Below are 57,671 nucleotides of genomic sequence, written 5' to 3'. Positions count from 1 at the left end.
TCCAGATCATCAAGGACAGCGCTTTCCTGACCATCATTGCGCTTCCCGAGCTCACGCATGCTGCAAGCTCGATCCAGTCGCGCCATTACGTTCCCTTTGCCGCGTTTATCACGGCCGTGTTTCTCTATTGGGGTCTCTGTCTCGTCATCGAGGCTGGTGTCAATTCCGTCGGCCGTGTCGCCGACGCGCGACGCTAGGAGAGACGCGATGGCGGAAGTAAGCAAGGTTCTGGATGTGGCCGGTGTTTCGAAGCGCTTTGGCGACAATGAGGTGCTGTCCGATGTCAGCTTTCAGGTCGACAAGGGAGAGACGGTCTGCGTGCTTGGCCCATCGGGTTCAGGCAAATCGACGCTGTTGCGCTGCATCAATTGGCTGGAACGGCCCGATGCCGGACAGGTCTATCTGAACGGACTGCAGGTCGGCATCAGCGGCGCCGGCATTGTCATGACCGACCGCGAACTGTCCCGGATCAGAACCCGCATCGGCATGGTGTTTCAGCATTTTGCGTTGTGGCCGCATCTCACTGTGCTGCAAAACCTGATGGAGGCCCCAGTGCAGGTGCAGCGCCGCTCCAAAGCCGAAGTCCGCGACGAGGCGCTGGCCCTGCTGTCGAAGGTCGGACTGCTGGAGAAGCAGAAGGCCTTTCCCGCAAAGCTGTCCGGAGGCCAGAAGCAGCGCGTCGGCATCGCCCGTGCGCTGGCAATGAAACCGGACTTGCTTTTGTTCGACGAGCCGACCAGCGCGCTCGATCCGGAACTGGTCGGCGAGGTGCTGCTGGTGATGCGCGATCTCGCGCGCGAAGGCAGGACCATGGTGATCGTGACGCATGAAATGGCATTCGCGCGCGAGGCCGCAACCCGCATCCTGTTCCTGGATCGGGGACGCGTGATCGAAACGGCGGCGCCGGATCGCTTCTTTGCCCAGCCCGAAACCGAACGGGCGCGGCAATTCGTGCAGCGTTATGCCGGCGATATGGCCGGACGGCAATGACAGTGGCTTGGCAGCAGCAACAGGAGACGGACGGCATCCATCATGACCGAAACCCGAATTGAAATTCCGGCGCGGCGCGGCAAGGCCGCCCTGGTCGCCGCCGGCCAGACCGTCACCGTCATCAACACCCATGGCGAGCAGGTGGTGGACACCTGGGCATTCAGCCAGTCCGACCTTGGCGAGTTCATGTCGAACGAGCACACGCGGGCGCACAGCCTTCATCTGATCCCGAGGCCCGGCGATATCCTGCGAACCAACCGGCGCAGGCCGATCATGACGCTGATCGAGGACACGTCGGGTGGAATCCATGACACCCTGATCGCCGCCTGCGACCGGCATCGCTACACGTTTCTTGGCGTCGAAGGCTATCACGACAACTGCACCGATAATCTGTTTTCCGGAATGAGCGAAATCGGTCTGGTCCCGCCGGAAGTGCCGAGTCCGCTTAATCTGTTCATGAACATCCCGTGGTCCGCCGACGGCACCCTGGGCTTCGCCGCGCCGCCGCGGCCGGTGCCCGGCGGATATGTGCGGTTGCGCGCCGAGATGGATCTGGTGATCGCGTTCTCGGCCTGCCCGCAGGACGTTCTGCCGATCAACGGCAGCGCGGGACAGCCGGTTGAGGCGCATTTTACGATTCGCTGAGACGGAATTGGCGATGGCACCGGGTACGGGAGCAAGACGATGACTTCCCTGGAAACGAAACGGGAGATCGCGGAAGCCAATCGGCGACGCTACGAAGAGCTTCGCGCCGCCGGACAGGAAGCGACCCCGAAGGCGCTGCCGGCTGCGACCGCGCTGGACGGCGCGCCGATTGCTCCGGGTGCCATCATCAGTAGCGAAGAAGTCCCCGCCGACTGGTACACCATCGTCCGATTGCGGCGCGGCGACGCGTTGCGGGTCATCGATCCGTCCGGCCAGTCCAGCGTCTCAATGATCGGCTGGCGCGACGAAGATACGTCGGAGCGGATCAATTGCGCCGATACCGTCAAGGTGCAATGGAGTGCTGCCCTTTCAAAGGGGCGCGTCATCCTGTCGGACATGGGACGGGTATTGTTCTCGTTGATCGAAGATACCAGCGGTTCACACGACATCCTGGTCGGCGGTTCGACACCTGCCTCGACTGCGGCCGCCTACGGCGCGACCACCCGCAATACCCAGGAGAACTTCGTTGCCGGCGCCGCCAAGATCGGGCTTGGCGTGCGCGACATCCCGTCCTGCGTGGCGTTCTTTGCTCCGGTCTCGCTCGATCCGAATGGCCGGTTTAGCTGGAGCCAAAGCCGCAAGCGGCCGGGAGATTTCGTTGATCTGCGCGCGGAGATGAACGCGACCCTGGTGCTGTCGAACTGCGCGCATCCGCTCGATCCGGCCCGTCCGTCGGCCGCGCGACCGGTCATGCTGGTCCGCCATCGCGTTGCGCCGGCCGCGGCCGACGACCCTTGCCGGACCGGTTCGCCCGAGGCCATGCGTGCCTTCGAATTCACCGACCGGCTTTACGCCTGAGGAGGCAAGCGATGACCGTTCTCATCACCCCTTCGCCGCGAGATGCGTCGAACGCCTTCTATAGCCACGATATCCCCGCGGAGCGGCCTTGGTCGCAGGTGCTAAAGCGTGGACAGACATTGCGGATCATCGACAGCGAAGGCCAGCAGGCGGTCGATGCGCTGCTGTATTGCCTTGCCGACCCGACGGAACGCTACAGCACGCAAGACACGCTGCGAACGCAGGGCTCGGCCTACATTGAACTCGGTACCCGGCTTGTTTCCAATAAAGGCCGCGTGATGGCGCGAATCACGGCCGATTCCTGCGGACGACATGATAGTTCGGCCGGATGCTGCTCGTGCGAGAGTAATGCGGTGCGCTTTGGCGAAGCCACCAGGTACCAGCACGCGTGCCGTGAAAATTTCATTCTCGAGTTGTCGAAATACGGACTGACCAAGCGCGACATTGTCGCGAATCTCAATTTTTTCATGAACGTTCCGATTGATCCCGACGGCAAGTTCACCGTGGTCGACGGCATTTCCGCCTCGGGAAATTATGTCGACATCACGATGGATCTGGACGTGATCTTCGTGATCTCTAACTGTCCGCAGGTCAACAACCCGTGCAACGGATTTAATCCGACACCGATCAGGGTAATGATCTGGGATCAGGACCGATTTTAACTGGCTTGACGTATCTTCCATTCCAGCCGTTTCGTTCGATGAGCCCGCCGAATCTGCGATCGAAGGGCGGCGGGCCTTGGCGGGTGCGGCGTTAGTCCCGTTGTTGCAAGGTATGGCAAGTGTAAGGGAAGTGGAGCGTTTCTGGCGCGGTGATCTCGTTACGGCGAAATAGCTCCTGACAAACCCCTGATGGTGGGCTTGCTCCGCCACTTATTCTTGCGATTTTCTACGTGTCCCTGTCGGAAACTCAATCTTGCTGGCAACTGGTATCGAATCGGGCGATGCTCCTATCCTATGCGAGAGCTTTGTAGCCTAATCTGGTTGGCGTTGGTCGGAGCGTTCCGGTCGCGGGCCTCGCTTGAGGCTGAAAACACGATTTTGCGTCATCAGCTTAACGTGTTGCGGCGGCAATCGCCGAAACGGCCGACGTTCGGGATGACGTCGTTGTGTTCAGCGAGCGCCACCTCCGTCACCTACTGCTGTCGTACATGAAATATTACAATGGGGCCCGCACGCATCTATCCCTGGAGAAAGATGCACCGATCTCGCGCGCCGTCGATCGCGTCGGGCACATTCTTTGTCGCCCAACCCTGGGCGGACTGCATCACCAATATGCCCGGATTTAATTTACGACAGGCACAGCTGGTCATCGTCGTGGACTGGCTGATCGGGCTGACGAAACGTATGAGCGTATAAAATCCCGAACCTCACGACCTTCCAAGACCCGGAGACTGGCCATGACCTATGACCGCGATCTGATCGGCTACGGCGCGAACCCGCCGGACCCCAAATGGCCGGACGGCGCGCGCGTGGCCATCAATTTCGTGATGAATTACGAGGAGGGCTCGGAGCCTTCCGTCCAGGATGGCGAAGGCTATACCGAGATCGGCCTGACCGAGTCGTCCGGCTTGCCGGCAGGTGTCAAAGGGCGCGATCTCGCCGGCGAAGGCATGTTCGCCTATGGCAGCCGCGTCGGTTTCTGGAGGCTGATGCGACTTTTCCAGGAGCGCGGCCTGCCGCTGACTGTGTTCGGCTGCGCGCTCGCGATCGAACGCAATCCCGAGGCAGCGGCGTCGATCAGAGCCTCGGGCTTCGACGTCTGCAGCCATGGCTGGCGCTGGATCAAGCATTATGAATTGAGCGAGGAGGACGAGCGCGAGCACATCGCCAGGGCGATCGCCTCGCTCAAGGCGACGGTCGGGGAGCGACCGCTCGGCTGGTATTGCCGCTATGGGCCGAGCGTGAACACGCGCCGGCTCGTGGTAGAGGAGGGCGGCTTTCTCTATGATTCCGACGCGTACGACGACGAATTGCCCTATTGGAACGTCGTCGACGGCAAGCCGCATCTGGTCGTTCCCTATTCGCTCGTCAACAATGATGGCAAGTTCGGCTCCGGCTTCTTTGGCACGTCGGCCGATTATTTCGCGTGGCATAAGGACGCCTTCGACATGCTTTACGCGGAAGGCGCAACGCAGCCGAAGATGATGTCGGTCGGCTTGCATATGCGCCTGATCGGCCATCCGGCGCGCGCGGCCGGCCTCGCGCGCTTCCTCGACTATGTCCAGGGCCATCAAGGCGTATGGGTGACGCGGCGGTTGGACATTGCCCGGCACTGGGCAGCAACGCATCCTTTCGCCGGCAAACTCGCCTGAAGGAAAAACCTTGGCCATGCATGAACTGATCGTTGAAGTCGGAGACAGGCTCTATCGCGTCGAGCGTCCCTTCGGCACCTGGCCGCTGAACACGGGCTTTGTTACCGACGTCGCCGTCGATCCGCGCGGGCATGTCTTCGTGATGCTGCGGCACGATCCGTTGGTGCATCCCAACGACCCGCGCGTGATCGAGTTGGCGCCCGACGGCGCCTATCTCACGGGTTGGGGCGGCGATCTGATCGCCGATTCCCACATGCTGACGGCCGACGCCACGGGGCGCATCCTCGCGGTCGACCGCGACATGCATGAGGTGATCATATGCTCGCCAGCGGGCGAACGGCTCGGCGGGTTAGGCCAACGCGGTGTACCGCTTGCGCCCTTCAACCATCCGACCGACGTGCATGTCTCGGCTTGGGGCGAGATCTATGTCTCGGACGGCTACGCGGCGAGCCGGGTCCATCGCTTCGATCCCGCCGGTGCTCTGATCGCAAGCTGGGGCAGCCACGGATCGGGCAATGGTCAGTTCGGCTGGCCGCATGCGATCTGGACCTTTACGGACGGCCGTGTCGTCGTGGTCGACCGCAGCTCGAACCGCGTGCAGGTCTTCGACCGCGAGGGCAAGCACCTCGAAACCTGGGGTGGGTTCTACCAGCCCGTCGCAATCTGGGGCGATGATGAGGGCTGCGCCTACGTCAGCGACATGGTGCCGAGCCTGCAGAAGGTCGGCCCCAAAGGCGAGCGGCTCGGCCGCTGTCGGCCGTTTCTCAATGGCGCGCACGGCATCTCCGGGACGCCCGACGGCGATATCCTTCTGGCCGAAAGCAATCCAAGTCGGATCACGCGGCTGCGGCTGCAGCCGATCAAAGCCAACCCGCTGCGGCAGCAATATCGCTAAGGCGTTTTCTTCCGCTAATGAGATCTGCTTTAGTTCAGTTACACTGTTGTTGCTCTGCTATTGCCGGTTCGACCATCTTGCCCGCACTCCGCCGCTCGCTTTGTATCGCGTTCAACTCTTCAGCAAATGCAACACCCAATCGGAAACCGCGTCCCCGCTGCTCATGTCGGCCTGCACGAGGCCGTCGATCATGAAAGTCGGCGACACATGGATACCGTTCTGGCGGGCGTATTTGCAGTGCCACTTAACCTCCCGGTCCAGATCGGGAATCGCGAAGGTCTCGGAAAGTTTGGTGCCGCTGTAGCCTTCGATTCGCGCGATGACGTCATTCGGACTGGCATCGAGGTTCGGGCCGCTGCAGTGGTGGTCGAACTCGAATTCCTGCCGATGTGCAGCGACTGCCGCCATGACCGCTTTCGCGGCTTCCTTCCCGCCCTCGAGGGTTGAGGCAGCTAGAATGCAGCGCACGACAACGCCCGAGTACATATGCCAAGGCTGTGACTGAAGTCGGATTTTGACGGTGATACGATCTTCACCGGCCTTTGCAAGCAGGTCGTCGAGCTTGCCAAACGCCTTCACCGAAAACGGGCAGGTCGGTTCGAGGAACACTTCGAACACTCGGGGCCCATGGCCCCAGACAAGGGGATCGGCGCGCCATGTAGTCTGTTTCATTCGATCATTCCTGTTCGCTCGGTTCAGCCATACGGAAGTCAGCCGGCGCGGATGAACTCCGGGCCGCAAACCCAGGTGTGCGATCCTGAGCCGCGCCGCTCACATCGTCGTCTTGCCCATCGAAGTCAAGCAGCCGCACGGTCGGATTCGATGCGTCAGCCTTTGGATGGAAGCCGGCCCAGTTCCGGTCCTGCTCCAGGTCTGCCCTTTTCGCCAACAATTGGCGTTGCGCGTCGACAAAATGGGGGCGGACGCTGCTTCGGGCAGCGACGTGCGCTTGGCAATCCAATTTTGGAATTGGTTGGCCAGCCCTGTTGTAAAGCCCTCGATTTGCCGGTCAGTATTTCGTCAAGGGCACCCGCTCCGGCGTACATCGTCGCAGCCCGCTCGTTCGATGAGGTCACGCATGCTGGATGCTGCACAACCAATCCCGCGCTCAACAGGCGTCCACGCCGCTGTGGATCTTCCCTTCGACCAAAAGCACCTCGACAATCTTCTTGAGGCTGCCAACGTCGACATCTTACTTGTCACTTCAAAGCACAATATTCAGTACATGCTGGGTGGTTACCGCTTTTTCTTCTTTGATCAATTCGATGCGATCGGAGTTACGCGGTATCTTCCGATCATCATCTATCCAAAGGGGCGGCCAGACCGTGCGGTCTACGTGGGCAACGCGATGGAAGACTCGGAGGCGGAGAACGGTCGATTCTGGTGCCCGACGGTTGAAACAAGCTCCTGGGGCACGCTGGACGCCACGGAGCTGGCGATAGATCATATCCGGCGCATCATGCCGTCGAACGCCAGAATCGGAGTTGAGTTTTCGTTCTTTCCCGCAGATGCGATGGATGCATTGCGATCGGGATTGTCCGACTGCCGGATCGTCGACTCTCACTTGCCATTGGAGCGGCTTCGAGCCGTCAAGACTCCGGACGAATTGGCCCTGATCCGCGAAGCATCCGATCGCGTCGTCGAGGCGATGCTCGCGACCTTCGCATATTGCTGTTCGGGCATAACGAAGCGCGACGTGTCGGCCCGGCTGCGCCAAGAAGAACTTAGTCGGGGACTGAACTTCGACTACTGTTTGATCACGGCGGGCTCGGGGCCCAACCGCGCGCCGAGCGATCAGATCATCAACTCCGGCGACATCATCTCCCTCGACTCCGGTGGCAGATATGGCGGCTACATCGGCGACCTCTGCCGCATGGGGATCGTCGGCAGACCCGACGCCGAACTGGAAGATTCGCTGGGCTGGGTGGAAGCCGTTCAGCAGGTGGCCAGAACTCCAATCCGGCCCGGGATGTTGGGGAAGGAGGTCTTTGCCGTGGTCAAAGACGTCTTGTCGTCGTCTCCACACTCCGCCAATACCCATTTTGTGGCGCACGGAGTTGGGATCATCGGTCACGAGGCGCCCCGCCTCAGCGATCGCGGCCCGGTCACTTATCCGGCTTACGACGCCAACCTCCCGTTGCAGGCCGGCATGGTGCTGTCGATCGAAACGACGCTGATGCATCCTCGCCGAGGCTTCATCAAGCTTGAGGACACCGTGGTGGTGACCGAAACAGGGTGGGAGGCATTCGGCGACAAAGGCCGGGGCTGGAACTGCGCCGTTTCCACTGCCTGAGGAGAGCGACATGGACGATCGATCTCTCTCATCCAGGTCAACACGATGCTGATCGCTTCCCCATGTCGCGTCGCTCCGGTTCGAACAACCGAGGCCTCACCAGTTCATCAAGCATCCACGGTGATCGCGATGGCGCGTGAGCAAGCCGCGCGAACGAACCAATCCGATCTGCCGGCACAGCCGGCGGACACCCCCCTTCTTAGCCTGCGGGCCATTCACAAGAAGTTCGGTGGCACCCACGCGCTGCAGGATGTCAGTTTCGACGTCAGCAAGGGTGAGGTACTCGCGCTTCTCGGCGAGAACGGGGCCGGCAAATCCACCTTGATCAAGACCCTCGCAGGCGTTCACACCCTCGATGAGGGCGACATTCTCTTCGAGGGGCAGCCCGCGAACCGCCACGTCGCGGACCTCCCAATCGCCTTCATTCACCAGGATCTTGGTCTCGTCGATTGGATGACGGTTGCCGAAAATGTGTGCATGACGCGCGGCTACGATCGTCGTTTCGGGTTGATCTCCTGGGCGCGTTGCCGGCAGACCGCGCGCAAGGCCCTGCACCAAATCGGCGTCGATATCGATCCTGACACGCGGGTCCGCTCGCTCAGCCGGACCGAACAGTCGCTTGTCGCCATTGCGCGCGCGATCACCACTTCGGCGAAGATCGTCGTGATGGACGAGCCAACCGCGAGCTTACCGGCCGACGAGGTCGCCCGCCTGTTCGACGCGGTCGATTCCATGCGGGCTCATGGGGTCGCGATCATCTATGTGTCGCATCGTCTCGAAGAAATCTTTGCGATCGCGGATCGCGTCGTCGTGCTGCGGGATGGCCGCCTCGCCGGCACCCGCGCCATTCAGGAAACCGACCCGGAAGATCTCGTCCGGCTGATCGTGGGCTCGGCCGTGAAGCCCGTTACCCGCACGGCCGTGGAGGCCACGCGGCAGCGCGTTTGGGAATTGGTCGGTGCCGTGGCAGGGGACGTCGGTCCGCTGTCCTTCTCCGTTAAGCCCGGCGAGATGCTTGGTCTGACCGGGCTGCGGGGAGCCGGACAAGAGACCATCGGTCGCGCGATCTTCGGGCTCATTCCATTCACGTCGGGAAACTGCTTGCTCAATGGGAAGGAGGTCACGATCAGCGATCCAGCGGCCTCGATCGCGATGGGCCTGCGCTTCGCAAGTGGCGACCGACACGCAGAGTCCGTCGTGCGGGGATTCTCGGTCTCCGAGAATCTGTTCCTCAACCCTTGCGTCAAGGGTAAGTCGGTTCTGGCGCCGATCAATCTCGGCCTGGAGCGGGAAGCGGCCCGCGCCCTCGGCCGCTTTGTCCAGCTCAGCCCGAACGACCCCTCGATGCTGCTCGAGAACCTGTCCGGGGGCAACCAGCAGAAGGTCGTCCTCGGCCGATGGCTCGACCTCAAAGGCAAGCTCCTGATTCTCGAGGACCCGACCGCCGGGGTCGATGTCGGTGCCAAGGGCGAGATTTATCGCCTGCTGTTCGAGGCGCTGAAGACCGGCCTGTCGATCATCGTCATCTCGACCGACTTCGTCGAAGTGGCGGCTATTTGCCATCGCGCTCTGGTATTCAGCCGCGGCACCATCGTATCCGAGATCACGGAGGGCGGCCTCACCGCCGAGGCGCTGCTAGCCGCCGCGGCCGTTACCCCCTTGAGGGCCGTTCGAGAACAGGCCTTCGCACCAAAGGAGGCTGCCCGTGGCCCTGTCGCTTCAGTCTGACGCACTCGAGCCCACGCGCGCCGAACTCTCGGGCCTCTCCGTTGGCGAGCGGTTCAAACGCTACATCCCGGTCTATGGGCTGCCGATCATCGGCGTGCTGCTGATCTTGCTGTTCTCGGCGCTGTTTCCCGACACATTCCCGACCATGGCGAATGCCAATGCCCTGATCGACAACAAGGCCATCATCGCGCTGCTGTCGCTGGCAGTGCTGGCTCCTATGGCGGCCGGCAAGATCGACCTCACGATCGGCTTTGGAATCGTGTTGTGGCACATTCTCGTGATCAGCCTGCAGTTGAACTACCACATGCCCTGGCAGGCGGCGGTCGTGATCGTGCTTGTGCTGGGGGCGGTCCTCGGGTTGATCAACGCCCTGCTGGTCGAATTCGCCCAGATCGACGCTTTCGTGGCGACGCTCGGCACGGGCACCATCACCTACGCGATCGCTCTGTGGTACACTGGCGGCCGGCAGGTCGTCGGGCAGCTTCCGGAGGGATTTTACGCGATCGACGGAACTCACGTCGGCGGCTTACCGATCAGCGCCATCTATGTGCTGGTGCTGTCCGTGGCGCTCTGGCTCGTGTTCGATTACCTGCCGCTCGGGCGCTTCATCTATGCGATCGGGGCTAATCCTCGTGCTGCGGCTCTGAACGGCATTTCAGTCCGCCGCTTTGTCACCCTGAGCTTCGTTGTTTCGGGGGTAATGACCGCATTCGCGGGTGTCGTGCTCGCGTCGCAATTGCAGATCGGGCAGGCCAGCGTCGGGCTCGACTTCCTCTTACCCGCCCTCGTTGGCGTGTTTCTCGGCTCCACAACCATCAAGCCCGGCCGCGTGAATGTATGGGGGACGCTCGTCGGCGTGATCGTGCTGGCGGTCGGAATTTCAGGAATCCAGCAGCTGGGCGCCGACTTCTATGTCGAACCGCTGTTCAACGGTGTCACGCTCATCGCCTCGATCGGCATCGCGGGCTACGCGCAGCGTAAACGGATCGGCAGCATGGCGCGCAAGCTCAGCGCCGTGACGTTGCCGGGATCCGCCAAGGCCGAAGCGATTGCAACGATTGCTCCTGAGACAACCAGCTCTCCCGCCGCCCCCAGGTCGGACCTTCTGCAACGGGCGCATAACCGTGTTGAGCGCATGGCCAGCGCCCTGGCGTCGATCGAACAGGCGGAAACGGATGAGGCGCGTGAACTTGCCTGGAGGTACGCCATGGCTGACGAGGCGATCAGCGCCGAACTTCGGAGACTGACAAGGCCGAGCGCCACGGAGGGCCAGTTCTAGGCAAGAGAACGAGCCGCGTCCGGAAGCGGCTCGACGAACGGCTTTAGGGAACACACGCAAGGATATTCGCATTCGACCAACCAGGAGTGGGTCATGAATCAACGTATGCTTTTTACTCGTCGGCGGCTGTTGGAATTGGGAAGTGCAGGGGTAGCAGCCCTGCCGCTGTTCTACATCGGCAATCGAGCCCTCGCGGCGGAAGGTGACCTTGCGGCGCAAGTCGCTGCGGCCAAGGACATCGTGGCCCAGGCGGCGGCCAATAAGGTGCCTTGGGACGGTCCCACGACCGGCCCCAAGGCGCAAGCCGGCAAGTCGGTGGTCCTCATCTCCGAGGACCAGCGGAACGGCGGTGCGCTGGGCGTCAGCGAAGGCGTGATGGAAGCCGCCAAGGTGATCGGATGGAAGCTGACGATCCTCGATGGAGCCGGCGTCATCGCCAACCGTTCGGCCGCTTTCGGCCAAGCGATAGCGCTCAAGCCTGACATCATAATCGCCGATAACGACGACGCGACAGAGCAGAAGGTCAATATCGTTAAATCAGTGAACGCCGGCATCAAGGTTCTGGGCTGGCACTCCAACGTCAAGCCGGGGCCCATGGAAGGGGTCCCGCTCTTCACCAACATCTCCACGGACCCGACCGTGGTCGCGAAGGTCGCGGCTGCTCTGGCGATCGCGAATGCGGATGGGAAGGCGGGTGTCGTGGTGTTCACGGACGCCACCGAAAAAATCTCGGTAATGAAGTCCAACGCCATGGCTGCGAACATCAAGGAATGCTCGGGCTGCACCGTGCTCGAGGTCATCGATACGCCGCTCGCGAGCGTGTCCACGCGCATACCGCAAATGACGCAGTCGCTGCATCAGCGCTTTGGTAAGAAATGGACGCACAGCCTTGCGATCAACGACGGCTTCTTCGACTTCATGGCCCCGACACTCCGGGCGGCCGGTAGCGCCGGCGGCGGGCCGCCCGTCAATATCTCGGGCGGTGATGGATCGAAAGCGGCGTTCGAACGCATCCGCGGCGACAATTATCAGTTCGCCACAGTCGCGGAGCCTCTCAGTCTGCACGGATGGCAGCTGATCGACGAGGCAAACCGGGCGCTCGCGGGCATGCAATGGAGCGGCTACGTCGCCCCGACGCATCTCGTGACCAAGGAAAATATCGGGACCAATGGCGGCCCGAACAACGTCTACGATCCCGACAATGGGTATCGCGATGCCTATAGGAAGATCTGGGGCGTTTGATCCTCTGATCCTTTCAACGGCCGCGGCGCAGTGGCGTCGCGGCTCGAAATTTCCTGCGTATGCGACGACCGCGACGCTCCGAGGACGTCATCAGGTCCGGATCAACAACAGTAGATTGGTCGCGACGCGATCGGGATGGAGGCCGAATGAAGCTCTTAAACAGCACTTACGGCAAAGGCCGCGTCCGTGTGATGCGGCTGTCGGGCCAGGGCAAGAATCGCGAAGTTCGCGAACTAACGGTTCTGGCCATGCTTGCGGGCGATATTGCACAGGCCTACACGCAGGCCGATAATTCCACGACCGTGTCGACCGACACCATCAAGAACGTTGTCAACATCGTTGCGAGCGAGGAGCTCGAGGCCGGACCGGAGGCCTTTTGCCGGGCCGTTGCGAAGCGCCTGCTCAATAGCTATCCGGGTATGACGAATGCCACAGTCTCGGCTCGAGAGGTCCGTTGGAATCGACTCACGGTGGACGGTACCGCTCACCCGCACGCCTTCACGCTGGATGGCAACGGCCAGGGCACGGCCGAAGTGGTGATGGATCGGGACGGCGATCGTGTGACATCGGGGCTGTCGGGATTCACCTTCCTCAAAGCCACCGAGTCGGGTTGGTCCAACTACATCAAGGACCGGTATACGACGCTTCCTGAAACGCAGGACCGCATTCTGGCCACCAGCATGGAGGCGTCCTGGCGCTGGTCGCGAGACCCCGCTGACTTTGCGACCGCAAATGCCCGCGTTCTCGACGCGCTCATGCGCGTCTTCACGATGACGTACAGCTACAGCGCCCAGGACAGCTTGTATCGCATGGGCAGCGCCGCGATCGAAGCTGTGCCGGAACTAGAGGATATCAGCATCGCTTGCCCGAACAAGCATTATGTGCCGATCAACCTCGGCCCGTTCGGCCTCGACAATTCGAACCGAGTCTTCACCGCCACGGATGAGCCACACGGGCAAATCGAGTGCACGGTTGGCCGATAGCTCTAAACGATAAGACCATTCTCCGACGAAGGCTGTCGATCGGGGGCTATGGGGCAATTTTGGTCACGCCTGTTCACTCAGGTCGCCATTGCCGTCCGCGATATCGCAGGACCGATGCTGCACGAGATTCCCTGGATATGCCGGCCCATTGCGTTCTCGGCTCCGTTTAGCTCATGGGCTTCAATGGAAGCGATGATCGCGAGATGTTCGGAGGAATAACGGTCTCTCAAGTCGGGATCGAACGTTTTCGCTCGCGTGATTGTCCACCGTGTCTGCTTTTTTACACGGAGGATCTGGTCAACAATACTGATGATAAGGCCGTTGCCGCTTGCCTCTACGACACTGCGATGAAAGAGCTCATCCCATCGATCCCAGGCCGCCCAGTCTTCGGCCATCGCCGCGCGGGAAGCGTATCGTTTCATGAGCGCAAGGTCGGACGGTTCCGATCTCAAGGCGGCCAAGCGCGCCGCTTGAGGTTCAATGAGAGTGCGTGCTTCGAGGAGCTCGCTCAATGTTGTGTCGGCTCCCAGAGCCTCGGCGCACGACTGAACGGATTGAGGGCGCCCCCCGACGAACGTACCCTTGCCGACATGGCGCCAAATCCGACCCTCTCTTTCCAGTTCCTCCAGACCGTTTCGTAGCGCGGTCCGGCTTACCTGCAACAACTCGCACAACTGGCGCTCAGGCGGCAGTCGGCTGTGAAGCGGGTAGCGGTCGCTCGATAGATATTCGGCGAGATCCGCAGTCACACGACGGACCTCGCGGCCGGTGTCGGGGCCTGAACGACATTTGCCAGCTGCCATCCAAATCCACTCCTAAAATCCTGCTCTATGCATAGCAAGTCTCGTGCCATATTCAGGTTACAGTCTCCTATTTGGTCACGGTTCAAGTGATCAACGATAGTTGACCATGGAGTCACGGCCGAAGCTGTTTGGGGCACATTCACTGCGACGAACAAAAGCCACCTTGATTTATCGGCGAACGGGCAACCTGAGGGCTGTCCAGCTCTCGCTTGGACATACCAAGATCAAAAGCACGGTCCGATACTCGGCATCTCTAGTCGGAGCGGCTGTATCTCGCCGGCTCGGTAAGATTGCTCATGGGTTCTGAAGGCGAGAGGAATCCCTGCCGGGCAAAAGCCTATTCTCGGGCCGCCGACAGGTCTGGCGGTCCGTCGTCCCCTCTTGACGTGCTCATTGCCGAAAGCCGGCTCGCCATGGGCGCGCGAAGAGGTATTCTTTGGCAGTCGAATCCGGGCCCTTCGTGAACTCGTTCTCGCGCGTATGGAACATTCCGATCGGACACGGGTTCGCCCAGGTTCCCGGCGGCGAACTTGTAGCTCCTAAGTAGGCGTTTTGTTCACGTAGGTTCATGCTGATGTCACCGTCCGATTACCCAGTCAGGAATGCTCACGATCGACGCCAACGAAGGCTATTGATCGTGCTGGCTTTGGGATTTGTTGTTTTCGGCGCCGCCGCGGCCACCCTGTTCTACGTCTTGCAGCCCGAAACCCTCCGGATCGCCGTCGGACCCGCAGGCAGCGACGATCATCAGGTGGTCCAAGCGATGGCCGAGGCTTTCGAAGAGGAAAGCAGGATGGTCAAGCTCTCCCCGATCACGACGGAAGGAGCGGCCGAATCCATGGCCCTGCTGGGCGCCGGCAAAGCCGACCTGGCAATCGGTCGCGGCGACCTTGGCATGCCTGCCGACGCGCAGACACTGGCCGTCCTGCGGAAGAACTACGTCGTCCTTTGGTCGCCCTCCGGGCGACCGGGCAAAGACTCCAAGAAGAAGGCCACCCGCAGGATCGGAGAAATCGCCGATCTGGCGGGTCGCAAAGTCGGCATTATAGGACGGACCGGAGTCAACCTCGCACTCCTGCGGACGATTCTGGTGGGCTCCGGAGTCGAGCCGGACAAGGTAGCGACGGTCCAATTCGGGACCGAAGATATCGAAAAACTTGCGCAAGACGCCACCCTCGATGCGTATCTCGCCGTCGGTCCGCTCGACAGCCGGATCACTGCCGCCGCGATCGCGGCGACTTCGCGATCGCGCGGAGCTCCGAAGTTCCTTCCGGTCGAAGCATCCGAGGCGATCGCTCTGAAAAACGCCCGCTACGAAGCCGAGGAAATTCCGGGCAGTGTCTTCAACGCGAGACCGGCATGGCCCGAGGATAAGGTCGACACCATTAGCGTCAACCATCTCATCCTTGCCAGAAAAGAACTGTCAGAAGCAAAGGCGGCGGCCTTCTACCGGCAGCTTTTTGCTGTCCGCGACTCGATCGCGCAACGTGTCGCCGGCGCCGCGCACATCACGAAGCCCGAGACGGAGAAGGAGGCGGAGCCCTCCGTGCATCGGGGCGCCGCGGCGGTCATTAACGGTACCGAGCGAACCTTTCTGGACAAGTACAGCGACTACTTCTGGTTCGCCTTGCTTCTTCTTTCCGGGATCGGTTCGGCCGCCGCCTGGCTGCGTCGCTATCTGAACCGGGACGACCGGGACGACACCACCAGCCATCGCAACCGGATTCTCGCCGTGGTCTCGGAGCTTTGCAATGCCGGTTCGGAACAGGACATTCTAACATCGCAACAGGAAGTCGACGCGATCATCGGCGAAACACTGAAGTGCTACGACGATGGAGCGATCGAACAAGGTGACCTGGCCGCATTCGGACTGGTCCTTGAACTGTTCGATCATGCCGTCGCCGAACGGCGAGCGACACTGCAGAGCGACCCCGCCGATCAAGCAAAATCTCCGGGTCCAACACTTGCCTCTCGCCGGTAGGCGCACCCGGCAGGACTGCCTCGCGGAATTTTCTTCCGACTAAATTATTCTGAACCGACCTGTGAGCAGTCGGCGTGGCTATGGTCGAATTCGCGCAGAATTCAAACGGACGTCGATTTGCTCGCAGTCCCGCCTGATTTTGATTCTGCCATACAGCGCTGTCGGCGTCGCAAGACCGCATACTCGGCTGGAGATCTAGCTCGCTCGCGACAGGGAAACGATCGTGTCGCCTTCAAAAGTGGCGCCGGTGATGTAATCACCCCACCACTGCATCATCCGACGGCGATCTGGCATCCACTCCGCTGCATTATAGGCGCGGCGAACCTCGTTTCTTTCGACGTGCGCGAGCTGACGTTCAATCCAATCCCGATTGAAAAGATTGCTTTCGTTCAAGATGGTCGAAGCTACGCCCCGGAAGCCATGCGTCGTGGCTCGACCATGGTATCCCATTCGATAAAGGGCAAGCTCGAAAAGTCGTTCGTCGAGCGGAGCAAGCGGCGCATCTCGAACTTCTACAACGATTTCGACGCCAGGCTGACGGATGCCGAATTCGTCGCTGGCGATCGTTTCTCCGCGGCCGTATCTGTTCTCACATGGGGCCACCGGCTTTCTGGTTTTGGGAGCGGTGTTTCTCTGCGTCACCGGCGCTGAAGCCCTCTATGCTGATATGGGCCATTTCGGCAGGGGCCCCATTACGCTGGCATGGTTCGCGGTCGTCTTCCCCAGTTTGATCCTCAACTATGCCGGGCAGGCGGCGCTGGTTCTCGAAGGCGCCCCGACGGACGGTAATATTTTCTTTCGGCTTTGTCCCGGCGGGCTCCTAATTCCGCTCATTGCGCTGGCGACAGTAGCGACGATCATTGCCAGCCAATCGATCATAACAGGGGCTTTCTCGATGACACGGCAGGCAATTCAGCTTGGCTGGCTGCCAAGGCTGCGGATCAAGCAGACCTCATCGGAGGGCTACGGCCAGATTTATGTCGGCGTCGTCAACTGGCTACTGATGATCGCGACAATTGGGTTGACCATCGGATTTGGCAAATCCGCCAATCTGGCGGCTGCCTACGGTATCGCGGTTTCGCTGACGATGCTGATGACGTCGGCACTGCTTTTCATTGCGATGCGCGAGATCTGGGGCTGGAGCATGTTGGCTGCCGGCTCTGTCGCAGCCGTCTTTCTCATGGTCGATAACGCCTTCTTCCTTGCTAACCTAACAAAGATTGCTGAGGGCGGATATGTACCGCTTATCCTGGCTATCTCTGTCTATAGCGTGATGTGGATCTGGCATCGCGGAGCGGCTGCCGTGATGACGCGAATGCATGAATATTTGATCCCGGTGCCGAATTTCATGAAAGATATTCAATCCAAAAACATTCCTCGTGTTCCCGGCACGGCCGTGTTTCTGACCCGAACCGAGCGGGATACGCCGCCGGTTATGCTTTGGCACGTCAAGCATAATCGCGCATTGCATGAACACCTCTTCGTGCTGCGCGTGGAAATCCTGTCAGTGCCGTGGGTTGCGCCCATCAACCGCATGACTATCGACGAAGTCGCGCCTAAATTCTGGCGTGCGGAAGCGCGTTTCGGCTTCATGGAGCGCCCGCATATTCCGGAACTGCTTACGGCCGGCAAGGCGATGGGATGCACCATCGACCTCGACGACGTAACCTATTATGTGGGACACGAGACAGTGGTCGGCCGCGAAGACGGCATGGGCTTGCCTGCCTGGCAGGAGCGGTTCTTTGCTGTAATGGAGCGAAACGCCGTCCATGTTAGCGACTTCTTCAGTCTCCCCAGCGATCAAGTCGTTGAGATCGGACGGCAGGTTTCAATTTAGACGCCACGACTGAATTGTTCCGTCGATGCTCTCGATTGCGGCGCTGCACGAGTCGCTTGTTGGCCCTTTTGAAACATGCCGAGCGGCCGTGACGATGACCGCTTCCGAGCGAAGACCAGAAGTGCCGACCCACCGGGTGCGAGGTCTCAGTTTGTGAAGGGTTTCGGATGCCGGCCGCATGAATGACGTGGCCGCGAGTTCGGCGGCCGGCGTCCGAAAGCCTCCAAGGGAGGAAAGCGCGCTTGGGGAACGTGCGGCGGTGCCGCAGGCGCTATGGCGATTTGAGCGCCACGGGTGAGCCGACTGATTGGAATCGCGCCGATACAACGAGATGTTCGGCGGTTGAGCGGTTGACCAATGAGCTGCGGATGGCGTCGCACGCGATGAATTGTCGGACGATTTGAGGCGACAACTCTATATCTGAGCGCGCTCTGCCGTGGCGGGTCGAGAGCCGGCGAGCGTAACGAGCAGATTTGCGGAATTGAAGCGCGATCATGATGTGTCGATCCTGATGCGGTTCGTTGGAGTTGTCGGGCGATGCCGTGGCGTACAACCGCGTTCGAAGACCTCGATGACGATCATGCGACCGCCGCAGCATGGACAGTTCGGCTTGCCGGGATCGACGGCGGCAGCGGTGGGTTGGCCTTCCTGTTTTGCAATGGCGCGATGCGGTGGTTCAGATTGAAGACACCGGACCGGGTATCCCGCCGGGCGACGTCGATCGGATATTCGAGCCGTTCTTCCGCGGCAGCCGCCCGTCCGAAGATGGCACCGGACTGGGCCTCTCGATTGTAAAACGCGTCGTTGATCGCCTGGGGGGGACTGTTGTGCTGGAGAATATTTCGGGTCCCCCCTCGAAAGGTCTTCGAGCAACCGTCCGCCTCCCGGTCTCGAACGATTTGGGCCGATAGCGGCTGAGCTTCGATGTCCGATTTCGGTCAGAAGCGCCGTTTTGCTCTTCGGCCAGTTACTTCCGGTGTCTCCCGATAAACGAACGCTTTCATAGGCCGTGACCATGCCTCAAACGAGCCAAGGGCGGACGTGATGCCACAGGGAGGCAGGCTTCCTCTATGTCGTACCTAAGTCGATCCAGATAAGGCCTCTCTCGTCGTTCTTCAGATGACGGCAAATCCAACGACAGACGGGAGAATCATAATGACGATGCAGACAAGCGTGGACCGAGTTCTTCGGCGCGGAGCAGTGGGTGGAGATCCAGAGATCGGCTTCGAGTCGTTTGTGCCGGTGTTTATGATGTCCTCTATTGGGCTAACGCTTAGTCTCTTGATAATGACTCTTATCCCGCGCTAATCCGGCGAAGCTCTCCAGCGCCCTGGCGCTGTCGGCGACATAGAGATCGAACGCCCGGGCCGTACCGAGGTCGGCCCGGGTCATTCGCGCCGATTTTGGCATGTCCGCGACGTATCCGTTTGCACGCGTTGCGCAATTCGTCGATTTCCAAGCTGAGGACGAGGGTTCGATTCCCTTCATCCGCTCCACGATTTTCTACGGCACGATACGATCTAGTGCGATTCGGCACGCCTTTATGCGCGCATCTCCTCGCCGCCGATCCGGCGCGCCGGTTGAGATCAACGTCTCCTAGAACCTATCCCGCTGTCTGCTTCGCCTTCTACGGCGGGGATAAGGTTTGCGGCGAGAAAGTCCACGAAAGCTCTGAGCTTGGGAGCGAGGTACCGGCTCGACGGCCACAGCACCCGAAGCGGTCCGGAGCGGTCGGTGTAGTCGTCGAGCACGGTGACGAGCAGGCCTTCACGAAGTTGCCGACCGATGGCGAAGTCCGGCAAATAGGCGATGCCCAGGCCTTGCTCGGCCATATAGATCAGCGGCTCAAGCGTGCTTGCGACCGCCGTTTTCGGCAGTTCAATCTCGACGCCGGCCTGCTCAGGCGGCACGGGCCATTGCTCGAACCGTCTGCTGGTCGGAAACCTGTGGTGCAGACAGGCATGAGCCTTGAGGTCATCAGGGGTTTTGGGAACACCTTTGGCCGCGAGATAGGCCGGGGCCGCCACCAGGCGCCGGCGATAGGTGCCCAAGGCCCGCGACATCAAGCGCGTGTCGCCGGCGTCGGCGAAGCGCACCACGGCGTCAAAACCCTCCTCGATCACATCGATGATCCGATCGCTGAAATCGAGATCCAGCATGATCTCGGGATAGGTCCGCATGAACGCCGCGAGCGTCGGTATCATCAGGATGCCGACCAATGGCAGACCGACACGCAGCGTGCCGCGCGGGGCGTCGTGTGTCTGCGACAGCTCAAGCTCGGCTGCTTCGATTTCAGAAAAGATGCGCCGGCAGCGATCGAGGAACAGGGCGCCTTCCGCGGTGAGTGTGATGCTTCGCGTGCTGCGATGGAAGAGGCGCACGCCGAGCCGTTCCTCCATCCGAGCCACTGACTTGCCGATCGCTGATGACGACACGCCAAGCTGCCGTCCCGCAACCGTGAAGCTTCGGGTTTCGGCGGCCCGAACGAACGCATTGAGCGATACCAGACTGTCCATCCGCGAACCTCCATATCGGACACCCATGTCCGATATGTTTGGAATTATGGCCCGTTTTTCAATTGGTCGAGAACGCTCATGTTGGGCCAACGCCGCAACCGACCCCTCTCACAATACCCGGTAGGAGACTGCGGCCACAGAAACCTTTTCTTATCAAGGAGATAATCATGCCATCATCAGTTGTTCTCATTACTGGGGCCCTCACGGGCATCGGCCGCGCTGCGGCGGTCTCGTTCGCGAAAGCCGGCGATCGCGTTGTTGTTTCTGGGCGCAAGCCGGATGCCGGTGAGGCACTGGTTCGCGAACTCCGTTCGCTCGGTGCCGAAGCCGAATTCGTCCAGGCCGATGTGCGCAAGGAAGACGATGTCCGTCGCCTCGTCGACCGCACCGTCCAGCGCTTCGGGCGTCTCGATATCGCGGTCAATAATGCCGGCACCGAAGGCAAACCCGGCCCGATCACGGAGCAGACCGCGGAAAGCTATTCCGCGACGTTCGACACCAATGTTCTCGGCGTACTCCTGAGCATGAAGCACGAAGCGCGCGTCATGCAGGGACAGTGCAGCGGGACCATCATCAACATCTCCTCGACCTATGGGCACGAGGGCGCGGCGGGGGCCCCGATCTATGTCGGCAGCAAGCACGCCGTCGAAGGCATCACCAAGTCGGTGGCGCTCGAGCTCGCGAAGTCAGGGATACGTGTCAATGCGGTGGCGCCTGGCCCGATTGACACCGGCATGTTGACCCGCTTCACGGGCACGCCGGAGAACAAGGCGGCGTTGACGGCGACCGTTCCGATGGCGCGTCTCGGCCTCTCGGAAGAAATCGCCAACGCGATCGTCTTCATCGCGTCGGAGGGAGCCTCCTACATCACCGGCCATGTCCTCCACGTCGATGGCGGCAAGAGCCACTGACTCTGAGGGCTTTCTCGTTCGCGCTTCATCGATCGGGCTTGGTCACGGCAGTCGATTGTTGCGACCAAACCCGATTGGCGCGCAACGCATTTCAAATGGTGGGAGGAGCCCCATGGGCAACGTAGTGACAAAGCATAGCATTTCTTCCGAGCTGGCACAGAAGATGATCGATCAAGCGGTGGCAAAAGCCAGACAAATGGGGGTCGCCGAGAACATCGCGATTCTCGATGACGGCGGCAATCTCAAGGCCTTTAGCCGGATGGATGGGGCCCCGATCCTTTCCATCGAGATTGCGCAGAACAAGGCGTACACAGCTCTGTTCGGCGTCTCCACCCAGGACTTTTTCGACTTTATCCAGCGCGACCCGTCGCTTCTGGCTGGGATCCCCACGCTTGCGCGTGTGGCGGCGTACGGAGGAGGTTTTCCTATCAAGGTGGGCGGAGAAGTCGTCGGGGCAATCGGGGTGAGCGGGGCTCCCACGGTGCAGCACGACGTCGATTGCGCGAAAGCAGCCCTTGCGCTCGTGCCCGATGCGGTGCCAGCCGAATAATTGGAGCTCAGATCGTGATGATTCACGGCCGTCCAGAAGAACAAGCGCTATGAGCACACCTTCGGAGAGCGCTCATCGCCGACACAAGCGCTGCGTTGACAATTCGCGAGGCGTCGTATCCGCCCGTTCGGTATATCCCCCGTCGGGACGTCGATATGGCCGCGCTTATGCGCAGCGAACACACTTCGTATTGCCCCTACAAAGGCGACGCTTCCTACTACAGCATTCCTGCTGGCGGTGATCGTTCACGCAACGCGGTGTGGACTTATGAGGCTCCATTTGAAGCGATGGCGCAGATCAAGGATTATGTCGCCTTCTACCCGACCGGGTCGACGAGATAAGTTAACCGTCGATGACCCCGATGATGGAGATGGCGAACTGAAGGGCGCTCGACCCGACGCGCGATCACCCTCACAAGAAAGCCATCTCGCTCCTGGCGCTTTCTGTGTCGCATCTCGATGAGCACTGGGATGTGGAGGAAATCCCGCTTGGGCTTACAGAGGAAGCACGCCCGCCCCGGCCCTGGCAACAAAAGGGGCATGGCACGTTGGGCGGCCGACCATGCCGTCGACAGGATCCGCGATCGCTTCGGCTGGGATGCTATCGGATACAGATCGGTGGCGCTGGGCACCTCGTCTTTCGTCCCCGACGAATTTCGAAATCTGGCCGAAAAGAAGCTGTGACAGTCACCACTACATTGTGTGTCCAAAGGTGCGTGCTCAGAACCGGGGCGGCAGCGCGCATCGTTCTCAAGGCGGCCTTACTTCCGTTTTTCTTCTTTCGATAAATCGGATAGAAAATCCGCAAGCGCGCGTTTCCCGGCAAATTCGGCGGCCATCTCGGATTGGAACCCGTCTCCGACTATCTTAATGCCCAATGGGCTGCTCTTGCGGCATATCTCCCAGCTCCAGCGATCAGGGGACACACCCCGCCGAGAAGTAATGAGATAATAGTCGCTGGGTTGAACGGCCATATCTCAAATACTAGACCGGACTGATGCATTGCAGCAGACCGTAGTTTAAGCAAAGCAGACCACTGCGTATTTCAGACCAGACCACTACGGGTCGAATCAGACCAGTACCCTATTTGGGCTCTTGCGACGCAGCCCACTCGGCGGCCTGGGCTCGGTTTTCAGCTCGTCGGCCTCGAACGAATCCAATCATGGCAAGGGTCGGGATCAGCACGGCTGCAGTTACCAACGTCGCCAGCGTCCACATGACGGCCCCATGTCTTTGACGCCTCGCCGATAACTTGGGCGGCTCGGGGCCGGTTCCTAGAAATCAGCCTTCAGCGTTCTGGGATTCGTGCCGGGCCGCCCCGACACTGTTCCCAAAGACTGCCCCAGTTGCTCCCCCGAGGCTGGGGTCATTTCTGCCCGAAATAGGCCCACTCGCCATTTCAAATCAGGCCACTCGTTTTGGAGCTATGGGGTTCACGACTGCGGTCTCGGAGACGGGATCAGGGCCGGACTGGATCATGCCGTCGGAGCGTACGAATAGCTCTGAGTCGGGATCGACAGCTAACCGATCGAACAGTGCTTGCAGCTCGGGCCGGAGACCGTCGCCACAAAGGGCGGCAATAGAGTGAAACTTACGCATGTCGTGCTCCTATTTGGTTGGAGCACGATAGGAGTCTTCGCGAGGCGAGCCACCCGATTACCGAATAGCGCAAATCATGCCGTCACTCGCAAATTCAAAACAGGCCCCCTCGACATAGACGGGACGGATAACGGAACGTACGAAGCTGAATTGGCGATCATATCGTCCGTCAAGGTCCGGTTCTGATCCTACTGTCAGGCCATGTGGTCGCGGTATCAACGCACGGATTTGTCGGTATCCGATACGAACACAATTACATTCGGTGTCGTTGGAGCCGCGGTTGAAGCATCCCATCATGCCGAACAGAGGTCTCCAAGATAGGCGAGGCGGCTGCACGCTCCAGCAGGTTGCGAATTCGGGTGCAAACCCTCACGATGTGAGGCGGCAAATGCGTTGAATTGGAAGATGTCACTATTTGGACTCCCGTGCCTTGCCCAACAGCATCATCGCCGTTCCGGCGCTCATTCGCTGGATGCCGAGGCCTAAGGCCAGCACGAAGCCGAGCGGCGCCAGCATGACGATCCAGATCAGCGCCGCAAACCTGAGCCCCGCAGATAGACGAACTGAACCAGAATCCCGAACACCGGTCGGACCTCTTGTGCTCAGAACTGTGGACTATCAGGAGCATGCGTTGCGCAATGTACAGCCGCGTCAGCGGCGTGCAAAGCGAATGCAACAGACTCAAATAGCTATTGTGTTTCCTAGATCGTTCGCGTCGCCCGATGATAGTGCGAACGCCGACTCTTAACTAAAAATCTGCATCCCAGTGGGCACACTTGACCCGGACCGTCGACGAGCGCCCGCTTGTGGCGGTGTTGACGATTCAATGTCGTTGGTACCCAGTCGGTGCTCTGAGCTAGGACCACATTCATCTGGCGGTAGGCAGGATCATGAAAAGCGACACTTGGCCCAATGTTCGAGCGTGTTGAACGCCACGAGGCGAAGCGGGTCGTCGAATTGATGTCAGGACGAGCGCTTACTGAATGCCGAAATTGTAATCGCCAGGCCGGTTAAGGTTGTTTTGCGCTTTTCCGGAAGTCGCGCGGTAGCACGCCGTACATGGCCCTGAAGCTTCGTCCGAAGTGGGTCATGTCGGAAAAGCCCCATCCTCGGGCTATTTCGCTCAAGGTCCTATGATTTTGCAGCGGGTCTTCCAGCGCTTGTCGGCAGCGTTGGAGCCGCATGGCTAGTGCAAGCCGCATGATCGAGGTGCACTCTTTAGCGAGCAAGCCGTTGGCGTAACGGACGCTCACTCCGGCAGCCTCGGCCACGGCCGCGGCATTGAGCTTCGGGTCGCTCAGGCGCGCTTCAACTGCTGAGCGCACGCGCAATAGCAACAACGACCTCGAAGAAATCCGCGAACTCGATGAGCCGGAGGTATTCAGTAGGGACATCGCGACTAAATCGAGAACCTGGCTGCTGGCAATTTCCTGTGCGGTGACGGTCAGCCGACCGGAGACACTTGGCAGCATCGCGAGGAACGATGAGGTCCAACGGTTTTCGGGCTTGGATGGCTTCAACGCAATCGCGGTCAGATCGCGAATCCTTCCGACACGAGATTCGAGCGCGTTCCGCGTCACTTTGACAACGAGCAATGAAGCCGCCGAGAATCTTGCGGCATATGGCAAGTTTGGATCGAGCAGAGTTACGTCGCCCACGCCGAGAACGAGCTGGCGGCCGTCCTGTTCGAGCGTGAGCAAACCGGCGGTCTGACGGCAGATAAACAATTCGTCACCTTGAGATTGCGCGACATGCTTTACCGTACGGGACACGTCCATCGGAGAGTTTTCGAACAGCACAAGTCCGATGCCAGCCAGCATCCCGACTTGGAGCTCGGCGTTGAAGGTCCGCCGGCATTCAGGCGTTGAAGAATGGCCGACAAGATTATCACAAGCGACGCTATGCCAATAATCGAAGCGGTGCCGAGGATCCACATCCGTCGTCGAAAAGAGCTTTTTCATAAAGTCGATGCCTACACGGCCGATTCGGCTTGCCCACAGAGCCGATCTAAACTCGCTTCGTGGGAAGAGCTGGGCTTCCGTGAGACTACCAAACCATCGCTATTAGCGAAAAACAACCCGCACTAACCGAAAATCAGGCGCGGTTTGCTTCACGCGGGTCATTTAACGCGCCCTTAGGTTCAACGACCGGGAATCATTCGAAATCAACCGACCGTTATCACAGCCGTGGATAGATGGACGACGTATCGTCTTGGGATCTCCGCACATGAACCTCGCAGCGGCACTGATTTATTGGGTCATCATCGCTCTGTGGCTTGCCGTTCTCACTACCGCTGGGGTCGCATTCATCCGCAATCCTCGGACCTTTGGCGCGGTGCGACTGCTGCTTTTTGTGATCGCGATCGACACCGTTCGGAACATCATCGAGAACCTTTATTTCGGGCTTTACTTTGGCGGTCAGTACGGGCTGTTTCCGGCTGCCATCGTCGGAGTACTCGGCAATCCCGGCTATCTCATCATTCCGAAGGTAATGAATGTCATCGCGGCTTGCGCCGTGTTCGGCCTCCTTGTGCTCCGATGGCTTCCCTTGGCCTCCAAAGAGCGCGCTGAAGCGGATGCGGATATCCGCATTAAAACGCAGGCTCTCAATCAGGAAATTGAAGAGCGGCGGCGGCTTTTTGATACATCGCTGGATTTGATTCTGATCACCGATCGGAACGGAGTCCTTGGAAGGGTAAGTCCTAGTTCATTGGCGACGATCGGCTATCGGCCTGACGAAATGATCGGTCATAATGGTGCGGAATTTATCTTCTCGGATGACCTCGCAGCCACGCGGCAGGAATTACAGTTGGCGCGCACAGGCCAGCACCACATGCGCAATTTTGAAACCCGATACGTTCACAAAAACGGACGGATCGTTCCTCTGGCCTGGTCCGGCGTGTGGTCCGAGCCCGAGCAAAAGCACTTCTTCTTTGGCCGCGACATGACCGAAAGGAAGTCGGCCGAAGAGCAACTCCGTCGCCTCGCCCATATTGACCAACTCACCGGGCTTCCCAACCGCGTCAGCTTGCACAAGGACCTCGACACGATCTTGAGGGAGCGCGCAGGCAATCCCGCGCTTCCGGTCACTGTTGCGACGCTCGACCTCGACGCTTTCAAGGACGTTAACGACACACGGGGCCATTCGGTTGGCGACAAGCTCTTGCAGGAGGTCGCGCGACGACTGACCTCCGCACCGGAAAAGGCCCAAGTCTATCGGCTAGGCGAAGACGAATTTGTGCTGCTGCTTTCAGATTGCGGCGACCCGATACTTGCATTCGGTGTCGTGGAGACCCTTCTGAAACGCCTCGGCGGGCAATTTGACTTCGACGGCCATCAATTATTTATAGCCGTGAGCGCGGGCGTCGCTATTGCGCCTAACCACGGTTCGACTGTCGACGATTTGCTCGCCAACGCCGACCTCGCGCTTTATGACGCGAAAGCTGCCGGTGGGCGTTTATGCCGTTTGTATGTACCGACCTTACGCTCGCAGGCGAAACGTCGCTGTGAACTCGACATGGAGCTTCGGCGCGCATTCGCCAATCAAGAGTTCCTCCTGTACTTTCAGCCTCAGGTAAGATCGAGCGATGGTTCAATCGTAGGCGCCGAAGCCTTGCTTCGCTGGCAGCACCCGGAGCGGGGTATTTTGGCGCCGGGAGCATTCATAGATGCACTCTGCGAAAGTGCTGTCGCGATCGAAACCGGCCGGTGGATACTCAATAGCGCATGCAAGACAGCAGCCTGCTGGCGAGCGAAAGGCCTGCCGTCCATTCGTATGGGCGTGAACCTCTTCCCTGCCCAATTCCGCAACGGCACCCTATTGCAGGATGTGGAGCAAGCCTTGTCGGAAAGCGGCTTGGCTCCAGAATTTCTTGAACTCGAAATTACCGAGAATATCGCGCTCGGTCGAGAGGAAGGGACGCTGTCACCTTTGAAAGAGCTGCGAGCCAAGGGCATAGGCATTGCATTCGATGACTTCGGTACCGGCTACGCATCGCTAAGTTACCTCACGCGCTATCCGCTGACCCGAATAAAGATCGATAGAAGTTTCATCCAGCAGATCGGTGCGCAATCCGCCCCCGAGGATACGGCCATCGTACGCTCTATCATCGGCATGGGAAGCAACCTCGGACTTGAGGTCATAGCTGAAGGGGTCGAAACCGCGGCACAAGCGGACTTTCTAAAAGCGGAAGGCTGCCATGAGCTTCAGGGGTATTTGTGTTCCAAGCCGCTCCCGGCAGAGGCATTTGAACAAGTGCTTCAATCACGCGCGTCGGTGCACACGAAGCGGGTCCATAGCGGTTGACGCGCAGGACCGGCCGGCGAACAAGCTATGGGGTGCACAGACCCAGCGCTCGCTCGCGGCGACGCCTACCGTACCTCCACCCGCCACCCGACCCGCATCCACGTGAGGACCACGCGAACGATCGTGCGTCGGTCGGTTATGGCGGACCTGTTGGGCAGGTGGAGAAGCAGTTCGACGACTGCGAGCAGCATCAGCACGTTCCAAAGGGCGACCTGATTTCCGTTTGCCATCCCGATCTTCTGGAATGTCGAGAAATGATGTCATATGCAATGTGACTGTCGGCGGCGACGACTCTGTTGGCGCCGCCGGATTGTCTGAAGATTCGCAGCCGGCACGTGCTGTTGCTGGAAGCGGGTTTGGGCCGGCCCGGCCCGAATGTGCCCGACAACAAATCTCTTGAGATCGCCACCATGCGGGCTGGTCAGGCTCAGAAACTCTGCCGCGCAGACGGGCCAGCCGAGCTTTCTGGGCGACGAATCACGGCCAGAAGCATGAACTCGGCGGCGCGACACTCATCGGCCACTGCTCGGCCAAGCTCGGCTATTCGGCGGCATTCGCCGTTTTCGTCACTCGCTTCATGCGAATGGCATCGCGACGCAGAAGCTCGGCAAGACTATCCGCGATGTTCCGACGGCCGAGAGCATCTAACATCGCAGTCTCGGCGTCGGTGGCGACCTCCGCAAAAAACCCGTTGATATTGGCGCTGATCCTGCATCGGGGCGCAACATCCTCCCGGCCGACAAGGAGCTTTTTGTCCTCCATCACTGCAAGATAGAGATCCCGCAATGTGATCTGCTCGGCCGCCCGGCCGAGGTGAAGACCGCCGCCCTTGCCGATCGCTGCGACGAGCATGCCCTCACGAGTCAACGGGATCAGCAGCTTGCGAATGAAACTCGGGTTTGTGCCGAGGCCCTCCGCCAGAGTTCGACTCGTGCACCGGAAGCCATCCTGATCCGCCAGTGCCACGCTCAGCACCATCTGGAGCGCGGTCGAAAAGCGTAGATCAATCATGTGTTTACCTCGTCGCCGCAGGTGCAGCTCACACAATTCTGTGAGAATGTATCTGATATGGTTGCATTTATAACTTTAAATGTATCATATAAGGGTGCATTTGAGGAGGGGTGGTCCCCATCCGCGCCTGACTCCGCAGGAGCACAAATTGTCGGCCGTCCAAACGAATATCCCTGACTCTCTCGAAGTCCTGTTCAAGCCCACTCGGATTGGTGGTCTCGAACTGCGCAACCGTATCGCGATGGCCCCGATGACCCGCGCCATGTCGCCCGGAGGCGTGCCGAGTAAGGATGTCGCACGCTATTATCGGCAGCGAGCCGAGGGCGGCGTCGGCCTCATCATTACTGAAGGCACGTTTATCCCTCATGCCAGCGCGGGACACGATGAAAACGCGCCCCGCATCTACGGCGATGACGCTCTCAACGGATGGCGGCGGGTGGTTGAGCAAGTGCACGACGCGGGAGGGCGGATCTTCGCACAGCTCTGGCACGTCGGGCTGGTCCGCAAGCCGCAGGTCGACGGCGTGGGGCGTCTCTATGACGGTGGTCCCGGCAGCGACGACCGCTTCAGCCCTTCCGGCATCATCGGAGGGAACGGTCTGCCTTTCGAACGGGTCGGGTGGCCGGCAACCCCAAGCGAAATTCGTGGCGTGATAGAGGCCTACGGCGCCGCAGCGCGCACCGCAAAGGAGTTGGGCTTTGACGGCGTCGAAATTCACGGCGCGCATGGCTATCTCATCGATCAGTTTCTCTGGGATCAAACCAACCAACGCGAGGACGAGTATGGCGGCGACATCGGCCGCCGAACCCGTTTCGCCGCCGAGGTCATTCAGAAGATCCGCGCGAATGTCGGGCCGGATTTCCCGGTGGTCCTGCGGCTGTCGACCTGGAAGCAACAGGATTATAGCGCGCGGCTCGTGGCCAGCCCGGACGAATGGGCTGCTATCGTTCGCCCCCTCGCGAGGGCCGGCGTCGACGCATTCCACCTGTCCCAACGCAGATATTGGGAAGGTGAGTTCGGCACAGAGGCAAATCTCGCGACCTGGACGAAGCGGCTAACGGGAAAGCCGACGATCACCGTCGGCTCGGTCACGCTCAACAACTCGATGGCCGAGATGATGCGTGGCGAGGGCAGCTTGCCCGAGAACAATCTCGCCCCGCTGCTCGCAGGGCTGGACCGCGGCGACTTCGACCTCGTGGCGGTGGGAAGAGCGCTGATCGCCAACCCCGATTGGCCGCACCGTGTCCGAAACGGCACGCCTTTGATCCCTTACAGCCTCAGCATGCTTCAGACCCTCGTCTGACGTCCTTTTCTCCTTAGCCCCGCAAGAGAACCATCATGTCCAATCAAAACTCCACACCCAAGATGATCCTCGTGACCGGCGGCGGCCGTGGTCTCGGCCGCAACACGGCGATATCAGCTGCAAGAGGTGGCTTCGACGTCATCATCACATATCATAGCAACAGAGATGCAGCGGCCGAGGTCGTGCGCGAGATTGAAGGGCTCGGCCGCAAGGCGGTCGCCTTACGATTGGATACCACTGCTGTCGGCTCTTTCGACGCCTTTACCGCCTCTCTGCGCAGCGAGCTCGGTCGACTCGGACACGAGAACATCCACGCTCTCGTCAACAACGCGGGCATCGGGCTGGATGCCCCATTCGCGACGACATCGGAAGAGCTTTTTGATCGCCTTGTTAACGTTCATTTCAAGGGCGTGTTCTTCCTGACGCAAAAGCTCCTGCCGATCATCGCCGATGGCGGTCGCATCGTGAACTTGTCGAGCGGCCTTGCGCGGGTGGCTCTGCCCGGCTTTGCCGTCTATGGAGCCCTGAAGGGTGCGATCGAGGTGCTCACGCGCTATCTCGCGAAGGAACTTGGGGAACGCAGAATAGCCGTGAATGTTGTCGCGCCCGGCGGAATCGAAACGGATTTCGGCGGAGGGGTGCTGCGCGATATCCCTGAGGTGAATGCTTTCATCGCGTCGCAGACAGCGCTGGGGCGCGCCGGGGTGCCCGACGATATCGGACCTGTTATCGCGGCGCTGCTGTCCCCCTCTCATCGTTGGATCAACGCTCAGCGTATCGAAGTGTCCGGGGGATGGGGGCTCTAAGCCTCAGCGCTATGCGAGGCCTGGACCGCACCCGTTGAGTGCTGCGTTCTGTTTCACGGATTTGCACCGGTCAGCTGCCGAGGGCTCAATGCGCGGAATGAGCGATATGGAACGGCCGCTTTTGGCGGATACTGTTGAAAAAGTCTTTTCCGGCTGACGAAAGAAATTTTTTAGGACCGCTGATGCGTTTCGTTCGCCGCGGCGTGAAGGACCACAACACCTTTCACAAAAACGACCACGGACCTTCGTATCGCTCCTAGCGAGCATTGCAGTGGTAGAAACGTCCAAACATCGGCTTTCGCGAGATATCGGCGCGAAGCGGTCATTGAGCCAATTCAATATGTCCGTGATTCCCTAAACTGAGACACGCTGCTCAGATCGATAACGATTTTGCCACGGCTCGCGCATGTTCGATGAACAGCTTCGCGAACGGTCCTGGAGTACGGTTCTTGACGGTGAGGATCGCGATCGAATAGCGGGTGGCCGGTATCGTTGTCTGCAGGATCTTCAACCCAACGCGTCCAGCGCTGAAGCGGGCAACGGAGTTGGGCAAGATGCCGACGAAATTGCCGGTTGCGATCAGCGTAGTGGTCAGTTGAACGGATAGCGTCGCGACCGCGACCCTTGGGGACTTCAATCCACTGGCGGCAAAGAGTCCCGAAATAATCGAGCCCGGCGTGCTGTCATGGGGTGGAAGCACCCAGGATTCGCCCATCAGATCTGCAAGCTCGACGCGACGCCGGCGCGCCCATTGGCTGCTCGCGCCAGCGACCGCGACAAACGGTTCCTGCAGCAGCGGTTCAGAAACCAGATCGTCCTCGACAAAAGGGTCCGGCATCCGCCCAATCAGAAGCTCGACCTTGCGCTCGCGCAATAGATTGAACTGCAGCAGCGCCATGTCGGCATGGACCACCTGCAAACGTACGCCCGGATGTTGCCGCAACAGACGCGCCGAGATCGCCGGCATAATGCCAGCGTTCATGATTTCAGGACAACCGACGGCGAGATCGCCTGACGTTGGATCCGTCAGGAACTCGATCTGCCTCAGGCCTTGCCGCATGTCGTCGAAAACATTCACGCCGCATTTGAGCAGGGCCTGACCATAAGCGGTCAGTTCGACCCCTTGCGAAGTGCGGTCAAACAATTTTACCCCGAGCGTATGCTCGAGATCGGAGATTGTCTTGGACACGACGGGATGCGAGATCGCCAGTTTTTGTGAGGCCTTGGCCATACTGCCCGCCTCCGCCACCGCAAGGACGACGTGAAGATCGCGCAGCCTGATACGGCGACCGATCCGGTCCGACCAATCCATTCTCGCCCCCTTAGTCTCTAGGCTACAGGGATGTCCAAAAATCAGACTTCCAAGCTACAGCCGAGAGAGGCAGGATTGCAACTTGCGATCGGCGGATTCCCAAAGTCCGAGCCGACGCTATGGAGGGCACAGCGATGCGTAGAAAATGTTTTCTCGGAGCTGCCGTTGTCGCCATTTCAATCGCCACCGGGGCCAGCGCCTCCGGGCAGGGCACCGTCAAGGTCGGCATGGTGATGCCCTTGACCGGCCCGCTCGCGGCGGCAGGCCAGCAGGTGATCGCGGGCGCCCGCCTTTACATCAAACAGCACGGCGATCGGGTGGCCGGCAAGCAGATCGAGCTGATCGTGAGGGACGATGCCTCCTCTGGCGAGACCGGCAAGCGCCTGATCCAGGAGCTCGTCGTGAACGACAAGGTCGATGTCATCGGCGGCGGTCTAACGGCCGATCTCATACCAAGCGCTCCATTGCTGACCGAAGCCCAGAAGCCGACCGTAATCATGTTGTCGAGCACGACTGCGGTCGTCGAGAAATCCCCATTCTTCGTGCGGACAAGCTGCACGCTGGCGCAATCATCGGCCATCATGGCGGATTGGGCGATGAAGAAACGGCTGAGCAAGGCCGTCACGCTGGTAACCGAATTCGCGCCTGGCCTAGAGGCGGAAGAGACCTTCACCGACAATTACAAGGCCGCCGGCGGCCAGGTAGTCGAAGCGATCCGCGTGCCGTTGCGCGGCCCCGACTTTGCGCCATTTCTGCAGCGCGTCAAGGACGCGTCCCCGCAGGCCCTGTTCGTGTTCATCCCTTCCACACAGGCCGCGGTTTTCGCCAGGCAATTTGTCGAGCGCGGGCTCGACAAGGCCGGCATCACGCTGATCGGGCCGGGCGACCTCTCCGATGACGAAGCCTTGCAGAACATGGGCGACGCGATGCTGAGCACGGTCACGGCGCATTTCTACTCGGCCTCGCATGCCTCCGCCCTGAACAAGGCGTTCACCGAAGCTTATCAGCAGGAGACCAAAGCCCGCGCGAATTTCATGGCGGTCTCCGGATATGACGGCATGCATCTCATCTATGAAGCGCTGAAGAAGACCGGCGGCTCGGCCGACGGCAAGACGCTGGTCGCCGCTATGAAGGGCATGAGCTGGGAGAGCCCGCGCGGTCCGATGTCGATCGATCGCGACAGCGGAGATGTCGTGCACAACATCTACATCCGCAAGGTCGAGAAGGCCGATGGCGAGCTGCGCAATATCGAGTTCGAGACCTTCGGGAACGTCCGTGATCCCCGCGTGGCGGCGAAATGAAGCATCTGCAAGTCATTGTCGCCGGTGGCGGCGTCGGCGGGCTGAGCCTTGCACTCAGCCTGCATCAGGCTGGAATAGCGGTGCGGGTCTATGAGGCGGTGCGCGATCCTTCTCCGCTCGGTGTGGGCATTAACCTGCAACCGACCGCGGTCCGCGAGCTGACCGAGCTTGGACTTGGCGACGTACTTTCGGTGTCGGGCATGGCTACGCAGCGCCTCAACCTCTGCAACAAGTTCGGACAGCTCATCCACGGCGAGCCAAGGGGAATCGCCGCTGGATACCGGTGGCCGCAGGTTTCAATCCACCGCGGACAATTGCAGGTCCTCCTGATTCACGCCGTCCGCGACCGCATTGGAGCTGAAAACTTCCGAAGCGGGTTGAGGTTTGCGGGCTTCGAGCAACGCGGCGACAAGGTCGTGGTTCGCTTCGTTGATCGAGATTCCAGGTCCGAATTGACCGACGAGGCCGATATTCTCGTTGGGGCCGACGGCATCCATTCCGCCGTGCGCCATCAACTTTATCCGACTGAAGGCGAGCCGCGCTTCGCGCAGCAGATCCTGTGGCGTGCGGCGATCGAAGCCGATCCTTTCCTCGATGGCCAAACCATGGTGATTGCAGGTCACTTTCATCAACGCATCATCGTCTATCCTATCGGTAAGGCCGCGAGCGGCAAATTGCTGACCAACTGGATCTGCCAGATGACGGTGCCGGATCAGGCGCCGTCGCGGGAGGATTGGAACCGGCAGGTCGAAAAGAAAAAGGTCCTTTCCGCTTTCGGCGGTTGGCGATTTTCCTGGCTCGACTTGCCAGCGCTGATCGAACGATCGTCCAACATCTATGAATTCCCGCTGGTCGATCGCGATCCGGTCTCGGCTTGGACGTTCGGCCGCGTAACACTGCTGGGCGATGCGGCACATCCGATGCAGCCGATCGGCGGCCAGGCCGGCTCGCAGGCCATCCTAGATGCCCGAGCCCTCACGCGTGCATTGATCGAAACCAGCGATCCCGCCGCTGCGCTCGCCCGTTACGACGCCGACCGCAGGCCTATGATGAACGACATCATCCTGCGAAATCGGAATCTCGGACCCGAGGCCGCGATGCAACTCGCCGAAGAGCGAGCGCCGAACGGATTCGCCCGGGTCGAAGACGTGATTTCGCAAGATGAACTGGATGTCATCGCGAAGTCCTTTGCGGCCGCCGCAGGCCTCGACGTCGAAACGGTTAATCATAGGCCATCGTATCTGTCTCCTTAGGTAAGAAGTTTCTACGGCTGGAATTGGCGCAAAGCGGGCCTTCGACGAAGCGCAGGGGGCGGGAAAGTGCCCCAATCGGGTTACCGGCAGGCCTTGCACGTGCGCAACCCTCAAGTCGTCGGCGAGGGCACGTTGAGGCCGACGGCCGCATTGTCCGCAGGTGAGCCATTCCAGTATCCAAACTCATTCGACACTTTCAGGAAATGTTGCAGCCGCTCGGACGTGACCGGCTCCGGCGCTCCGGTTCCAGCTAACACAACGCCAATACGGGCGAAGAAACGGCCCATCCTGACAGTACTGATGACGAGCGAGACCGCGGGTTCGCGCGCAAGGTCACGAAAGCCGTGCCTGGCGCCGCCCGGCACATAGAAGACGCTCCCAGGACGAATTGGCAACCAGCGGGATCCGCTCGCCGACTGGGACAGGCCTTCGAGTGTGCCCGACTCCTGGACGAAGATCTCTGGATCGGCGTGACTGTGCAGCGGCACGATGCCGCCCGGCGCGATCGTACCGCGCATGATACACGGGTCATGCGCTTCCCCCGCAAGACTCGTCAGCAGCTCAATCACCGGGCCGAAGACGTCGAGTCTCCCCCCAACTGTCGATTCGACAAGATACGCAGCCCCTACTCTTCTGCACATCGCGCACCAGGGTGTAGCCCCAAGGGAGCTCCTATTTGGCATACACGGCCCCCACTGGCTAGATTCCGTACGCTTCGAGCCAGCACTGATCAGAGCTATCCCGATGTCATTCTCGACCGCCTCACTTGCTCATCAATTTGGAAGGTGGTCAGTCGGGGACCAGTCTACGGTGAGGAGGCTGACTGTCCGTCGGCATCCAGAACTTCGCGTTGGCGGGCAAAAAGACAGTCATCGGTCGGCGCCATTTTCACATCTGCTGGAATGCCTGCAGCGCGAATGTCAAACGAATGCTTGGAAAGGACCAAAGCGCGACCTCGAGGGGAGACTGCTCTTGGCGCGAAGCGGCCAGTCGCAACATTGGCTACCGACAAGCTTCTGTCTTGCCGACAGAAAACGTCTATCCCCGCGCAAGAACAATGTCGAAATTCAGCACGCGGCCGAATCCAGCTTCCGATGGAACCGGCGTTGCGATCAGCAAGTCCGGACGTAGCGCGGCGTTGAGCAGCCGGTCGCACGCATTGAGCGGCTCGTCGGGAAAATACATCTGGGTGATAAGCCTTTCGAACCGGCCGTGAACCTCGAAATGAACGTGCGGCGGCCGGATCCAGTCCGGACCTGCGGGATAGGCTCCGGGCTTCACTGTCTTGATCCGATAGACGCCGTCATCGTCGGATCGAATGCCGACACAACCGACGAAATGTGGGTCGAGCGGCGCGGGGTTGGAGTCGTTGACGTGAACGTAGCGGCCAAAGCTGTTGGCCTGCCAGATCGTGACGGGTACGGCGCGTACAGGTTCGCCGGCGAGATTGAGGATCCTCCCGGTCACTTCGATGATCTCTCCCTGCGCCAACCCATCGATCCCGTTGACCGAAGTCAGATCGAACTGCAGGACCGGCGCATGCCCTGTTGGGAAATAGGGTCCGAGAATCTGGTCCGGCGTCCGGTGCCGGCGCGTTCCATTTGAATTGCCCATGACTCGCTTCAATCCTCGGGCGTGAAGCCGGAGGCCCGCACGATCGGTCCCCAGCGGTCGAAGTCGGATTTGACCAGTTGCGCAAATTCCTTCGGCGTTTCAGCGACGGGGTCGACGGCAAGCTTGGCTAGGGCAGCTTTGAACGCGTCGGTGTTGACCAACGCGCGGATCGCGCCATTAAGGCGGGTTACCGTTTCAGCTGGTGTATTGGCCGGAACAAAGACGCCAAACCATTCATTGGTTTCCAACGCAGGATATCCGGCCTCCCGAACGGTAGGCACATCGGCGAGCTGCGGGGATCGTTGCGCACCGGTTGTCGCCAGCGCGCGGATGGCGCCGGATTCCACGTGCGGCAACGCCGTGCCGATCGGATAGATCGTTGCGGCAATCCGACCGCCGATCAGGTCCTGGATGCCGCCCGGACCGCCATAAGGCAGATGGACGAACTCGAACCGGCCGGCCTTGGCCAGGCTCATCCCGGTGAAATGCAGCATCGATCCCGCCGCCGCCGTGCCGTAGGTCGCCTGTTTGGGATTGGCCGCGCACCATTTCACGAAGTCGGCCAGTGTCCGGACATCGGCAGGCACCAACGGGCCTACCGTGATCAGAAATGGAAACGAGCAAACAGTGGTGACGGGAGCGAAGTCCTTGAACGCGTCATAGCGAAGCGACTTGTAGACGTGGGGGAATACCGCGACGCAGGAGGCGGGCGTCAGAATCATTGCGGTGCCGTCGGCCGGGCTGTTTTTCAGCGCGCCGAGCGCCAGACGCCCGCCGGCGCCAGGACGATTGTCTACGATGAATGAAGGTGCGTAATCCTTCATTCCCTCAACCAGCATTCGGGCGACTACGTCAATCGCGCCGCCGGCGCCGAAGCCCACCAGCATGCGTGAAACGGCCTCGGCTGTGGCAGTGCGGATCGCGTCCGGGAAAATGGCGGCGAGGCCACCGGTGCACGCCAGCGATAACAGGCTTCGTTTTGTGATCATGGCATCGCCCTTACTTCCGGTCCGGGTGAATTATCGAACCGCGGACACTCTGGTCGGCCCAAGCATTATCTGGTAGACCGAAAATTGCGGTATCCCTGTAACCCCCAGGTTAATGCTAGAAAATGGACTGGTCAGATCGAATCGGCCGCCAATTGAAGTTGCGTGACCTTCATATCCTGATGAAGGTTGCCGACACCGGCAGCATGGCGAAGGCGGCGGCCAGGCTGAGGATTTCCCATCCCGCAGTCTCGAAAGCGATATCCGAAATCGAAGGCACCCTCGGGGTGCGCCTGTTCGACCGTAATTCGCAAGGCGTCGAACTCACCGCCCATGGCGAAGTGCTGCTTCGCTGCGGCATCAACGTCTTCGACGAAATGCAGCAGGGCCTTCGCTCGCTCGAACATCTGTCCGATCCGAACACAGGCGAGGTGAGGGTGGGGTGCACCGACATCATTCTACACAGTCTGGTGCCGCCAATCGTACGAAAATTTTCGGGGAAGTATCCCGGTGTCGAGCTTGACGTGAAGCTGACGAATCCGGGTGACCATCAGATCCAGGAATTGCGTGAACGCAAGATCGATCTGCTGATGACGAGGGCCACGAGACAGCAGGACGATTTCCACTCCGAAGTCTTGTTCGATGAACCCTTTGTCTTTGTCGTAGGCGCCCACAGCGAACTGGCGCGAAAGCGCCGACTTACCTTGACGGACATCATCAAGGGCAATTGGGTCTTGCCACCCTATGACGGCGCGCCAGGCGCCCTCGTCAGCGAGGTATTTCGAGCCAATGGTTTTGCACCACCGAAGCCGCTGGTCAAAACCATAGCGATTCAGCTCACGGTGTCGCTCATAGCGAGTGGAGAATTTGTGGGAATTCTCCCGACATCCGTCGCGACATTAGGCGTGCACCAGGCCGCTTTGAGGGTTTTGCCGCTAAAATCCCCGGGCCCGCGAATTTCGGCCGAGATCGTGTTCCTGAGGAACCGAACGCTCAGCCCTGCGGTCCAATCCTTCTTAAACTGCGCGCGTGAAGTCGCGAAATCGCTGGTTCACATATCTTGATCAATCGAATGGTCTCGCATCGATCGGAGTGAGAGGCCGCTTCTGGCGCGGAGCGGCCGTTTACGGGCATGTCCGTTCCTGGGTGAGGAGCGGACATGCCACACCGGCGGGCTAAGGTGGCCTTTTGATTCCAAGCGGAAGTCGCAGCCCTGGCGATCGCACTATGCCCGATTGGACAACATCGGCACGGTGCTTTGCGCGCTGCGCGATCGTCGACGACAATCTCTATTGCTCTCCGTCTACGACGGCGATTGCACGAGATACATCCGCGACTTTGTCGTCACGATTCAACGTCGTAGTGACACTTGTCGAAGGGAGAGATGCCGTGATTCCGTCTTATTCAGCCGGTGCCAATGCCTCGCCAAGCGTCAATGATGTACCTTCGGGTCTCCGCGAGATTAAACCGCGACCCGCGGGCCGCCGCCAACTCGAATACACCGTCACCCAGCCTGGCCCTGCCTTTCTCGACGGCGTCCCGAGCTACTTTATCAAGTTTTAGCGGCGAAACCTTGAGCGCTCCGGCCAGCACAGCAAGGTGTTCATCGGCTTCGAGCTGAACGAGCGGTAAAATCAGGGAGCGTATTGTAAGCCAGTTGTAGAATGCTGCCCCGTGGCTCGGAAGATCAATCAGGGTGCGCATATGAATAGCCAAAGCTTCGATCGGCGCAGCCTGCGCGGCTTGTAGATCAGCGATCAGTTGTTTGACGCGACGGGCCCCCAAATGGTTGCCTGCCATATTCGCCCATTCGACTGAGGTTTGGTACTCATCGATCGCTTTGCTTGTGTCCTGCGCGATACCGCCGCGTGCGTAATGAACGTACCCCATCAAAGTGGGCTGCATGGCCTTCTGCCCGGTCTGGGCGGCTTCCTCGACAAGTTCTCGGGCGCCATCCAGATCTCCCATCCGCACCTTGACGAAGGCGGCCATGCATAGGGACATCACCTCGCAGGCAGTGTTTCCCGCGCTTCGTGCTTGCTTCACCGCCGTCACGTGATGCTCGATGCAGGCGGCCGCGTCCCCGGACCATTGCGCCATCTGGCCGGCGACGTGGGAAAGCCAGCCTTGGCTCGATCGGGAGCCGACGGCTTCAGCCCTAAGACCCCGTTCCAATAAAGCAGTAGCTTTCTGCTGATCACCTTCATCGTGGAAGGCGTGGCCGGCGGCCCCGGCGAAGAACATAGGGGCCTGATCGAGCTCATCAGCTCCCGGCCTTGCTATGATCCGTTCGTACCAATTGCCCGTCTCTGTCCCTCGATGTGAGTAGTTGAACAGGAAGAGAGGAGCCGCCAGGTCCGCTGCCAGTTTCAGATCGCGCGTGATCGCCCGCTCGAAGGCTGCACGTAGATTGGACAGCTCATCGTAAATCGCGTTAGCCGCCTTGGCTTCGTTGACGCCCGCAATCTGCTGGCCGAGCTGCCCGCATCGGGTCGCATAGACTTCACCATGCCGGGTTTCCACCGTCTGAAGCAAACTGGTGTGGTCGAGCATTTCGCGTGCAAAGGCCTGGACGGTGTGCAGCATTCTTAGGAGGTGACGGCCGCCGACGTCCCGGGACAGCAGCGATGTTTCGACCAATTCGTCGAGCCCCCTGAGTACGTCGGATTCGTTGGGCATGTCCCCGGCACAGACCGCGAGGGCCTGTTCTTCGTGGAAGGAGCCGGAGAATACGGATAGCCGCTGCAGGACCTGGCGGCTGTTCGGATCGAGAAGGTCGTATGACCATTCCAGCGCCTGCCGAAGCGTTTGATGGCGGCCGGCTCGGCGCCGGAAAATGCTGGATTGCAGATCGAGCGGTTTTGTTACCCCGCTTTCGATGCTCTCTAGCGTATGTCGGCGCAGCTGAGCAGCTGCAATCTCGATGGCGAGCGGAATGCAATCGAGATTTGTACAAATCCTCTCGATGATGGCAAGCTGATCTGATGTTGGTTGAAACCGTCGATTAGCTAGTCGGGCTCGCTCCACGAGCAGACGAACTGCCGCGGGATGCCCAGACCCATCATGCGAATGGGAATCCAGCGAGGAGACCTCGTAGACGGCCTCGCCCTCCACCTCAAGCGCGCGCCGGCTGGTATTGATCAGGAACAACTCGCCGCAGGTCGAACCGAGTTCGGTGACTGCATCCGCAACCGTATCGAGCACGTGCTCACAGTTGTCCATGAGCAGGATCGCACGAGCGTGGTGCAGACGTTCGAGGACCTGGATTCGCGGCTCGGCGCCGGGCACGGGCAGAATCAGCAGGGCCTCAGCAATGGCCGGCCACACCGCACTGTCCCGCTCCAGTGCTGAGAGATCAACAAGCCATGCGCCGTCAGGGAAGGTGGCTTCGATAGATCGGGTGTATTCTATAGCAAGCCTCGTTTTGCCGATTCCGCCGAGACCGACAAGGGTCAGCAACCTCGACTCAAGCGCCATTTCGGCAAGTTCGCCCAACTCCCGCTCGCGGCCAAGGAACGAGCTCAGATTTGCAGGCAGATTGCCGCTAGCCGTTTCCCGCTTTCCCCCGATCGGCGGGAACGCATTAGGCAGATCCGATGCACTCACCTGATGGACGCGGATCGGTTCGATACCTTTGAAATGGTGTTCGCCGAGGTCGGACAGTTGTAATGGTGCCTTCAAGAGGTCGGTCGTCAGCCGCTGCACCGTGACAGCCGAGAGCAGGATTTGATCGGCATTAGCCGCGCTCTGCAATCGCGTCGCCGTTGGCAAAGCAGGGCCAAAGAAGTCGTGATTCCCCCGCGCGCGCGTCAAGCCCGTGTGGATGCCAAATCGTATCTGAAGCCGTCCAGTGGGACCCCAGGCGATGCGGCGCATCTCACGCTGTGCTTCGATCGCGGCCATCACTGCGTCCAACGGTCGGTCGAAAATCGCCAGCACACCGTCGCCAGTGCTTCTAAAGGGGTCGCCAGAATGGTGGCGGATGGCCGCGTGAAGGATCTGGTCGTGCAGATCCATGGCGCCCATCATGTCGTTGGGGTAGCGGCGCAGGAGAGCGGTGCTGCCGACCACATCGGTCGTGAGAATCGTTCTTTCCCGGCTGTCCGCCGACGATTCCAACGATTCGGTCCCCGTCATTGGTCGGTACTTAACCACGAGAATAGGCTTGCTCTTTCCTGGCACTAGGCAAGGGCCACCGACAGGCACGCGCCCAGTCAAAGTTCGTAGGTTCGAATTCAGAAAACGACTGGCTCGCAAACTTGGCAATTCGCGGCCAATGGTCTCAAAAGTCTAGAAGCACGACGGCCAAAATAGTATTACTCGAGATCGCATTTTTTCACAATGTTCCGACCGATTTCCTGTTGGTGCCGCCGCGCTTCCAGCGGCCAGTTCTCGATTGCCGCTGGGGGGGGACGGGGTTGAGGCTCGGTAGCCTGCTAAGGTGCAAAACCGGAGCGAGATTGCGGTTCCGTTCTTTCCCAAGAGTGGTTTGGTTCAGGACTTGGCGTCGCGCACATTGGATATCTCATCCCTTTAGCGGCAAACCCGTCGACGTAATCTCCCGATGAAATAGCGCTTAAAGATTTGAATCCGGTCGAACACGGCGGATGTCAGGGGCGCAAATTGATCCACGGGACCTGATAATGAAATCTCACCGACATCATAAGTGCAGAACATAGTCCGGCCCTCAGGAATGACCGCGATTGGCGCAAAGCGGGTGTCGCAGAATGAGCGGTTATGGAACGACCGCTCATGGTGCCAAAAAAGCAACCTCGCCGTACGACCTTTCCTAATGCCGAGCAGACGTTCACTGGCCGCCAATCAGGCGACCTTTTCGCGCGCCTTGTTCGCTACGGACCACCGACGCTCGATTTCCTTCACTGCTACCGTCATGCTAGATAGATACTTTCGGGCGGCGATCTCTGGCGTCATCGACGACGAGAAGAAAATCAGATTCTGGCTGCCGAGAACGGGCCGCCGCCCGGGATAGCCGACGCAATGGCGCTGATGCCGGCTTCGGCTCCCCCGACAGACGATGCGTAACCGTCCTTCTTCGTTTGCAAGAGGATATCTTCGATAAAGCGGCGATCCTTCGCCAGGCCGGCATCTTCCTCGACAAGCGAAGCGGTCAGATCAAGCATCTCGCGGCGCAACGCTGGTGGTGAGGCGGTTAGGATGGCCTTCCCAAGTGCGCTGCGTACCAGAGACCTCCTGCGGCCCACCATGGACCGATGAACCGAGAATGGACTGAAAGAGTGGGTGCTCTCGCGGATTAGACCGAGCCGAGTTCGAAGACCCCGAAGTCGCTCGGCCAGGACACGTCATCCAGCAGACTGAACATCGGCGGTAGCGCAGCCTGACTCGACAGGTTGCCCGGCAGCATAGGTTGATTTGCGGTCGTTCCGCGTTGATTGCTGTTAGTGCGAATAGAGCAGCAAACGCGAAGCGATCTAAGGGCAGCGCTGCAAAAGATTGCCGCAGCGTTGGGGGGCATTCATGGATTCGGCGTCGACGGCTGGACTTGACCGCAACCACTGGAGCAACGCCGACCCAATCCGGTGGGTGGAATTTGGACATGTCTGCTCCTGGGCCACCGAACGGAAGTGTCGATCATGCCGCAAGATGTCAGCCTTGAGGAGAAGAACAAACGGACGGAACTGCTAATGATCCAAACCGGATCTTGACTATCGCGTTTTGTGCGGAGCAATTTAGATCTTAATAAATAGGCGAAGGAGCAATTTCGATGGGCAAGATCTTGCGCATTCTCGTCGTGGCGGTCGCCGTCGCGGCAAGCGCTGGAGCAACGATGAGAGCCACAGACGCGCTGCCTTCGGAACCGTTGGCCGCCACCGCATCGAACCTCGGACAGAAGGCGCTCAATGATCCCGCCGCCTTCGATTTCGTGGAATCGCTGACCACCGAGATCGGGCCGCGTCTGGCCGGCACCGAAGCCCATCGGCGGGCGGTGGCATGGGCCGAGGCCAGGCTGAAAGCCGCGGGCTTCGAGAACGTGCACTCCGAGCCATTTAGCTTCCCCGCCTGGATCCGCGGCGCCGAGAGCGCTGACATCGTCGGTTCAGCGCCGCAGCATCTCGCTGTGACCGCATTGGGTGGCTCGGTCGCGACGGATGCGAACGGCATCGAGGCCGAGATCGCGCTGTTCCGGACCTATGACGATCTGCTTGCGGCTGCTCCGGGATCGCTCAGTGGCAAAATCGCCGTGGTGACACAACGCATGGTGCGGGCGCAGGACGGCAGCGGCTACGGCGCCGCTAACCCGATCCGGCGTTACGGTGCTTCCGAAGCCGCAAGGCGCGGCGCCGTCGCCTATCTGCTGCGCTCGCTTGGCACAGGCAGCCATCGTCTGCCCCATACCGGGGCCCTCAATTACGAGGACGGCGCGCCGCGGATTCCGGCAGCGGCGCTTGCGATTCCCGACGCCGATCAACTCGAGCGGTTGGCGGCGCTTGGTCCGGTACGGATTCGACTTCTGCTGACAACGACGATTCAAGAGAACGCGCCGTCCTGGAACGTCGTCGGCGAGGTCGGGGGTACCGAGCATCCGGATGAGGTCGTTCTGATCGGTGGACATCTCGATTCCTGGGATCTCGGCACGGGCGCCACCGATGACGGCGCCGGCGTCGCCATCGCCTTCGGCGCTGCCCGGTTGATCGCCGGCCTGCCGCAGCGACCCAGCCGCACGATCCGTGTCGTCTTGTTCGGCGCCGAGGAGCTGAATTTCAGCGGCGCCGCCTATGCCCGGGCTCACGAAGGGGAAATCGGTAAGATCGTGGTGGCCGCCGAAGCAGATTTCGGGGCGCGGAATGTCTATTCCGTTCAGCTTCCAGGCGCCGCCGCCGACAGTGATTTTGGCCGCACGCTAGCGCGGATCATTGCGCCACTCGGCGCTAACGTCGATCGCCGGCCGGCCCTCGGCGGTGGGGACGACATCCGTGAACTACAGAAAGCCGGGGTGCCGGCGGTATCACTGCGCCAAGACGGACTCGATTATTTTGACACTCATCACACCGCGGACGACACGCTCGACAAGATCGATCCAAAGCAGCTCGACCAGGCGGTCGCAGTGTGGTCGGCCTTCATCTATCTTGCCGCGGCAACGGACGTTGATTTCAGGAGCCTTGCACTAAGGGCAAAATAGCCCGCGCTGCGAGCGTGCATTGAATGACTACGCGCCGCCTCGCAGCAATTCTCGCCGCCGTTGTGGCTTTATTCTAGCCTTGTCCGTGCGCACACGTCGAGGCGTTGGTGCAACCGTAAGCATCCGGTGAGGACCGCGTAGCGGTCACTCAGGCCGCGTGATCGACGCGCTTGTTTTGGTCACGCCAGTTCCAGGGCAGAAGCTCATCCAGCCTGTGGACAGGGTGGTCGTTGATCCAGGCGAGAACGTCGGCAACGCCATTCACGATCACCGTGCTGGCGAGCGGTGGGTTACGCCTCCGCCCTACGTTTTTGTGTTTCGATGTTTGCGCCTTGCGCGTCACGGCGTCAGCAGCACTTTGCCCTGTCCTGCGATCGCCGTTTCGATCGCCTTTGTCACCTGTTCGAACGGGAACGTTGCGGCGATCGGGGTGGCGATGGAGCCGGAGGCCACCATCGGCACCAGGCGGTCGTACATCTCGGCGACCATCTTCGGCGTGGCTTTCTGCAACCAGGTCACCAGCCAGAATCCGCGAATCGTGATGTCTTTGAAAATCAGCGGTTGCGGCGGCGCCACCATGGCCTTGCGGGTCATTGCGCCGTAGGAGACCAACGTGCCGCGCTGCGCGAGGCTGCCCAGCAGACCCGTGGTTCCGGTGTCGCCAACCACATCGAGGGCCAGCGTGATCGGTGCGTTACCGGTGGCCTCCGCCACGCGCCTCGGCAGATCCGCTCCGTCGAGCAGCACGATATTCCCGCCGAGCGCCTTGATCTCGTCGACCAGTTCGGCGCGGCGGACCACATTGACGGTCTTCAATCCCAGCGATTTTGCGATCGGGATCACCGCGCGGCCGACGCCGGAGTTGGCACCGTTCTGAATTACCCACTGGCCCGGCTGCGGCGCCACGAAATCGGTCAACAGCAGGTAGGCGGTCGCCGGATTGACGCCAAGCATCGCGAATTGCTTGATGTCGCCGGCGGGCAACGGGCGCAACCAGGTGGCGTCGACCTTGATGCGTTCGGCCCAGGTCGGCGATCCGAACGGAACGATGGAGTGGTCGCCCTCCTTGAGATGTTTAACGTTCGAGCCGACCGCCACCACGCGGCCGGCGCCCTCTGCTCCGACGATCGACGGCAGCGGCGGACGGTAGCCGTAGTTTCCCGTAAACATGAATAGATCGCTGGGATTGATTGGTGATGCTTCCAGCGCGATCACAACTTCGTTCGGCCCGGGCGCGCCGACGTCCGGCACATCGGCGACTTGCAACACTTCGGTTGGTTTTCCGAACGCGACAATCTGAACGGCTTTCATGGGAATTCTCCGGATTACTGTGGTTGGCGCAGCCGTCATCGTTCTCCTCGGACACCCCCGAACGAAGCCGACTCGTTTCAAAGGTCAGATGACCACGCGTTGCCCGGCTGTTGCCCAAGGTTATATACTATACGGTATATAACAGAATGCTGCTGTCAAGAGGGGGGATCGAGCAACCGCAGCAGTTGTGCGGCCACCGCCTTGGTCTCGGCGGCGGAGGGGGTGTCCCTCGCGAGCACCATCAGTCCGGCATACGCCGCGATCATAGTGCGGGCCGTTGCAGCCGCGTTGAAATCGTCGGGGAATTCGCTCGCACCTTGTGTCAATCGCGCGGCGACCATCGCTTCGAGATCACGATAGAAGCGGATGGCGCTTCCGGTAATCTCGGCGTCGTCGAGCGCGCTATCGGTCAGCGTGTTGATGGAGAAACAGCCCCGGGCGCCGCGGCTGCCCGTGCACAGGGTGATATAGTCGGCGAGCCACGCCGCGATCGCCTCGCGCGCGGTTATCCCCTTCGCCAGCTGCGTTTTGGTGCGCTTGAGCAGAAAGCCGTGATAGCGATCCAGCGCCTTGCGAAACAATGCGTTCTTGTCACCGAACGCCGCATAGAGGCTGGGTTTGGTCAGGCCGCTCACTGCTGTGATGTCATCGAACGATGTGCCGTGAAAGCCCTTGCTCCAGAACAATTGAAGCGCGGCATCAAGCACGGTGTCGGGATCGAAGGTGCGGGGACGGGCCATGGATCCTACATAGCGTGGTTTTGGAAGAAGGGGAGAGGAAAAAAAATCGAGCTGGAAAAGTCTGATGCATTTCCCCACTGTCACGCGCATGCGGGCACGACAACGGAGACAGATGATGCGTTCCGACGCCAGGACTCAGGCCGCGCGAGCGGCCAAGCGCCGTGGCTGCGTGCTGGTGGGCGTCGCTCAAAACCAATCGGTCCATCACGTCGACCTCCGCGCAGGCCGCATCGTGGACCCTCGAGGAGTGCGACATCGTGACGGAATATTTTACGACGTGTGTACGCGGACCAACCTTGGTGGTACGCCAGATAACCCCAATTCTGTTTTGATGTGCCAGCCCCTAGACGCAGGCAATAGCGGGATGCGCCCACCGCTTGCCGACCTTTACATGCGGCATCGCCTACCCTGAAGCTTCTTCGAAGGCCTGTGCGAGAAGGTCTGCCAGCACGAGATGCTCGCGCTCGACGCGATGTGTAAATACTGCCGGTGGCAGCGGCCCAAACCCTAGCCCAGCCCGCCTTCTCATTGTGACGCTGGGTGCCAGGAGCGTGCCTGCCGCACTTGCATATCTCTGCCAGGCGCAGTCAGAGACCGCCGGTATTTGTCGCGCGCGGCAAAGCCGCCGCCGAAGGCGACGGCTGGCTTTTGTCGGTGGTGTGGCGCGCACGGGAAAATCGTAGCGATCTTGCGGTGTTCAACGCCACCGATATCGAAGCGGGTCCGACCGCGCTGGTTGAGCTTGAAAGCCGCGTCCCCGACGGTTTTCACGGCAACTGGGTCGACGCGAATTAAACGAGCTGCGGGATTCGTGCCCCGCAGTTCAGCAGAAAGCGAATTTCGACTCGCCGAAAGCTTGCTGATGCCGTGAACGTCGATCACCAGATGGCCACTGCCATCCCACAGATAGTCAGGATTACCCTGATCGGCTCGCTCGCCGGAGCAGTATATGGCTATTTTTCCACGGGGCGATCGGAGGCGTCGGTTTCTTCGGCGTAGAGCGCGGGATGCTGACCGGTGGCATCATCGCCAGCATTCTCAACTCGCTCGAAGCATTTGTGCCAACCGGTGGCGCTATCTGCCGTGCACCCTTTTTGCTGCATCTCGGTCTGAAGTCGCTGGTTACCTCATCGTGTTCCTGTTCGGTCTCGCCGTGGAGATCCTGCCCAGGATCGAGCGCCCCCGGGTACTGAAGGCGGAATCACGTCACCATCCAGTTTGAATAGATACAACGTGCAAATTTGCCGATTGGCGCCTTCCTGCGCCGAAATCTAGCTGTTCTTTTGATGGTCCTCAACTCAGTAAAGGGAGCCACGCGGCGTGAACGAGGATGTAACTCATGACGAAACACGGCGTTCATCCGAGAACCTCTCGGGTATGTCTGGCATTCGCGATAACGTTATGCGCCAGTCAGTTCAATTTGGCTTGGGCGCAACCGAAGCTGAAGGTTATCGCCTTGACCCAGATCGCCGAAGGGTCCGATCTGGATGATGTTCGACGCGGCATCATCGACACGATCACAAAGGGCGGCTTCGCCGACGCAACAATAAACTATGAAAATGCGCAAGGCGACGTTGGCACGGCAGTCCAGATCGCACAGCGGTTTGTCGGTATGTCTCCCGACATCATCATCGCAATTGGAACGCCGGTTGCGCAAGCTGTCATACGATCGACGAAAACCATTCCGGTGGTGTTTGGCGGAATTGGTGATCCGCTCGCCGCCGGACTTATTGCAAGCCTGGAGCATCCGAATGGAAACGCAACCGGAACCCGTGCCTTCACGCCCGTCGAGCCCCAATTAGACCTCATCGGGAAACTGGTTCCTTCCGCAAAGCGCATCGGCATTCTAAACAATCCAGCTGAGGCCAATTCGCGGTCAATTTCGGACGCTTTCATCAAAGCTGGCGAGGCGCGGGGCTACGCGTTTGTTCACCAGATGGTCACGTCTTCATCCGAGACCTACACGGCGGCCGGCAGCCTTGTCGGTAAAGTGGATGTCATATGGCTTCCGCCGGACTCTACCGTTGCCGCATCGCTGGAATCAGTGGTCAAGATTGCGCTGAGCAACAAGCTGCCGCTGTTCGGCGCCACGTCGGGTGCCGTAAAAAGCGGAGCGATCGGCAGCGTCGGTCTTGACTGGTATCGGATCGGCGTTGACACCGGTCAGGTGGCCATCCGCGTTTTGAACGGGGAAAGGCCGGCCGACATCGCAGTCGCCTCCGCTTCCGTCACGTCCCTGAGTTTGAATCCAAAATCGGCCAGGCTGATGGGGGTTGAATTGCCCGGCGATTTGACGGCCCAGGCAGCCAGAATAACTGAATAGCCGATGCCGGATCGCGCTCTCCTGCCGAGCTTGTCATGAGCTACTTTGCATTCCTCAACATTCTCGAAGCAGGTTTCCTGTTCGGGCTTGTCGCGCTGGGAGTTTATATCAGCTTTCGGATTCTGGCTTTCCCCGATATGACCGTCGACGGAAGCTTTGCGACCGGCGCGGCCGTTGCCGCTGCTCTGGTTTCAAAAAACGGCAATCCATGGCTCGCGACGGCGTTGGCGGTTCTCATCGGGATGGTTTGCGGCTTGATCACGGCGGTGCTCAATCGGCGCTTCGGCATGCTTCATTTGTTGGCGGGCATCCTCACGACAATCGGACTATTCTCGGTCGATCTCAGGATCATGGCGAGTCCGAATATTCCCCTGATGACCAAGGTTACCGTGCTCACGCCGTTCATGAACATGGGGCTTGCCGAGCCGGAAGTACATGTCGTCTTTGCCGGTGTGGTGTGCATCACAGTTGCCATTCTTCTGGCGCTGTTTCTGATGTCTGAATTCGGTCTGGCGATGCGAGCGACTGGCATCAATCCGCGCATGACCCGCGCCAACGGCAGCAGCATCGATATGAACGTTTATGTCGGACTAGCGCTCTCAAACGGCCTGGTGGCACTTGCCGGCGCGCTGTTTGCTCAAGCCGCGGGTTTTGCCGACGTGTCGATGGGTAGCGGGACCATCCTGTTTGGGCTCGCAGCCGTGATCCTTGGCGAGGTTCTGCTACAATCGTCCAGCATCATGCTAGCGCTCCTGGCCTGCATTGCGGGTTCTATTCTTTATAGGTTGGCTGTCGGGCTTGCGTTGAATTCGCAATTCCTCGGCTTCCAGTCTTCCGATCTTCGCCTTGTCACGGCGGCACTTGTCGCAGTCGCATTTGTTGTCTCGGCAAAGCGGGGCAAGTGGTCGTTCCGGCGTCGAAAGAAAGTAGCGACACCTTCCGAAATACCGTCGGTGGTACCATGATTTCGATTGACGATATCGCGGTCACGTTCGGCGCCGGAACTCCAAACGAAACACGCGCTTTGGCTGGCCTTTCGGTCAGCATCGGGGCCGGACAATTCGTCACGGTGATCGGTTCCAACGGATCCGGAAAATCCACGCTGCTCAATGCTATTGCTGGCGAAATTCCGGTCGACCGTGGGGCAATCCTGATCGACGACGTCGATGTTACCCGGTATTCGCCGCACCGCCGTGCGCGCCTGGTTGCGCGCGTCTTCCAGGACCCGATGGCCGGAACCTGTGACTCGCTGACCGTGGCGCATAATATGGCGCTGGCATCGCGACGAACGCGGTCTCGTGGGCTCCGCCCGGCACTTTCTGAAGGGGACACAGCAAGGTTTCATCAAGCGCTGATCCGGCTCGGTCTTGAAAATCGCCTCGGCGATCTGATCGGCATGCTCTCCGGTGGACAGCGGCAAGCGATCAGTCTGGTCATGGCTACGCTCGCGCCTTCGCGGATCATGCTTCTCGACGAGCACACCGCGGCATTGGATCCAAAGGCGAGCGAAAATGTCCTCAGTCTGACCAAGCGTATTGTCGGAGAAACCGGACTCACGACGATGATGGTCACGCATAGCATGCGTGACGCGCTAAGCTACGGCGACCGGCTGATCATGCTTCACCATGGCAGAGTGATATTGGACGCGCACGGAGGCGAAAAGGACCGTCTGACGATCCCCGATGTCCTCGATCTATTTGGCCGAATCAAGGGCGAGGCGGTGGAAGACCGCATGCTACTGAGCTAAGGCTGCGACCAAACCGGCGTTCATACAGGAAGGTGCTATGGGCAAGTTCAAGATCGGTATGTTGATCTTTCCGGATATGACAAATCTCGACTTTGCCGCGCCGCTCGAGGTTTTCGCGCGTATGCCGAACACGGAAGTTCATATCCTTGCGAGGGATCGCTCGGCGGTTAAAACGGACGTTGGAAGCTTCGTTCCGCCTACGATGGCTATTGGCGAGGAGCCCCCACTCAATTTGTTCTTCGTCGGCGGCGGCCCCGGAATCAATGCGCTTCTTGGAGACGAGGAAATATTGCGTTTTGTCGCAGAGAAGGGATTGGAGGCTGACTGGGTTACCTCGGTATGCACCGGGGCACTGGTCCTCGGCGCGGCCGGCCTGTTGCGAGGTTACAAGGCGGCTACGCATTGGACCGCGATGGAAGCATTGCGGCCGTTCGGTGCGGCGCCAACAGACAAGCGCGTCGTGGTGGATCGCAATCGCGTCACGGGCGGCGGTGTGACGGCGGGGATCGATTTTGCCCTGACGATTGTCGCGCTTCTTCATGGCGATGCCGTTGCGCAATCGATGCAGCTGGCGATGGAATATGATCCGGCGCCGCCTTTCCAGTCAGGCTCTCCAAAAGTTGCACCACCCGCGATCGTCGAGAGAGTCCGGGCCGGCGCCGCCGCGCTTACCGCCGACCGCATTGCGATTGCCGAACGCGTTGCCCGAAAAAATGGCTGGCCTCCGGCATCGTGAACCGCTGCCCCCCGAAGTTTGATCTTTAATCAATCAATGTTGGAATTCACGATGGTTAACGCTCTCGATCACTCCGACATGGGCGCCGTGCACGAGGTGTTTTGGTCACGTCTCAAGGCGACGGAATTCCTGCCGGTGCCAAAAGACGCCGTCGTCATTCTCCCGATCGGTTCAACAGAGCAGCACGGGCCGCATCTGCCCGTCGACGTCGACTCGCGGCTCGCTGCCGAGATAGCCGCGCGGACCGCGCAGATAGTCACCAGGCAACAGCCTGTTCTTGTTCTTCCGGCACTATGGGTCTCGCTTGCCGAACATCACATGAAGTTCGGAGGCACATTGACACTCGACTTCGCGACCTTTTCGGCGGTTCTGCGCTGCATCGTGCGCTCGCTTTCACGACACGGTTTCAGCCGCATTATGCTTTTGAACGGGCACGGCGGAAATATCGCGGCCCTTACCATCATCACGGACGAATTATCGCGGGAATTCAATCTGCCGCTGGCGTGTCTCACCTATTGGGATGCCGCGAATCTGGAATTTGCGGCCATTCTCGAGAAACAGCCGAACCTTCGTCACGCTTGCGAAGCAGAAACATCCATGATGATGGTTTTGGCGCCAGCTCTGGTCGACGCTGAAAAGGCGCGAACGGTCGACGCACCTCCGGAGGGTCTCGCTTCGGTCGGAGGCGTCCACAGATGGCGTCCCATGGAAGAATGGACCCGTTCCGGCGTCGTCGGGGTGCCCGCAGTTTCGACGCCGGACAAAGGTGCACGCCTTCTTGATGCGGCCTCCAAAGCCATCGCCAGGCGAATTCTCGATGACAGCATCTGGGAGGCAAGCGCCAAGGCTTCGCCAGTTTGTTCTTGTTGAACACTGCCATTGCCTGCGGATAACAAGGCTTACCGACATTAGGCGTTGAGCGCGAGTTCCCCGGCTCGGTTACTGGTTTCGCTTGCTGGTTTTCCAGGAAGCGCAGCCGGTAGGGGATGCGATCGTGCAACTCTTTAGCTCCGCCGCCGAACCATTAGTCCGGACGTCAGCTTGAATTCTCTTGCCTATGGGGCCGGAATAAAGATTAACCCGAATGAACGCGATCCTGTCACTCTTGCTTTTATTCCTCGATGTGGCGACGCGGTGGCGCGGATGTTGCCATCAATAGCTGTGGTGACGCTATTGTCGATGTTCGGCGCGTCTCCAGGCGGTTTACACGACGATTACGATATGCCCGTCCTGCGCGTTCGAAGTTATCGGTTGATGAAGCATCTGAAAACGATCCTTGGGCGCAAGCCCCGGCTCGACCTTGAATTTGTTCAGAGCCTCAAGGCCGGATCCTCGGCATGGCAAGAGTGGGCTGTTATTTCTCATCTGCTTGCAGCGCTCGATGCATCATCTGGTCGATCGCTCGCACCGAAACACGTACGGAGGGCCGAGAGCTCATTCGCGAGAATATTGGGAAACCTCTAACCGTGGCAAAGAGCGCCGAGCATCTGGGAGTAAGCGTGCGTGCGCTATTTGACGGATTCAAAGCGTTCAGGGGCGTTACCCCCCGGTGAGTTCATGCGCAGCCTTCGATTGGAAGGCGCGCGATGCGCTCCTCTCGGGCAACGGCACAGTCACAGACGTCGCGTTAAGATGGAGGTATGCCCATGTCGGCAAGTTCGCCGCTCGATATAGGCAGCAATACGGAGAATTGCCGGCGCTGGTCCCTGCGTGTCGGCGAAACGACGACAGGCAGAGGTGGCACAATTCGGCGTCGCAGCGCAGGAATCGGCGGAGATTAAGGTCGCCTGCTTTCCCGCAAAGATGGCGCCCGCGGCTCTCGGGTGACATTTCTTGCTTCTTCCACGGCGAGTTCGGGGACGGACGACAGCATTTTGAACAGCCCCCGACGTCATTGAGCGCATGGTTTTCCGCTTCGAAGGCTTCCGCGGCGTCGCCAACCCGATGTGACTAGCGATGCCGACATCTCCTCTCCCAATTCTCCAGGCTGTCACATTGCTCTGGAGTCAGGTCAATACGTAGTCGTTTGTCTATGGACTACTAGGAAACGAGCTCCACCGCCTTGAGCCGACAATAACTCCTCAACCCGGCCATTCCGCCTTCCGCGCCGAAGCCGGACGCTCCCCAACCTTCAGACGCGAGCGCGAAGCCACTCTGCTCCGTTGCGCCGGGTGTCGAGCGAATAGTCAGTTTGCCGGCATCAAGCGCGGTAATAGCTTGGTGGGCTCGGCGCAGGTCCTTCGTCCAAAGGCTCGCTGCCAAGCCGTATTGCGTGTCATTGGCCAGATCAAGCGCCTCATCGAAGTCGGTGAAGGTGTGTATCGACATGACCGGTCCGAAGATTTCCTCACGTGCGATCCTCATATCGCGGGTAACTTCGCCAAAGATCATGGGGGACATGAAACATCCGTTGACGGGGAAGTCCGGCGTCAAAAGCCTCGCGCCATCCTCACGCGCCGATGTCACATAGCTCTGGATGCGTTCCATCTGAGTCGTCGTGGCGATCGCTCCGAAAGTTGAGCTGGGATCCAAGGTGTCGCCAGGAACAACTTCCGCTGCAGCCTTAACAAGGGCATCCACCAATGCGTCACGAAGTGGCGCCTCGACGATCAACCTAGAGCGCGCGACACACCACTGTCCCTGATTCCAGAACGCTTCATGCATGATCTGACTGACCATGCCCTTTATATTCGACCGCATGTCAGCGGTAATGATCTGGGGCGACTTTCCACCAAGCTCGAGCAGCAAGGGCTTGCCGTTGGATTCACCAGAATAGGCCATCAATCGGCGGCCCGTTTGTGTCGAACCAGTGAAGCTTAACATATCGATCCCATGATGCCGGCCGATAGCTTCGCCCACAGTCTTCCCCAGTCCTGTAACGACATTGAAGACCCCATTGGGCACACCCGCCTCTGTGGCCAATTCTGCAAGCCGCAGGGACGAAGTCGAGGCGATCTCAGATGGCTTGAGAACGACGGAATTACCTGCAGCCAGGATAGGAGCGACCTTGAGGCTCGCCATAATGAGAGGAAAGTTCCACGGAATGATTGCGCCAACGACCCCGCGTGAGACCAGAAGATTAAAGGCCAAAGTCGAGATATCCGCGGGAATCACATCCCCGTTCAGCTTATCGATCGCTTCTGCATAGTATCGAAAGAATCCGGCGGAGAAGCCCAGCTCTGCTTTGGCGTTCGATATCGTCTTGCCCATCTCGAGCACATCGAGCAACGCAAGCTCATCTCCGTGCTTCTCGATCAAGTCGGCGATTCTGAGCAGCACAGATTTCTTTGTTAGCGGAGACTTCTTGCGCCAACGGCCGTCCTGAAAGCTTACCCGGGCGGCCTTCACAGCACGATCGACATCCTCGGCCGATCCGACAGCGATACGACATACTTCGCGCCCCGTGGCCGGATTGATCGGCGCAAACGTCTCTTCTGAACTCGACGACACGAATGATCCGTCAATGAACGGTTGCGTGCGAAAGACGAGTCGTTCTGCCCTTGTCTGCCATTCCGCTTTGGTCATCGTATCGGTCATGAGAATGACACTCCGTCTTTAAGGATCAGATCCGACGCTTTTTCAGCAATCATGATGGTGGGTGCGTTGGTGTTAGCGCTAGGAAGGACCGGCATAACCGAGGCATCTACCACCCGTAGTCCGGCTATCCCCCGGACGCGCAGTCGCGCATCTACGACAGCCATGCGATCAGTGCCCATCCGACAAGTGCCGGCTGGGTGGTACATCAGAAACGCGTTGCGCCGAATGAATGCATGCCACTCATCGTCCCTCTGGACCGTGGGGCCTGGCTGCCGTTCATCTACTCGGTATGGTGCAAAAGCAGGCGCATTGAAAATGTTCCGCAGAAGCTTGCAGCCGGAAGTAAGTAATTGCATGTCGCGATCCGATCCGAGCAACTCATGCGAGATCTTTGGAGGTGCTAATGGTTCCCGGGTCGTCAGAGTGATTCTTCCACGCGTCTCGGGCTGGCACACATTGACGGCGGCGCAGACCGCCGGGCGATTATAAAGTGTCAATCCCTTGTCGTTGAAATCATAGACGATCGGTGCGTACGAGATCTGAATGTCAGGACCGTCTGCCCCCGGATTGACGCGAACAAATGCCGCGGCGTGACCGATGGAGGCTGTTCCAGGCCCCTTACCACGCAGCAGGAAATTGGCCCCGTGCACGATCGCGCGGAGCGGAGTCGCCTCCATGTTCAACGTGCGAACGTTGACGTGCTCGCTCATTATTACGGCGGGATGCTCCTGAAGATTCTCGCCGACGCCCGGCAAGTCAAGTTTAATTGGGAGCCCCAGTTCGTTCAGGTCGGCGGATGGACCAATTCCCGACAAAAGCAAGAGCTTTGGACTCGCTATTGCGCCGGCACTGAGGATGATCTCGCGCGCGCAGAACGCACTGATCTGCCTACCGCGCCTCCGATAGGCGACGCCGATCGCGTTCGTCCCCTGGATGATGATTTGTTCGACAAACGCGCCGGTTACGATCGTAAGGTTTCTGCGTCGCTTCGCGGGATGCAGATATGCTCGCGCCGTGCTATGCCTCCATCCACCACTCTGGGTGGCTTGGATGAGACCGATCCCTTCTTGATTGGCTCCATTGGGATCTGGATTGTAGGCAAGACCGGCCTCGATGCCAGCCTTAACAAAGATGTCGGTTAGCGGATGTCGTACGCGACTATTAGAAACCGATAGAGGACCTGACCCGCCTCTATAGTCGTTTTCTCCACTCTCATTGGTCTCCGAACGCCGAAAGTACGGAAGGACCGATGCGTAGTCCCATCCGGTATTACCCTGCTGTGCCCATTGGTCATAGTCTCGCCGGTTCCCGCGGACGTACATCATGCCGTTTATCGAGCTCCCGCCGCCCAGCACCCGTCCTCCTGGCCACATGTCACGGCGACCACCTCGAGATGGATCGGGTTCGGCCATATAGCTCCAGTTATACTTGGAGCTCATAATGGCTTTCATCTCCCCAGCCGGTACCCGGACGACGGGTGACCAATCCCAACCACCCGCTTCAAGGAGAAGAACAGAGATGCGCGGATTCGCGCTAAGGCGATTTGCGAGGACGCATCCTGCGGACCCCCCACCAATAACAATGTAGTCCCAGCGCGCTTCGATCATTGCAGAGTCCGTTACGATGCTATTGCTACGTCAAGATTGCGGGATACTCCGAAATGCCGCCGCACCGCCTCGTCGCCGGCGCGAAGCTGGCGATCGATTTCGTGGCGCGCCGAGCCCCATCGAAGTCCGTCGTTGCAATGACGATTGTGGTCTTGATTGCGCTGCGGGAAAGCGCGACCTCGGCGCGGCACGTCAGTTTTCGGCAGTAATTGCGGTCGCGTTCCTTGAGCGATCGACAAAGCAGCGCGTCGCCGTACACCGCTCAAACAAGCTCATTTGCCGGGGGGCTCGTTTCTGCCGGAGGCACCTACAGATGGCGACCCATGGAAGATTGGACCCGTCCCGGCGTGGTCGCGGTGCCCGCGGCGGCGTTGTCTGAAAAAGGCACGCCTCTGCTCGATGTGGCCTCCGAAGATATCGCCACCTGAATTCTCAATGGTAGCATCTGGGGGCCAACTACCGAGGTTGCGAAGGCCGGTTGCCACGGAAAACTACCGATAATAGGCGTTGACCACCGGTTTGCCCACTCGGATACTAATTTGCTTGGTGGTTTTCCAAAAACCGCCGGTTAGTTGGGATGCGAACATGCAGCTTTTTAGCTATCAAACGAACTCGCTGGCTGATGCCTCATCGGTCATGGCAAGGGAGTGGTCACGGCACGATATCAGTAGCCCGGATCGCGACATCCATATGCGATTCCGCCGCCGAACGATCAGTCCGGATGTTAGCCTGAATTCTCTTGCCTATGGGGCTGGAATAAAAATCAAACCGATTGAACGCGATCCGGTCATTCTTGTTTTTATGCCTCGATGCGGCGAGGCGGTGGCGCACTTCCGTACCGCGGATGTCGCCATCAATAGCCGTGCTCACGCTATTGTCGATGTTCGGCGCGTTTCCGAAGCGGTTTACAGCAACGATTTCGATATGCTGGTCCTGCGCGTTCGGATTTCGCGATTGGCGAAGCATCTGGAGACCATCCTTGGGCGGAAGCCCCGGCACGATCTTGAATTCGTTCAAAGCGTCAAGGCCGGTTCCTCGGCGTGGCAGGAGTGGGCCGTCATTTCTCATCTGCTGGTGGCGCTCGATGCATCTGAAAATCCGGAAATATCCCCTCACGTGCTGGCTCCGTTGGAAGAAGCTATTCTTTCTGCATTGCTGGTTACGCAGACAAGCAACTATGCAGAAGAGTTGAACCAT

At 59.8% G+C, this 57,671-nt stretch carries 49 protein-coding genes and 5 pseudogenes (2 of these 54 running past the window's edge); 37 read left to right on the top strand and 17 right to left on the bottom strand.

All coding sequences use genetic code 11. The annotated features are described in order from the left end of the window. The 7 genes from UP10_RS41355 to UP10_RS41325 form a co-directional block, all read left to right on the top strand. On the top strand, positions 1-197 hold the end of the coding sequence (locus tag UP10_RS41355) for an amino acid ABC transporter permease (protein WP_044592876.1). Its footprint begins 460 nt before the window's first position; the window shows 197 of its 657 coding nt (coding positions 461-657); its start codon lies off the left edge, out of view; the stop codon is at positions 195-197. 10 nt (positions 198-207) lie between these two features. Next, positions 208-990 carry an amino acid ABC transporter ATP-binding protein gene (locus tag UP10_RS41350; RefSeq protein WP_050044072.1) on the top strand — a complete coding sequence of 261 codons (783 nt, stop codon included), beginning with the start codon at positions 208-210 and terminating at the stop codon, positions 988-990. 42 nt (positions 991-1,032) lie between these two features. After that, positions 1,033-1,635, top strand: a complete 603-nt coding sequence (locus UP10_RS41345; protein ID WP_044592874.1) for a DUF1989 domain-containing protein — start codon at positions 1,033-1,035, stop codon at positions 1,633-1,635. A 39-nt stretch (positions 1,636-1,674) separates the two neighbouring features. Further along, positions 1,675-2,493: an urea amidolyase associated protein UAAP1 gene (locus UP10_RS41340; RefSeq protein ID WP_044592873.1), complete on the top strand. Its 819-nt coding sequence runs from the start codon at positions 1,675-1,677 to the stop codon at positions 2,491-2,493. A gap of 11 nt (positions 2,494-2,504) precedes the next feature. Continuing rightward, positions 2,505-3,155, top strand: a complete 651-nt coding sequence (locus tag UP10_RS41335; RefSeq protein WP_044592872.1) for an urea amidolyase associated protein UAAP2 — start codon at positions 2,505-2,507, stop codon at positions 3,153-3,155. A 737-nt stretch (positions 3,156-3,892) separates the two neighbouring features. Continuing rightward, positions 3,893-4,807 (top strand): allantoinase PuuE, encoded by a 915-nt coding sequence (locus UP10_RS41330; RefSeq protein WP_044592871.1) that lies wholly within the window; start codon positions 3,893-3,895, stop codon positions 4,805-4,807. Between the two features lie 16 nt (positions 4,808-4,823). Continuing rightward, positions 4,824-5,702: an NHL repeat-containing protein gene (locus UP10_RS41325; RefSeq protein ID WP_044592870.1), complete on the top strand. Its 879-nt coding sequence runs from the start codon at positions 4,824-4,826 to the stop codon at positions 5,700-5,702. Positions 5,703-5,813: 111 nt separating this feature from the next. Here the strand turns inward: UP10_RS41325 and UP10_RS41320 are convergent, their stop codons facing one another. Beyond that, complete coding sequence (locus tag UP10_RS41320; protein ID WP_044592869.1) at positions 5,814-6,374, bottom strand: DsbA family protein; 561 nt, start codon at positions 6,372-6,374, stop codon at positions 5,814-5,816. A 406-nt stretch (positions 6,375-6,780) separates the two neighbouring features. Between UP10_RS41320 and UP10_RS41310 the strand changes: the two genes are divergently transcribed. From UP10_RS41310 to pucL, 5 genes and pseudogenes are all read left to right on the top strand, one after another. Further along, positions 6,781-7,995 (top strand): M24 family metallopeptidase, encoded by a 1,215-nt coding sequence (locus tag UP10_RS41310; protein ID WP_044592867.1) that lies wholly within the window; start codon positions 6,781-6,783, stop codon positions 7,993-7,995. A 129-nt stretch (positions 7,996-8,124) separates the two neighbouring features. Beyond that, entirely contained in the window at positions 8,125-9,723 is a 1,599-nt protein-coding gene (locus tag UP10_RS41305; RefSeq protein ID WP_063775440.1) for a sugar ABC transporter ATP-binding protein, read from the top strand. Then, positions 9,707-10,708: pseudogene (locus UP10_RS41300) on the top strand (ABC transporter permease); the annotation flags it as partial. The gene UP10_RS41305 and the pseudogene UP10_RS41300, both read left to right, overlap by 17 nt. 387 nt (positions 10,709-11,095) lie before the next feature. Continuing rightward, the gene (locus UP10_RS41295; RefSeq protein WP_245322215.1) at positions 11,096-12,244 is read left to right on the top strand and encodes a substrate-binding domain-containing protein; all 1,149 of its coding nucleotides are present in this window, start codon (positions 11,096-11,098) and stop codon (positions 12,242-12,244) included. A 146-nt stretch (positions 12,245-12,390) separates the two neighbouring features. Next, a complete protein-coding gene (pucL, locus tag UP10_RS41290; RefSeq protein WP_044592866.1) occupies positions 12,391-13,227 on the top strand; it encodes a factor-independent urate hydroxylase in 837 nt (278 codons plus the stop codon). 77 nt (positions 13,228-13,304) lie between these two features. Here the strand turns inward: pucL and UP10_RS41285 are convergent, their stop codons facing one another. Then, positions 13,305-14,030, bottom strand: a complete 726-nt coding sequence (locus UP10_RS41285; protein ID WP_050044071.1) for a FadR/GntR family transcriptional regulator — start codon at positions 14,028-14,030, stop codon at positions 13,305-13,307. Between the two features lie 118 nt (positions 14,031-14,148). Here UP10_RS41285 and UP10_RS43795 point away from each other — a divergent pair. The 4 genes and pseudogenes from UP10_RS43795 to UP10_RS41270 form a co-directional block, all read left to right on the top strand. Next, positions 14,149-14,337: pseudogene (locus UP10_RS43795) on the top strand (tyrosine-type recombinase/integrase); the annotation flags it as partial. A gap of 267 nt (positions 14,338-14,604) precedes the next feature. Continuing rightward, positions 14,605-16,011: a TAXI family TRAP transporter solute-binding subunit gene (locus tag UP10_RS41280; RefSeq protein WP_044592927.1), complete on the top strand. Its 1,407-nt coding sequence runs from the start codon at positions 14,605-14,607 to the stop codon at positions 16,009-16,011. Positions 16,012-16,128: 117 nt separating this feature from the next. Continuing rightward, positions 16,129-16,662, top strand: a complete 534-nt coding sequence (locus UP10_RS46870; RefSeq protein ID WP_197087027.1) for a glutathione S-transferase family protein — start codon at positions 16,129-16,131, stop codon at positions 16,660-16,662. Further along, positions 16,553-17,848: a KUP/HAK/KT family potassium transporter gene (locus UP10_RS41270; RefSeq protein ID WP_245322213.1), complete on the top strand. Its 1,296-nt coding sequence runs from the start codon at positions 16,553-16,555 to the stop codon at positions 17,846-17,848. The genes UP10_RS46870 and UP10_RS41270 overlap by 110 nt, the downstream gene beginning before the upstream one ends. Before the next feature lie 492 nt (positions 17,849-18,340). Here UP10_RS41270 and UP10_RS46865 read toward each other — a convergent pair. Beyond that, positions 18,341-18,508 (bottom strand): annotated as a pseudogene (locus tag UP10_RS46865) (IS91 family transposase); the annotation flags it as partial. On the opposite strand from UP10_RS46865, the gene UP10_RS46860 reads away from it, so the two are divergent. Then, positions 18,445-18,759: a sensor histidine kinase gene (locus tag UP10_RS46860; RefSeq protein ID WP_082077561.1), complete on the top strand. Its 315-nt coding sequence runs from the start codon at positions 18,445-18,447 to the stop codon at positions 18,757-18,759. The pseudogene UP10_RS46865 and the gene UP10_RS46860 sit on opposite strands and share 64 nt — an antisense overlap. Before the next feature lie 675 nt (positions 18,760-19,434). On the opposite strand, the gene UP10_RS41265 is transcribed toward UP10_RS46860, so the two are convergent. Next, positions 19,435-20,364 carry a LysR family transcriptional regulator gene (locus UP10_RS41265; RefSeq protein WP_044592864.1) on the bottom strand — a complete coding sequence of 310 codons (930 nt, stop codon included), beginning with the start codon at positions 20,362-20,364 and terminating at the stop codon, positions 19,435-19,437. 167 nt (positions 20,365-20,531) lie between these two features. Between UP10_RS41265 and UP10_RS41260 the strand changes: the two genes are divergently transcribed. From UP10_RS41260 to UP10_RS45015, 4 genes and pseudogenes are all read left to right on the top strand, one after another. Continuing rightward, on the top strand, positions 20,532-21,275 hold the full coding sequence (locus UP10_RS41260) for an SDR family NAD(P)-dependent oxidoreductase (protein WP_044592863.1): 744 nt from the start codon (positions 20,532-20,534) through the stop codon (positions 21,273-21,275). A 112-nt stretch (positions 21,276-21,387) separates the two neighbouring features. Next, positions 21,388-21,825, top strand: a complete 438-nt coding sequence (locus UP10_RS41255; RefSeq protein ID WP_044592862.1) for a GlcG/HbpS family heme-binding protein — start codon at positions 21,388-21,390, stop codon at positions 21,823-21,825. 71 nt (positions 21,826-21,896) lie between these two features. Then, positions 21,897-22,166 (top strand): annotated as a pseudogene (locus tag UP10_RS43785) (DUF427 domain-containing protein); the annotation flags it as partial. A gap of 198 nt (positions 22,167-22,364) precedes the next feature. Further along, a complete protein-coding gene (locus UP10_RS45015) occupies positions 22,365-22,508 on the top strand; it encodes a hypothetical protein (RefSeq protein WP_156180772.1) in 144 nt (47 codons plus the stop codon). Positions 22,509-22,585: 77 nt separating this feature from the next. Here UP10_RS45015 and UP10_RS46855 read toward each other — a convergent pair whose 3' ends face one another. Both UP10_RS46855 and UP10_RS41245 read right to left on the bottom strand, forming a co-directional pair. Beyond that, positions 22,586-22,798, bottom strand: a complete 213-nt coding sequence (locus UP10_RS46855; RefSeq protein ID WP_502692454.1) for a DUF3622 domain-containing protein — start codon at positions 22,796-22,798, stop codon at positions 22,586-22,588. A gap of 1,635 nt (positions 22,799-24,433) precedes the next feature. Beyond that, entirely contained in the window at positions 24,434-25,384 is a 951-nt protein-coding gene (locus tag UP10_RS41245; RefSeq protein ID WP_044592860.1) for an AraC-like ligand-binding domain-containing protein, read from the bottom strand. Positions 25,385-25,649: 265 nt separating this feature from the next. On the opposite strand from UP10_RS41245, the gene UP10_RS41240 reads away from it, so the two are divergent. Then, positions 25,650-27,728 (top strand): putative bifunctional diguanylate cyclase/phosphodiesterase, encoded by a 2,079-nt coding sequence (locus UP10_RS41240; protein ID WP_050044070.1) that lies wholly within the window; start codon positions 25,650-25,652, stop codon positions 27,726-27,728. Between the two features lie 540 nt (positions 27,729-28,268). Here the strand turns inward: UP10_RS41240 and UP10_RS41235 are convergent. Then, complete coding sequence (locus UP10_RS41235; protein WP_044592859.1) at positions 28,269-28,739, bottom strand: RrF2 family transcriptional regulator; 471 nt, start codon at positions 28,737-28,739, stop codon at positions 28,269-28,271. A 148-nt stretch (positions 28,740-28,887) separates the two neighbouring features. Here UP10_RS41235 and UP10_RS41230 point away from each other — a divergent pair, with 148 nt between their 5' ends. Beyond that, complete coding sequence (locus UP10_RS41230) at positions 28,888-30,042, top strand: NADH:flavin oxidoreductase (RefSeq protein WP_245322211.1); 1,155 nt, start codon at positions 28,888-28,890, stop codon at positions 30,040-30,042. A gap of 35 nt (positions 30,043-30,077) precedes the next feature. Then, positions 30,078-30,848, top strand: a complete 771-nt coding sequence (locus UP10_RS41225) for an SDR family NAD(P)-dependent oxidoreductase (protein WP_044592858.1) — start codon at positions 30,078-30,080, stop codon at positions 30,846-30,848. A gap of 373 nt (positions 30,849-31,221) precedes the next feature. Here UP10_RS41225 and UP10_RS41220 read toward each other — a convergent pair whose 3' ends face one another. Next, on the bottom strand, positions 31,222-32,160 hold the full coding sequence (locus UP10_RS41220; protein WP_044592857.1) for a LysR family transcriptional regulator: 939 nt from the start codon (positions 32,158-32,160) through the stop codon (positions 31,222-31,224). Positions 32,161-32,294: 134 nt separating this feature from the next. Here UP10_RS41220 and UP10_RS41215 point away from each other — a divergent pair, with 134 nt between their 5' ends. Together UP10_RS41215 and UP10_RS41210 are read left to right on the top strand one after the other, a co-directional pair. After that, entirely contained in the window at positions 32,295-33,461 is a 1,167-nt protein-coding gene (locus tag UP10_RS41215; protein ID WP_044592923.1) for an ABC transporter substrate-binding protein, read from the top strand. After that, entirely contained in the window at positions 33,458-34,714 is a 1,257-nt protein-coding gene (locus UP10_RS41210; protein WP_245322209.1) for a flavin-dependent oxidoreductase, read from the top strand. The genes UP10_RS41215 and UP10_RS41210 overlap by 4 nt, the downstream gene beginning before the upstream one ends. Positions 34,715-34,824: 110 nt before the next feature. Here the strand turns inward: UP10_RS41210 and UP10_RS41205 are convergent, their stop codons facing one another. The 3 genes from UP10_RS41205 to UP10_RS41195 all read right to left on the bottom strand — a co-directional run bounded on the left by UP10_RS41205 (position 34,825) and on the right by UP10_RS41195 (position 37,215). Beyond that, positions 34,825-35,232 carry a cupin domain-containing protein gene (locus tag UP10_RS41205; RefSeq protein ID WP_197087026.1) on the bottom strand — a complete coding sequence of 136 codons (408 nt, stop codon included), beginning with the start codon at positions 35,230-35,232 and terminating at the stop codon, positions 34,825-34,827. 520 nt (positions 35,233-35,752) lie between these two features. After that, complete coding sequence (locus UP10_RS41200) at positions 35,753-36,328, bottom strand: dioxygenase family protein (protein ID WP_044592855.1); 576 nt, start codon at positions 36,326-36,328, stop codon at positions 35,753-35,755. Positions 36,329-36,336: 8 nt separating this feature from the next. Next, the gene (locus UP10_RS41195; protein WP_245322208.1) at positions 36,337-37,215 is read right to left on the bottom strand and encodes a tripartite tricarboxylate transporter substrate-binding protein; all 879 of its coding nucleotides are present in this window, start codon (positions 37,213-37,215) and stop codon (positions 36,337-36,339) included. A gap of 224 nt (positions 37,216-37,439) precedes the next feature. On the opposite strand from UP10_RS41195, the gene UP10_RS41190 reads away from it, so the two are divergent. Beyond that, complete coding sequence (locus UP10_RS41190) at positions 37,440-38,378, top strand: LysR family transcriptional regulator (protein WP_044592853.1); 939 nt, start codon at positions 37,440-37,442, stop codon at positions 38,376-38,378. A gap of 340 nt (positions 38,379-38,718) precedes the next feature. Here UP10_RS41190 and UP10_RS41185 read toward each other — a convergent pair whose 3' ends face one another. Next, positions 38,719-41,451 carry an ATP-binding protein gene (locus tag UP10_RS41185; RefSeq protein WP_044592852.1) on the bottom strand — a complete coding sequence of 911 codons (2,733 nt, stop codon included), beginning with the start codon at positions 41,449-41,451 and terminating at the stop codon, positions 38,719-38,721. Between the two features lie 812 nt (positions 41,452-42,263). Continuing rightward, entirely contained in the window at positions 42,264-42,539 is a 276-nt protein-coding gene (locus UP10_RS41180; protein WP_082077557.1) for an IclR family transcriptional regulator domain-containing protein, read from the bottom strand. Positions 42,540-43,057: 518 nt separating this feature from the next. Here UP10_RS41180 and UP10_RS41175 point away from each other — a divergent pair. Further along, positions 43,058-44,473 carry a M20/M25/M40 family metallo-hydrolase gene (locus UP10_RS41175; RefSeq protein ID WP_050044068.1) on the top strand — a complete coding sequence of 472 codons (1,416 nt, stop codon included), beginning with the start codon at positions 43,058-43,060 and terminating at the stop codon, positions 44,471-44,473. Between the two features lie 339 nt (positions 44,474-44,812). On the opposite strand, the gene UP10_RS41170 is transcribed toward UP10_RS41175, so the two are convergent. Beyond that, on the bottom strand, positions 44,813-45,784 hold the full coding sequence (locus UP10_RS41170) for a zinc-dependent alcohol dehydrogenase family protein (RefSeq protein ID WP_044592850.1): 972 nt from the start codon (positions 45,782-45,784) through the stop codon (positions 44,813-44,815). Between the two features lie 155 nt (positions 45,785-45,939). Further along, positions 45,940-46,524, bottom strand: coding sequence for a TetR/AcrR family transcriptional regulator (locus tag UP10_RS41165; RefSeq protein ID WP_044592849.1), 585 nt, complete (start codon positions 46,522-46,524; stop codon positions 45,940-45,942). Positions 46,525-47,118: 594 nt separating this feature from the next. Here UP10_RS41165 and UP10_RS41160 point away from each other — a divergent pair. From UP10_RS41160 to UP10_RS45010, 7 genes and pseudogenes are all read left to right on the top strand, one after another. Next, positions 47,119-47,319 (top strand): annotated as a pseudogene (locus UP10_RS41160) (carotenoid oxygenase family protein); the annotation flags it as partial. Positions 47,320-47,863: 544 nt separating this feature from the next. After that, positions 47,864-48,847 (top strand): ABC transporter substrate-binding protein, encoded by a 984-nt coding sequence (locus UP10_RS41155; RefSeq protein ID WP_063775438.1) that lies wholly within the window; start codon positions 47,864-47,866, stop codon positions 48,845-48,847. A 35-nt stretch (positions 48,848-48,882) separates the two neighbouring features. Next, positions 48,883-49,812 (top strand): ABC transporter permease, encoded by a 930-nt coding sequence (locus UP10_RS41150; protein WP_044592847.1) that lies wholly within the window; start codon positions 48,883-48,885, stop codon positions 49,810-49,812. Beyond that, on the top strand, positions 49,809-50,594 hold the full coding sequence (locus UP10_RS41145) for an ABC transporter ATP-binding protein (protein WP_044592846.1): 786 nt from the start codon (positions 49,809-49,811) through the stop codon (positions 50,592-50,594). Before UP10_RS41150 ends, UP10_RS41145 begins: the two co-directional genes overlap by 4 nt. Before the next feature lie 37 nt (positions 50,595-50,631). Beyond that, a complete protein-coding gene (locus UP10_RS41140) occupies positions 50,632-51,330 on the top strand; it encodes a DJ-1/PfpI family protein (protein WP_044592845.1) in 699 nt (232 codons plus the stop codon). Between the two features lie 51 nt (positions 51,331-51,381). Further along, a complete protein-coding gene (locus UP10_RS41135) occupies positions 51,382-52,200 on the top strand; it encodes a creatininase family protein (protein WP_197087025.1) in 819 nt (272 codons plus the stop codon). Between the two features lie 171 nt (positions 52,201-52,371). After that, positions 52,372-52,794 carry a hypothetical protein gene (locus tag UP10_RS45010; protein ID WP_156180770.1) on the top strand — a complete coding sequence of 141 codons (423 nt, stop codon included), beginning with the start codon at positions 52,372-52,374 and terminating at the stop codon, positions 52,792-52,794. 576 nt (positions 52,795-53,370) lie between these two features. On the opposite strand, the gene UP10_RS41130 is transcribed toward UP10_RS45010, so the two are convergent. Continuing rightward, positions 53,371-54,867: an aldehyde dehydrogenase family protein gene (locus UP10_RS41130; protein ID WP_044592844.1), complete on the bottom strand. Its 1,497-nt coding sequence runs from the start codon at positions 54,865-54,867 to the stop codon at positions 53,371-53,373. Further along, on the bottom strand, positions 54,864-56,474 hold the full coding sequence (locus tag UP10_RS41125) for a GMC family oxidoreductase (RefSeq protein WP_044592843.1): 1,611 nt from the start codon (positions 56,472-56,474) through the stop codon (positions 54,864-54,866). Before UP10_RS41125 ends, UP10_RS41130 begins: the two co-directional genes overlap by 4 nt. 53 nt (positions 56,475-56,527) lie before the next feature. Here UP10_RS41125 and UP10_RS45000 point away from each other — a divergent pair, with 53 nt between their 5' ends. Beyond that, positions 56,528-56,683, top strand: coding sequence for a hypothetical protein (locus tag UP10_RS45000; protein WP_156180768.1), 156 nt, complete (start codon positions 56,528-56,530; stop codon positions 56,681-56,683). A gap of 376 nt (positions 56,684-57,059) precedes the next feature. Beyond that, a protein-coding gene (locus tag UP10_RS43780; protein ID WP_082077555.1) for a helix-turn-helix transcriptional regulator crosses the window boundary here: on the top strand, positions 57,060-57,671 show its 5' portion. The gene runs 357 nt beyond the window's last position; the window shows 612 of its 969 coding nt (coding positions 1-612); its start codon is at positions 57,060-57,062; its stop codon lies off the right edge, out of view.

It is taken from the genome of Bradyrhizobium sp. LTSPM299 (genome assembly GCF_000938235.1).
GTDB lineage: Bacteria > Pseudomonadota > Alphaproteobacteria > Rhizobiales > Xanthobacteraceae > Bradyrhizobium.
This window is presented reverse-complemented; position numbering and strand designations above follow the sequence as displayed.

Excerpts from the sequence above, each read along its gene's own strand:
- UP10_RS41165 (WP_044592849.1), bottom strand. The coding sequence starts at position 46,524 with ATGGCCCGTCCCCGCACCTTCGATCCCGACACCGTGCTTGATGCCGCG.
- UP10_RS41185 (WP_044592852.1), bottom strand. The coding sequence starts at position 41,451 with ATGACGGGGACCGAATCGTTGGAATCGTCGGCGGACAGCCGGGAAAGA.
- UP10_RS41310 (WP_044592867.1), top strand. The coding sequence starts at position 6,781 with ATGCTGGATGCTGCACAACCAATCCCGCGCTCAACAGGCGTCCACGCC.
- UP10_RS41345 (WP_044592874.1), top strand. The coding sequence starts at position 1,033 with ATGACCGAAACCCGAATTGAAATTCCGGCGCGGCGCGGCAAGGCCGCC.
- UP10_RS41225 (WP_044592858.1), top strand. The coding sequence starts at position 30,078 with ATGTCCAATCAAAACTCCACACCCAAGATGATCCTCGTGACCGGCGGC.
- UP10_RS41135 (WP_197087025.1), top strand. The coding sequence starts at position 51,382 with ATGGTTAACGCTCTCGATCACTCCGACATGGGCGCCGTGCACGAGGTG.
- UP10_RS41335 (WP_044592872.1), top strand. The coding sequence starts at position 2,505 with ATGACCGTTCTCATCACCCCTTCGCCGCGAGATGCGTCGAACGCCTTC.
- UP10_RS41325 (WP_044592870.1), top strand. The coding sequence starts at position 4,824 with ATGCATGAACTGATCGTTGAAGTCGGAGACAGGCTCTATCGCGTCGAG.
- UP10_RS41285 (WP_050044071.1), bottom strand. The coding sequence starts at position 14,030 with ATGGCAGCTGGCAAATGTCGTTCAGGCCCCGACACCGGCCGCGAGGTC.
- UP10_RS41270 (WP_245322213.1), top strand. The coding sequence starts at position 16,553 with ATGCCGAATTCGTCGCTGGCGATCGTTTCTCCGCGGCCGTATCTGTTC.
- UP10_RS41235 (WP_044592859.1), bottom strand. The coding sequence starts at position 28,739 with ATGATTGATCTACGCTTTTCGACCGCGCTCCAGATGGTGCTGAGCGTG.
- UP10_RS41320 (WP_044592869.1), bottom strand. The coding sequence starts at position 6,374 with ATGAAACAGACTACATGGCGCGCCGATCCCCTTGTCTGGGGCCATGGG.
- UP10_RS41130 (WP_044592844.1), bottom strand. The coding sequence starts at position 54,867 with ATGACCGATACGATGACCAAAGCGGAATGGCAGACAAGGGCAGAACGA.
- UP10_RS41150 (WP_044592847.1), top strand. The coding sequence starts at position 48,883 with ATGAGCTACTTTGCATTCCTCAACATTCTCGAAGCAGGTTTCCTGTTC.
- UP10_RS41140 (WP_044592845.1), top strand. The coding sequence starts at position 50,632 with ATGGGCAAGTTCAAGATCGGTATGTTGATCTTTCCGGATATGACAAAT.
- UP10_RS41305 (WP_063775440.1), top strand. The coding sequence starts at position 8,125 with ATGGCGCGTGAGCAAGCCGCGCGAACGAACCAATCCGATCTGCCGGCA.
- UP10_RS41155 (WP_063775438.1), top strand. The coding sequence starts at position 47,864 with ATGACGAAACACGGCGTTCATCCGAGAACCTCTCGGGTATGTCTGGCA.
- pucL (WP_044592866.1), top strand. The coding sequence starts at position 12,391 with ATGAAGCTCTTAAACAGCACTTACGGCAAAGGCCGCGTCCGTGTGATG.
- UP10_RS41240 (WP_050044070.1), top strand. The coding sequence starts at position 25,650 with ATGAACCTCGCAGCGGCACTGATTTATTGGGTCATCATCGCTCTGTGG.
- UP10_RS45000 (WP_156180768.1), top strand. The coding sequence starts at position 56,528 with ATGCCGCCGCACCGCCTCGTCGCCGGCGCGAAGCTGGCGATCGATTTC.
- UP10_RS41340 (WP_044592873.1), top strand. The coding sequence starts at position 1,675 with ATGACTTCCCTGGAAACGAAACGGGAGATCGCGGAAGCCAATCGGCGA.
- UP10_RS41255 (WP_044592862.1), top strand. The coding sequence starts at position 21,388 with ATGGGCAACGTAGTGACAAAGCATAGCATTTCTTCCGAGCTGGCACAG.
- UP10_RS41330 (WP_044592871.1), top strand. The coding sequence starts at position 3,893 with ATGACCTATGACCGCGATCTGATCGGCTACGGCGCGAACCCGCCGGAC.
- UP10_RS41215 (WP_044592923.1), top strand. The coding sequence starts at position 32,295 with ATGCGTAGAAAATGTTTTCTCGGAGCTGCCGTTGTCGCCATTTCAATC.
- UP10_RS41180 (WP_082077557.1), bottom strand. The coding sequence starts at position 42,539 with ATGGTGGGCCGCAGGAGGTCTCTGGTACGCAGCGCACTTGGGAAGGCC.
- UP10_RS41195 (WP_245322208.1), bottom strand. The coding sequence starts at position 37,215 with ATGCTGGTGGGCTTCGGCGCCGGCGGCGCGATTGACGTAGTCGCCCGA.
- UP10_RS41280 (WP_044592927.1), top strand. The coding sequence starts at position 14,605 with ATGTCACCGTCCGATTACCCAGTCAGGAATGCTCACGATCGACGCCAA.
- UP10_RS41350 (WP_050044072.1), top strand. The coding sequence starts at position 208 with ATGGCGGAAGTAAGCAAGGTTCTGGATGTGGCCGGTGTTTCGAAGCGC.
- UP10_RS46855 (WP_502692454.1), bottom strand. The coding sequence starts at position 22,798 with ATGGCCGTTCAACCCAGCGACTATTATCTCATTACTTCTCGGCGGGGT.
- UP10_RS41210 (WP_245322209.1), top strand. The coding sequence starts at position 33,458 with ATGAAGCATCTGCAAGTCATTGTCGCCGGTGGCGGCGTCGGCGGGCTG.
- UP10_RS41190 (WP_044592853.1), top strand. The coding sequence starts at position 37,440 with ATGGACTGGTCAGATCGAATCGGCCGCCAATTGAAGTTGCGTGACCTT.
- UP10_RS41170 (WP_044592850.1), bottom strand. The coding sequence starts at position 45,784 with ATGAAAGCCGTTCAGATTGTCGCGTTCGGAAAACCAACCGAAGTGTTG.
- UP10_RS45015 (WP_156180772.1), top strand. The coding sequence starts at position 22,365 with ATGGCACGTTGGGCGGCCGACCATGCCGTCGACAGGATCCGCGATCGC.
- UP10_RS41220 (WP_044592857.1), bottom strand. The coding sequence starts at position 32,160 with ATGGATTGGTCGGACCGGATCGGTCGCCGTATCAGGCTGCGCGATCTT.
- UP10_RS41200 (WP_044592855.1), bottom strand. The coding sequence starts at position 36,328 with ATGGGCAATTCAAATGGAACGCGCCGGCACCGGACGCCGGACCAGATT.
- UP10_RS41260 (WP_044592863.1), top strand. The coding sequence starts at position 20,532 with ATGCCATCATCAGTTGTTCTCATTACTGGGGCCCTCACGGGCATCGGC.
- UP10_RS41265 (WP_044592864.1), bottom strand. The coding sequence starts at position 20,364 with ATGGACAGTCTGGTATCGCTCAATGCGTTCGTTCGGGCCGCCGAAACC.
- UP10_RS41245 (WP_044592860.1), bottom strand. The coding sequence starts at position 25,384 with ATGAAAAAGCTCTTTTCGACGACGGATGTGGATCCTCGGCACCGCTTC.
- UP10_RS41125 (WP_044592843.1), bottom strand. The coding sequence starts at position 56,474 with ATGATCGAAGCGCGCTGGGACTACATTGTTATTGGTGGGGGGTCCGCA.
- UP10_RS41205 (WP_197087026.1), bottom strand. The coding sequence starts at position 35,232 with ATGCGCGGTACGATCGCGCCGGGCGGCATCGTGCCGCTGCACAGTCAC.
- UP10_RS46860 (WP_082077561.1), top strand. The coding sequence starts at position 18,445 with ATGGACAGTTCGGCTTGCCGGGATCGACGGCGGCAGCGGTGGGTTGGC.
- UP10_RS41145 (WP_044592846.1), top strand. The coding sequence starts at position 49,809 with ATGATTTCGATTGACGATATCGCGGTCACGTTCGGCGCCGGAACTCCA.
- UP10_RS41295 (WP_245322215.1), top strand. The coding sequence starts at position 11,096 with ATGAATCAACGTATGCTTTTTACTCGTCGGCGGCTGTTGGAATTGGGA.
- UP10_RS41175 (WP_050044068.1), top strand. The coding sequence starts at position 43,058 with ATGGGCAAGATCTTGCGCATTCTCGTCGTGGCGGTCGCCGTCGCGGCA.